Source organism: Dactylosporangium sp. NPDC005555 (assembly GCF_040605635.1).
In the GTDB taxonomy this organism is placed as follows: domain Bacteria; phylum Actinomycetota; class Actinomycetes; order Mycobacteriales; family Micromonosporaceae; genus Dactylosporangium.
In genome coordinates, this window is sequence record NZ_JBEXDG010000058.1 from 1 (window position 1) to 55,526 (window position 55,526).

General features: G+C 70.2%; 59 protein-coding genes (1 of these 59 running past the window's edge). 28 read left to right on the forward strand and 31 right to left on the reverse strand.

Annotation, left to right across the window (positions count from 1 at the left end):
• On the forward strand, positions 1-882 hold an 882-nt coding region (locus tag ABZS58_RS40640), incomplete at its 5' end, for a chitinase (protein ID WP_354789074.1).
• Between the two features lie 27 nt (positions 883-909).
• Here ABZS58_RS40640 and ABZS58_RS40645 read toward each other — a convergent pair.
• Positions 910-1,872, reverse strand: a complete 963-nt coding sequence (locus ABZS58_RS40645; protein WP_354789076.1) for a LysR family transcriptional regulator — start codon at positions 1,870-1,872, stop codon at positions 910-912.
• Between the two features lie 180 nt (positions 1,873-2,052).
• Between ABZS58_RS40645 and ABZS58_RS40650 the strand changes: the two genes are divergently transcribed.
• Positions 2,053-2,685, forward strand: coding sequence for a DUF998 domain-containing protein (locus ABZS58_RS40650; protein WP_354789077.1), 633 nt, complete (start codon positions 2,053-2,055; stop codon positions 2,683-2,685).
• Positions 2,682-3,485: an SDR family NAD(P)-dependent oxidoreductase gene (locus ABZS58_RS40655; RefSeq protein WP_354789078.1), complete on the forward strand. Its 804-nt coding sequence runs from the start codon at positions 2,682-2,684 to the stop codon at positions 3,483-3,485. The genes ABZS58_RS40650 and ABZS58_RS40655 overlap by 4 nt, the downstream gene beginning before the upstream one ends.
• On the opposite strand, the gene ABZS58_RS40660 is transcribed toward ABZS58_RS40655, so the two are convergent.
• On the reverse strand, positions 3,459-3,953 hold the full coding sequence (locus tag ABZS58_RS40660; protein ID WP_354789079.1) for a helix-turn-helix domain-containing protein: 495 nt from the start codon (positions 3,951-3,953) through the stop codon (positions 3,459-3,461). The two genes, ABZS58_RS40655 and ABZS58_RS40660, sit on opposite strands and share 27 nt — an antisense overlap.
• Positions 3,954-4,190: 237 nt before the next feature.
• Here ABZS58_RS40660 and ABZS58_RS40665 point away from each other — a divergent pair, with 237 nt between their 5' ends.
• From ABZS58_RS40665 to ABZS58_RS40695, 7 genes are all read left to right on the forward strand, one after another.
• Positions 4,191-4,700, forward strand: coding sequence for a PaaI family thioesterase (locus tag ABZS58_RS40665; RefSeq protein WP_354789080.1), 510 nt, complete (start codon positions 4,191-4,193; stop codon positions 4,698-4,700).
• Between the two features lie 182 nt (positions 4,701-4,882).
• On the forward strand, positions 4,883-6,604 hold the full coding sequence (locus tag ABZS58_RS40670; protein WP_354789081.1) for a S8 family serine peptidase: 1,722 nt from the start codon (positions 4,883-4,885) through the stop codon (positions 6,602-6,604).
• A 49-nt stretch (positions 6,605-6,653) separates the two neighbouring features.
• Complete coding sequence (locus ABZS58_RS40675) at positions 6,654-9,143, forward strand: EAL domain-containing protein (RefSeq protein WP_354789083.1); 2,490 nt, start codon at positions 6,654-6,656, stop codon at positions 9,141-9,143.
• Between the two features lie 11 nt (positions 9,144-9,154).
• Positions 9,155-9,844, forward strand: a complete 690-nt coding sequence (locus tag ABZS58_RS40680; protein WP_354789085.1) for an NRDE family protein — start codon at positions 9,155-9,157, stop codon at positions 9,842-9,844.
• 71 nt (positions 9,845-9,915) lie between these two features.
• Positions 9,916-11,964, forward strand: a complete 2,049-nt coding sequence (locus ABZS58_RS40685) for a glycosyltransferase family 39 protein (RefSeq protein ID WP_354789087.1) — start codon at positions 9,916-9,918, stop codon at positions 11,962-11,964.
• Positions 11,965-12,073: 109 nt separating this feature from the next.
• Positions 12,074-13,282: a dolichyl-phosphate beta-glucosyltransferase gene (locus tag ABZS58_RS40690; RefSeq protein ID WP_354789088.1), complete on the forward strand. Its 1,209-nt coding sequence runs from the start codon at positions 12,074-12,076 to the stop codon at positions 13,280-13,282.
• On the forward strand, positions 13,275-13,409 hold the full coding sequence (locus tag ABZS58_RS40695) for a hypothetical protein (RefSeq protein ID WP_354789089.1): 135 nt from the start codon (positions 13,275-13,277) through the stop codon (positions 13,407-13,409). Before ABZS58_RS40690 ends, ABZS58_RS40695 begins: the two co-directional genes overlap by 8 nt.
• Positions 13,410-13,433: 24 nt before the next feature.
• Here the strand turns inward: ABZS58_RS40695 and ABZS58_RS40700 are convergent, their stop codons facing one another.
• Both ABZS58_RS40700 and ABZS58_RS40705 read right to left on the reverse strand, forming a co-directional pair.
• Positions 13,434-14,195: an enoyl-CoA hydratase-related protein gene (locus ABZS58_RS40700; protein ID WP_354789091.1), complete on the reverse strand. Its 762-nt coding sequence runs from the start codon at positions 14,193-14,195 to the stop codon at positions 13,434-13,436.
• A gap of 66 nt (positions 14,196-14,261) precedes the next feature.
• A complete protein-coding gene (locus ABZS58_RS40705) occupies positions 14,262-15,731 on the reverse strand; it encodes a glutamate--cysteine ligase (RefSeq protein ID WP_354789092.1) in 1,470 nt (489 codons plus the stop codon).
• Positions 15,732-15,847: 116 nt separating this feature from the next.
• Here ABZS58_RS40705 and ABZS58_RS40710 point away from each other — a divergent pair, with 116 nt between their 5' ends.
• Complete coding sequence (locus ABZS58_RS40710) at positions 15,848-16,351, forward strand: SigE family RNA polymerase sigma factor (RefSeq protein ID WP_354789094.1); 504 nt, start codon at positions 15,848-15,850, stop codon at positions 16,349-16,351.
• Positions 16,348-17,460 (forward strand): hypothetical protein, encoded by a 1,113-nt coding sequence (locus ABZS58_RS40715; RefSeq protein ID WP_354789095.1) that lies wholly within the window; start codon positions 16,348-16,350, stop codon positions 17,458-17,460. Before ABZS58_RS40710 ends, ABZS58_RS40715 begins: the two co-directional genes overlap by 4 nt.
• An 8-nt stretch (positions 17,461-17,468) precedes the next feature.
• Here the strand turns inward: ABZS58_RS40715 and ABZS58_RS40720 are convergent, their stop codons facing one another.
• Together ABZS58_RS40720 and ABZS58_RS40725 are read right to left on the reverse strand one after the other, a co-directional pair.
• Entirely contained in the window at positions 17,469-18,602 is a 1,134-nt protein-coding gene (locus tag ABZS58_RS40720; protein ID WP_354789097.1) for a hypothetical protein, read from the reverse strand.
• Positions 18,599-19,693, reverse strand: a complete 1,095-nt coding sequence (locus tag ABZS58_RS40725; protein WP_354789099.1) for a helix-turn-helix transcriptional regulator — start codon at positions 19,691-19,693, stop codon at positions 18,599-18,601. Before ABZS58_RS40725 ends, ABZS58_RS40720 begins: the two co-directional genes overlap by 4 nt.
• Positions 19,694-19,988: 295 nt before the next feature.
• On the opposite strand from ABZS58_RS40725, the gene ABZS58_RS40730 reads away from it, so the two are divergent.
• From ABZS58_RS40730 to ABZS58_RS40745, 4 genes are all read left to right on the forward strand, one after another.
• Positions 19,989-20,501 (forward strand): GNAT family N-acetyltransferase, encoded by a 513-nt coding sequence (locus tag ABZS58_RS40730; protein ID WP_354789100.1) that lies wholly within the window; start codon positions 19,989-19,991, stop codon positions 20,499-20,501.
• A 352-nt stretch (positions 20,502-20,853) separates the two neighbouring features.
• Complete coding sequence (locus tag ABZS58_RS40735) at positions 20,854-22,062, forward strand: DUF4407 domain-containing protein (RefSeq protein WP_354789101.1); 1,209 nt, start codon at positions 20,854-20,856, stop codon at positions 22,060-22,062.
• Between the two features lie 43 nt (positions 22,063-22,105).
• The gene (locus ABZS58_RS40740) at positions 22,106-23,695 is read left to right on the forward strand and encodes a family 10 glycosylhydrolase (RefSeq protein WP_354789103.1); all 1,590 of its coding nucleotides are present in this window, start codon (positions 22,106-22,108) and stop codon (positions 23,693-23,695) included.
• A gap of 35 nt (positions 23,696-23,730) precedes the next feature.
• A complete protein-coding gene (locus ABZS58_RS40745) occupies positions 23,731-24,141 on the forward strand; it encodes a hypothetical protein (protein WP_354789105.1) in 411 nt (136 codons plus the stop codon).
• A 60-nt stretch (positions 24,142-24,201) separates the two neighbouring features.
• Here ABZS58_RS40745 and ABZS58_RS40750 read toward each other — a convergent pair whose 3' ends face one another.
• The 3 genes from ABZS58_RS40750 to ABZS58_RS40760 all read right to left on the reverse strand — a co-directional run bounded on the left by ABZS58_RS40750 (position 24,202) and on the right by ABZS58_RS40760 (position 26,003).
• A complete protein-coding gene (locus ABZS58_RS40750; protein WP_354789107.1) occupies positions 24,202-24,396 on the reverse strand; it encodes a CsbD family protein in 195 nt (64 codons plus the stop codon).
• A complete protein-coding gene (locus ABZS58_RS40755; RefSeq protein ID WP_354789109.1) occupies positions 24,362-24,976 on the reverse strand; it encodes a VTT domain-containing protein in 615 nt (204 codons plus the stop codon). The genes ABZS58_RS40750 and ABZS58_RS40755 overlap by 35 nt, the downstream gene beginning before the upstream one ends.
• A gap of 154 nt (positions 24,977-25,130) precedes the next feature.
• On the reverse strand, positions 25,131-26,003 hold the full coding sequence (locus ABZS58_RS40760) for an RNA polymerase subunit sigma-70 (protein WP_354789111.1): 873 nt from the start codon (positions 26,001-26,003) through the stop codon (positions 25,131-25,133).
• 17 nt (positions 26,004-26,020) lie between these two features.
• Between ABZS58_RS40760 and ABZS58_RS40765 the strand changes: the two genes are divergently transcribed.
• On the forward strand, positions 26,021-26,719 hold the full coding sequence (locus ABZS58_RS40765; RefSeq protein WP_354789112.1) for an RluA family pseudouridine synthase: 699 nt from the start codon (positions 26,021-26,023) through the stop codon (positions 26,717-26,719).
• Here ABZS58_RS40765 and ABZS58_RS40770 read toward each other — a convergent pair.
• Positions 26,703-27,074 carry a YciI family protein gene (locus ABZS58_RS40770; RefSeq protein ID WP_354789113.1) on the reverse strand — a complete coding sequence of 124 codons (372 nt, stop codon included), beginning with the start codon at positions 27,072-27,074 and terminating at the stop codon, positions 26,703-26,705. The two genes, ABZS58_RS40765 and ABZS58_RS40770, sit on opposite strands and share 17 nt — an antisense overlap.
• A gap of 163 nt (positions 27,075-27,237) precedes the next feature.
• Between ABZS58_RS40770 and ABZS58_RS40775 the strand changes: the two genes are divergently transcribed.
• Positions 27,238-27,774 carry a hypothetical protein gene (locus tag ABZS58_RS40775; RefSeq protein ID WP_354789114.1) on the forward strand — a complete coding sequence of 179 codons (537 nt, stop codon included), beginning with the start codon at positions 27,238-27,240 and terminating at the stop codon, positions 27,772-27,774.
• A 5-nt stretch (positions 27,775-27,779) separates the two neighbouring features.
• On the opposite strand, the gene ABZS58_RS40780 is transcribed toward ABZS58_RS40775, so the two are convergent.
• From ABZS58_RS40780 to ABZS58_RS40790, 3 genes are all read right to left on the reverse strand, one after another.
• Positions 27,780-28,838, reverse strand: coding sequence for a hypothetical protein (locus ABZS58_RS40780; protein WP_354789115.1), 1,059 nt, complete (start codon positions 28,836-28,838; stop codon positions 27,780-27,782).
• Positions 28,835-29,320 carry a SigE family RNA polymerase sigma factor gene (locus ABZS58_RS40785; RefSeq protein WP_354789187.1) on the reverse strand — a complete coding sequence of 162 codons (486 nt, stop codon included), beginning with the start codon at positions 29,318-29,320 and terminating at the stop codon, positions 28,835-28,837. The genes ABZS58_RS40780 and ABZS58_RS40785 overlap by 4 nt, the downstream gene beginning before the upstream one ends.
• Before the next feature lie 168 nt (positions 29,321-29,488).
• Positions 29,489-30,490, reverse strand: coding sequence for a C4-dicarboxylate ABC transporter (locus ABZS58_RS40790; RefSeq protein WP_354789116.1), 1,002 nt, complete (start codon positions 30,488-30,490; stop codon positions 29,489-29,491).
• 70 nt (positions 30,491-30,560) lie between these two features.
• Here ABZS58_RS40790 and ABZS58_RS40795 point away from each other — a divergent pair, with 70 nt between their 5' ends.
• Positions 30,561-31,454, forward strand: coding sequence for a LysR family transcriptional regulator (locus tag ABZS58_RS40795; RefSeq protein ID WP_354789117.1), 894 nt, complete (start codon positions 30,561-30,563; stop codon positions 31,452-31,454).
• A gap of 394 nt (positions 31,455-31,848) precedes the next feature.
• Here the strand turns inward: ABZS58_RS40795 and ABZS58_RS40800 are convergent, their stop codons facing one another.
• On the reverse strand, positions 31,849-32,253 hold the full coding sequence (locus tag ABZS58_RS40800) for a hypothetical protein (protein WP_354789118.1): 405 nt from the start codon (positions 32,251-32,253) through the stop codon (positions 31,849-31,851).
• Positions 32,254-32,406: 153 nt separating this feature from the next.
• On the opposite strand from ABZS58_RS40800, the gene ABZS58_RS40805 reads away from it, so the two are divergent.
• The 3 genes from ABZS58_RS40805 to ABZS58_RS40815 are packed head-to-tail and all read left to right on the forward strand — an operon-like array spanning position 32,407 to position 35,692.
• Positions 32,407-32,676, forward strand: coding sequence for a hypothetical protein (locus ABZS58_RS40805; RefSeq protein WP_354789119.1), 270 nt, complete (start codon positions 32,407-32,409; stop codon positions 32,674-32,676).
• Positions 32,669-33,280: a DUF6879 family protein gene (locus ABZS58_RS40810; protein ID WP_354789121.1), complete on the forward strand. Its 612-nt coding sequence runs from the start codon at positions 32,669-32,671 to the stop codon at positions 33,278-33,280. Before ABZS58_RS40805 ends, ABZS58_RS40810 begins: the two co-directional genes overlap by 8 nt.
• A 30-nt stretch (positions 33,281-33,310) precedes the next feature.
• The gene (locus ABZS58_RS40815; protein ID WP_354789123.1) at positions 33,311-35,692 is read left to right on the forward strand and encodes a tetratricopeptide repeat protein; all 2,382 of its coding nucleotides are present in this window, start codon (positions 33,311-33,313) and stop codon (positions 35,690-35,692) included.
• On the opposite strand, the gene ABZS58_RS40820 is transcribed toward ABZS58_RS40815, so the two are convergent.
• The 5 genes from ABZS58_RS40820 to ABZS58_RS40840 form a co-directional block, all read right to left on the reverse strand.
• Positions 35,679-36,533, reverse strand: a complete 855-nt coding sequence (locus ABZS58_RS40820) for a formyltransferase family protein (RefSeq protein WP_354789125.1) — start codon at positions 36,531-36,533, stop codon at positions 35,679-35,681. The genes ABZS58_RS40815 and ABZS58_RS40820 overlap by 14 nt on opposite strands.
• A gap of 44 nt (positions 36,534-36,577) precedes the next feature.
• Positions 36,578-38,875, reverse strand: coding sequence for a 2OG-Fe(II) oxygenase (locus ABZS58_RS40825; RefSeq protein ID WP_354789126.1), 2,298 nt, complete (start codon positions 38,873-38,875; stop codon positions 36,578-36,580).
• Positions 38,876-38,877: 2 nt separating this feature from the next.
• Entirely contained in the window at positions 38,878-40,200 is a 1,323-nt protein-coding gene (locus ABZS58_RS40830; protein ID WP_354789128.1) for a hypothetical protein, read from the reverse strand.
• Positions 40,201-40,302: 102 nt separating this feature from the next.
• The gene (locus ABZS58_RS40835; protein ID WP_354789130.1) at positions 40,303-41,550 is read right to left on the reverse strand and encodes a type II toxin-antitoxin system HipA family toxin; all 1,248 of its coding nucleotides are present in this window, start codon (positions 41,548-41,550) and stop codon (positions 40,303-40,305) included.
• Between the two features lie 17 nt (positions 41,551-41,567).
• Positions 41,568-41,903, reverse strand: a complete 336-nt coding sequence (locus tag ABZS58_RS40840) for a helix-turn-helix transcriptional regulator (protein WP_354789132.1) — start codon at positions 41,901-41,903, stop codon at positions 41,568-41,570.
• 471 nt (positions 41,904-42,374) lie between these two features.
• Between ABZS58_RS40840 and ABZS58_RS40845 the strand changes: the two genes are divergently transcribed.
• Positions 42,375-42,725, forward strand: a complete 351-nt coding sequence (locus tag ABZS58_RS40845; RefSeq protein ID WP_354789134.1) for a hypothetical protein — start codon at positions 42,375-42,377, stop codon at positions 42,723-42,725.
• Between the two features lie 149 nt (positions 42,726-42,874).
• Here the strand turns inward: ABZS58_RS40845 and ABZS58_RS40850 are convergent, their stop codons facing one another.
• The 5 genes from ABZS58_RS40850 to ABZS58_RS40870 all read right to left on the reverse strand — a co-directional run bounded on the left by ABZS58_RS40850 (position 42,875) and on the right by ABZS58_RS40870 (position 48,508).
• On the reverse strand, positions 42,875-43,813 hold the full coding sequence (locus tag ABZS58_RS40850; RefSeq protein ID WP_354789136.1) for an SEC-C metal-binding domain-containing protein: 939 nt from the start codon (positions 43,811-43,813) through the stop codon (positions 42,875-42,877).
• Between the two features lie 23 nt (positions 43,814-43,836).
• Positions 43,837-45,186 (reverse strand): helicase-associated domain-containing protein, encoded by a 1,350-nt coding sequence (locus tag ABZS58_RS40855; RefSeq protein ID WP_354789138.1) that lies wholly within the window; start codon positions 45,184-45,186, stop codon positions 43,837-43,839.
• Between the two features lie 269 nt (positions 45,187-45,455).
• The gene (locus ABZS58_RS40860; protein WP_354789140.1) at positions 45,456-45,779 is read right to left on the reverse strand and encodes a type II toxin-antitoxin system PemK/MazF family toxin; all 324 of its coding nucleotides are present in this window, start codon (positions 45,777-45,779) and stop codon (positions 45,456-45,458) included.
• Positions 45,764-46,006 carry a hypothetical protein gene (locus ABZS58_RS40865; protein WP_354789141.1) on the reverse strand — a complete coding sequence of 81 codons (243 nt, stop codon included), beginning with the start codon at positions 46,004-46,006 and terminating at the stop codon, positions 45,764-45,766. The genes ABZS58_RS40860 and ABZS58_RS40865 overlap by 16 nt, the downstream gene beginning before the upstream one ends.
• A gap of 312 nt (positions 46,007-46,318) precedes the next feature.
• Positions 46,319-48,508: a DEAD/DEAH box helicase family protein gene (locus ABZS58_RS40870; protein WP_354789143.1), complete on the reverse strand. Its 2,190-nt coding sequence runs from the start codon at positions 48,506-48,508 to the stop codon at positions 46,319-46,321.
• 256 nt (positions 48,509-48,764) lie between these two features.
• Here ABZS58_RS40870 and ABZS58_RS40875 point away from each other — a divergent pair, with 256 nt between their 5' ends.
• Both ABZS58_RS40875 and ABZS58_RS40880 read left to right on the forward strand, forming a co-directional pair.
• Complete coding sequence (locus ABZS58_RS40875; RefSeq protein WP_354789144.1) at positions 48,765-49,073, forward strand: calcium-binding protein; 309 nt, start codon at positions 48,765-48,767, stop codon at positions 49,071-49,073.
• Between the two features lie 3 nt (positions 49,074-49,076).
• Positions 49,077-50,219, forward strand: a complete 1,143-nt coding sequence (locus ABZS58_RS40880; RefSeq protein ID WP_354789145.1) for a hypothetical protein — start codon at positions 49,077-49,079, stop codon at positions 50,217-50,219.
• A gap of 256 nt (positions 50,220-50,475) precedes the next feature.
• Here the strand turns inward: ABZS58_RS40880 and ABZS58_RS40885 are convergent, their stop codons facing one another.
• Together ABZS58_RS40885 and ABZS58_RS40890 are read right to left on the reverse strand one after the other, a co-directional pair.
• On the reverse strand, positions 50,476-50,901 hold the full coding sequence (locus ABZS58_RS40885) for a PIN domain nuclease (RefSeq protein WP_354789147.1): 426 nt from the start codon (positions 50,899-50,901) through the stop codon (positions 50,476-50,478).
• Positions 50,898-51,380, reverse strand: coding sequence for a type II toxin-antitoxin system VapB family antitoxin (locus ABZS58_RS40890; RefSeq protein WP_354789149.1), 483 nt, complete (start codon positions 51,378-51,380; stop codon positions 50,898-50,900). The genes ABZS58_RS40885 and ABZS58_RS40890 overlap by 4 nt, the downstream gene beginning before the upstream one ends.
• Here ABZS58_RS40890 and ABZS58_RS40895 point away from each other — a divergent pair.
• Both ABZS58_RS40895 and ABZS58_RS40900 read left to right on the forward strand, forming a co-directional pair.
• Positions 51,379-51,525, forward strand: coding sequence for a hypothetical protein (locus ABZS58_RS40895; RefSeq protein ID WP_354789150.1), 147 nt, complete (start codon positions 51,379-51,381; stop codon positions 51,523-51,525). The two genes, ABZS58_RS40890 and ABZS58_RS40895, sit on opposite strands and share 2 nt — an antisense overlap.
• 198 nt (positions 51,526-51,723) lie before the next feature.
• The gene (locus ABZS58_RS40900; RefSeq protein ID WP_354789152.1) at positions 51,724-52,350 is read left to right on the forward strand and encodes a hypothetical protein; all 627 of its coding nucleotides are present in this window, start codon (positions 51,724-51,726) and stop codon (positions 52,348-52,350) included.
• Between the two features lie 108 nt (positions 52,351-52,458).
• Here ABZS58_RS40900 and ABZS58_RS40905 read toward each other — a convergent pair whose 3' ends face one another.
• The 4 genes from ABZS58_RS40905 to ABZS58_RS40920 all read right to left on the reverse strand — a co-directional run bounded on the left by ABZS58_RS40905 (position 52,459) and on the right by ABZS58_RS40920 (position 54,947).
• A complete protein-coding gene (locus ABZS58_RS40905) occupies positions 52,459-53,031 on the reverse strand; it encodes a Fic family protein (protein WP_354789153.1) in 573 nt (190 codons plus the stop codon).
• Entirely contained in the window at positions 53,028-53,342 is a 315-nt protein-coding gene (locus ABZS58_RS40910) for an antitoxin VbhA family protein (protein ID WP_354789154.1), read from the reverse strand. The genes ABZS58_RS40905 and ABZS58_RS40910 overlap by 4 nt, the downstream gene beginning before the upstream one ends.
• Before the next feature lie 341 nt (positions 53,343-53,683).
• Entirely contained in the window at positions 53,684-54,631 is a 948-nt protein-coding gene (locus ABZS58_RS40915; protein WP_354789156.1) for a hypothetical protein, read from the reverse strand.
• Positions 54,632-54,692: 61 nt separating this feature from the next.
• On the reverse strand, positions 54,693-54,947 hold the full coding sequence (locus ABZS58_RS40920) for a hypothetical protein (protein WP_354789157.1): 255 nt from the start codon (positions 54,945-54,947) through the stop codon (positions 54,693-54,695).
• On the opposite strand from ABZS58_RS40920, the gene ABZS58_RS40925 reads away from it, so the two are divergent.
• A complete protein-coding gene (locus ABZS58_RS40925; RefSeq protein ID WP_354789158.1) occupies positions 54,933-55,496 on the forward strand; it encodes a hypothetical protein in 564 nt (187 codons plus the stop codon). The genes ABZS58_RS40920 and ABZS58_RS40925 overlap by 15 nt on opposite strands.
• Here the strand turns inward: ABZS58_RS40925 and ABZS58_RS40930 are convergent.
• A protein-coding gene (locus ABZS58_RS40930) for a type II toxin-antitoxin system RelE/ParE family toxin (protein ID WP_354789160.1) crosses the window boundary here: on the reverse strand, positions 55,487-55,526 show its final stretch. 374 nt of this gene lie beyond the right edge of the window; 40 of the gene's 414 nt are visible here — the last part of the coding sequence; its start codon lies off the right edge, out of view; it ends in the stop codon at positions 55,487-55,489. The two genes, ABZS58_RS40925 and ABZS58_RS40930, sit on opposite strands and share 10 nt — an antisense overlap.

Sequence of the window (55,526 nt, forward strand, 5' to 3'; positions counted from 1 at the left end):
CCGAGCGGGATGCAGGCCGCGCCGTACCTGTACCAGTGGGGTGACCCGCCGAACCCGCAGACGATCCAGTCAGCGACCGGTGTCCGATGGTTCACGCTCGCGTTCGTGCTCTCCAGCGGTGGCTGCACCCCGGCATGGGACGGCAGCCGCCCGCTGACCGGCGGCGTCGACCAGACCGTCATCAACCAGGTCCGCGCCGGCGGCGGCGACGTCATCCCGTCGTTCGGCGGCTGGAGCGGCAACAAACTCGGCCCGAACTGCTCCACCCCGCAGGCCCTCGCCAACGCCTACCAGACGGTGATCAACGCCTACAACCTCAAAGCGATCGACATCGACATCGAGAACACCGACGAGTTCGAGAACGACACGGTCCGCAACCGGATCGTCGACGCCCTGAAAATCGTCAAGCAGAACAACCCGAACCTGAAGACCATCATCACGTTCGGCACCGCGACGACCGGCCCCGGCTACTACGCCCAGCAGCTCATCAACCGGGCCGCGTCCACCGGCGCCAACATCGACGTCTTCACCATCATGCCGTTCGACTTCGGCGGCGGCGCCAACATGTACAACAGCACCGTCAGCGCCTCCGAAGGCCTCAAAACCATGCTGAAGACCGCCTTCGGCTGGACCGACGACCAGGCCTACCGGCACATGGGCATCTCCGGCATGAACGGCCTCTCCGACCAGCAGGAACTGACCTCCGTCGCCTACTGGCAGCAGATCCGCGACTGGGCACAGTCCAAGCACCTCGCCCGGCTCGCCTTCTGGTCCGTCAACCGCGACCGCCCCTGCCCCGGCGGCGGCGTCGTGTCCAACTGCAGCGGCATCGCCCAGAACAACTGGCAGTTCACCCAGATCACGGCGACCTTCACCGGCTGATCAGGCGAAACCGTAAGAGGGCTGGTCCTACAGGGCCAGCCCTCTTCTGTCGGGGTGGCGGCCCAGCCAGGCCGTGTACCGGTCGTTCTTGCGCACCGCGTCGGCGTACGCCTCGATCGCATACGCCCAGACCTGCCCCGCGACGTCCGCGGCGGGACCGGCGGGCAGCCAGCCGAGCATCTGCCGCCAGTGCAGCGGCGCACCCTGGATCGGCACCGCGGCCAGGCCCGCCATCGGCCGGAGCGTCGCCTGGCACAGCCCGACCGCGTCGCCGGACTCGATGAGGTCGATCGCGCCGCGGACCTCGGTCTCGAAGAGCACCTTCGGCGTGAAGCCGGCCCGGGCGCAGGCCGCCGCATGGCACGAGGAGAAGCAGCCGTCGCCGGGCGCGGCGACCCACTGGGCATCGGCGAGCTCGGCCAGGTCGACCTCGTCACGGTCGGCGAGGCGGTGCCCCTCCGGCAGCAGCAGGAACACCGGATCCGCGGCCACGACCCGCCAGGCGAGCCCGTTGTCGGTCGCGGGCGGCGCGTCGCCGCAGGCGCCCACCAGGACGAAGTCCAGCTTGCCGGCGAGGACCTGGTCGCCAAGCTCCGAGGCGGACCACGACGCGTGCGTGCTGACCTGGGCACCGGGATGGTTGCTGCTGATGCGGTGGACCAGGCCGCCGAGGATCGGGCCGTTGACCGCGCCGATCCGGTACCGCCCCGCGCGGTCCTTCGTGCTGGCCAGCCGGGTCGCCTCGTCCTGCAGGCCCTTCACCGCCGGCAGCAGCACCCGCGCCCGCGCCAGGACCAGCTCGCCCAGCGGTGTCGCCCGCGCCCCGCGCCGGTCCCGCTCGAACAGCAGCCCGCCGAGGGCCCGCTCGATGCGCTGCAGCTGTGCGGTCAGCGCCGGCTGCGCGAGCCCGAGCACGGAGGCGGCCTTGGTGACACTGCCGGCGTCCGCGATCGCGCATACGACCCGCAGATGCCGCAGCTCCAGATCCATATGCAGACGGTAGGGCGTCTGCGGGATGGGGAGAAGACCCCGGGGCCATCGAGACTCACCGTTTTCGCAGATCGACACATCATCGAAACATGTTGGTCGATTGCCCATATACCCCCTGGAGGTATATGGACGTAATATGGAAATGACGTCACGCGCACCACTGCGTCGTAGGCTTGGCCGGTGCCCTCCCCCCGCCGCTGGTGCGCCGGTGCCGCCACCGCGACCGCGGCGATCGGCGCGACCGGGCTGGCCTTCTCCGTCGCCGGCTCGGCGCCGTGGCGCTATGTGAGCGAGTCCGGCGTCGCCGGCGCACCCCACCCGACGCTCTACCGGGTCAGCATGCTGCTCCTGGCGGCGTCCCTGGCGTTCCTGGCGGTGCCGGCCCGGCACACCGCCCGGCACGGGTTTCCCGCGCTGCGGTGCGTCCCGGCCGGGGTGGCCGCGGCGGCGATCGCCCTGGCCGCCCCGCTCGCGGCGCTGTCCGGCTCGGTCACGTGTTCGCCCGGGTGTCCGCTGCCGCCGTATGAGACACCGCAGCCGCGGGACCTGATCCACGCCGCCGGGGCGATCGGTGCGCTGCTCCTGCTCGCGTCGGCGATCCTGGTGTACGCCACGCAACCCGACAACACGACGCTGCGCCGTGCGGGGCGGCTCGGGGTGCTGCTGGCCTTCCCTCCGCTGATCCTGTCCGCGATCGGCATCCTGCTCCTCGGCCGCGGCCTGTTCACGGGCCTGATGGAGCGCGCCGCCCTGGTGGGCGTGTCCGCCTGGCTGGTCCACACCGCCGCCGTCCACCTGCGAGCGAAACCGTGACGCGGACCGTTGTCGTCACGGGCGCCAGCGCGGGCATCGGCCTCGCCGCCGCGCGCCGGTTCGCGGCCGCCGGCGACCGGGTCATCCTCCTCGGCCGGCACGAAGGGCGCCTGGCGGCCGCCCTGGAGGCGGTCAGGCAGGCCGGAGCGGCGGATCCGGCCGCGATCCGGGCCGACTTCGCCGACCCGGCCCAGGTGCGGGAGGCCGCCGACCGGCTCCGCGACGCCTGCGACCGGATCGACGTGCTCGTCAACAACGCCGGCGGGCTGTTCCGCGGCCCGGCCTGCCTGCAGGTCAACCACCTGGCGGGCTTCGAACTGGCGCACCTGCTGCTCGACCGTCTCCAGGCACCGGCCCGGCTGATCACGACCGCGTCCCTGGCCGAGGCGTGGGGCGTGCTGGACGTCGACCGGCCGCTGCGCGACTCGCTGTGGCACCGCAGCCGCTGGCTCGCCTACGGCTCCTCGAAGCAGGCCAACGTCCTGTTCACCGTCGAGGCCGCCCACCGCTGGACGAAGCTGGGCATCCTGCCGGTGGCGTTCTTCCCGGGCCTGGTGCGCAGCCGGTTCGCCACCACCAGCCCGCTCTTCATGCTCGGCAAGCTGATCCCGGTGCTGTTCACGTCCCCGCAGCGGGCCACGGACACCCTGCTGTGGCTCGCCGACGCCCCCACCGACGACCTGGTCCCGGGCGGCTACTACTTCCTGCGGCAGCCCTTCGCCGCGACGCCCCGCTCGACCTCGCCGAAGCGTGCCGCCCGCCTGTGGAATGCGTCACTGGCCGCGATCGGCGACCGCTAGCCGGCGGCGGGCGCCGCGGCCCGGGCGGGGCACGACGTCGCGCGGGGGCACCTCGGCGTGGCCGGACTCGCAGACCAGCACCGCGTGCACGGGCGCGCCGCAGTCGCGGTGGACCGTCTCCAGCGGCGGACCCTCCGGGCCGGCCAGGTAGCGGTCGCCCCACTCCCGCACGGCGACCAGCAACGGGTACAGATCGAAGCCCTTCTCGGTGATCCGGTACTCGTCGCGGGCCCGCGAGCCCGGCTCCCGGTAGGGCACCCGGCGCAGGACGCCGTTGTCGACGAGCATGCCGAGCCGGTTGGTGAGGACCTGCCGGGGGATGCCGGTGCGCTCCCGCATGTCGTCGAAGCGGTGGATGCCGTTGAAGACCTCACGCAGCACCACGACGGTCCACCTCTCGCCGAGGATCGCCATCGCCGCGCCGATGGTGCAGTTGTCGACCGACCACTCCAATGCTGCTGGCCTCATGCCGCCACCTCCGCTGCGCTCCGGCGTCGACCTGAGCCAGAACTGTCACATGATGAGCGGGCCAAGCCGCTCCGCTGCCCGCTCACGCCGCCACCTCCGCTGCGCTCCGGCGTCGACCTGAGCCAGAACTGTCACATGATGAGCGGCCCGAGCCGCTCCGCTGCCCGCTCATGCCGCCAGGCTAACCGCACCTGGGTCTGGTTGACAGATCCAGGCCGGGTCAACCAGGCTGCGTCCATGACGCAGACTCAGGACGAGCTCCGTAGCCGCACGTTCACCTGGTCCGACCCGATGCTCAACGCGGCCGAGGTCGGCCGGCGCAGCGGCCTGGAGCTGCTCCAGGCGATGGCCCGCGGCGAGCTGCCCGCCCCGCCGATCACGCACCTGCTGGGCGCCGGGCGGATCGAGGCCGAAGCGGGCAGGGTCGTCGTCACGCTGGAGCCGCAGGAGTTCCACTACAACCCGCTGGGCAGCGTGCACGGCGGCGTCCTGGCGACACTGCTCGACACGGCCGCGGCCTGCGCCGTGCACTCGACGTTGCCGGTCGGCGTCGGGTACACCTCCCTCGACCTCACGACGAAGTTCCTGCGCCCCGCGTCGATCGCCTCCGGCACGCTGACCTGCGAGGGAACCGTGCTGTCCAAGGGCCGGCGGACCGCCCTCGCACAGGCCGTGATCACCGACTCGCGCGGCGGGATGGTCGCGCACGCCACGTCGAGCTGCATGCTGTTCGACCTCACAACGTGACGGGCGGCACTCTGCGTAAGGTCTGATCAGCGAAGAGTGTCCGACCTGGTGACAACGCTGCGCTACGGGCTGCTGAACCATGGATCACGGCGAGTCGTCGACCCATGGAAGGGGACCGAATGCCAAGCAGTCACCGGAGCGCACTGGGTGCCGCCGCAGCAGCGATCGTCACGATCGCGGGTGTGGCCGTCCCGAGCGTGCCGGCAGCCGCCGCGCCACCGACGGTGTCGGCCGCCGACCATATGACCCGCGTCATCGTCGCCTATGACGACGCCGGCGCGGCCGCCCGTGCGGTCGGCCGCGCCGGCGGGACGGTCGGCCGGGCCCTGTCGATCGTGGAGAGCTTCACGGCCGAGATACCGGATACGCAACTGTCCGCGCTGAGGGCCGCACCAGGCGTGCGGTCCGTGACCATTGACGGCGAGGTGGCCCTCCAGGCCGAGCGATGGCGCGCCGACGGCGACGCCAACTCGATGTTCAGCGTCGTGCGCGCGACCGGCGCGCTGGACGTGTGGAAGACGGACGACGCCGGTGGCAGGCCGATCGGCGGCACCGGCGTCGGCATCGCCCTGATCGACTCCGGCGTCACGCCGGTCGTGGGCCTCAACGATCCGGCCCGGATCATCAACGGCCCCGACCTGTCGTTCGAGTCGCAGGCGGCCAACCTGCGCTACGTCGACACGTTCGGGCACGGCACGCACATGGCCGGGCTGATCGCCGGCCGCGACCCGGGCACCAACTTCCGGACCGTCGACTCGCCGACCAACTTCACCGGCATGGCACCCACCTCGACGCTGATCAGCGTCAAGGTCGCCACCGCCGACGGCGCCACCGACGTCTCGCAGGTCATCGCCGGCATCGACTGGGTCGTCACGCACCGCAACGACCCGGGCCTGAACATCAAGGTACTGAACCTGTCCTTCGGCACGGACAGCTACCAGGACGCGAAGCTCGACCCGCTGTCGCACGCGGTCGAGGCGGCCTGGAAGAAGGGCATCACGGTCGTGGTCTCCGCCGGCAACGACGGCAAGACCCGCACCGCGCTGTCGATGCCGGCGGCCAACCCGTATGTCATCGCGGTCGGCGCCGCCGACTCGAAGGGCACCGACTCCCGGTCCGACGATGTCCTGGCCGACTTCAGTACCCGCGGAAACACCACCCGGACCGCCGACCTGACCGCACCCGGTCGCTCGATCGTCGGCCTGCGGGACCCGGGCGCCTACGTCGACGTCAACTACCCCACCGGGCTCGTCCCCGGCGACACGACCGGCCGGTACTTCCGGGGCAGCGGCAGCTCGCAGGCCGCGGCCATCACGTCCGGTGCCGCGGCGCTCCTGCTGCAGCAGCGGCCCGGCCTGACCCCCGACCAGGTCAAAAAGCTCCTCGTGAGCACCGCCGACACGATGAGCGCCGGGGACGTCCTCGGCCGGGGCTCCGGCCAGCTCAACATCAAGAAGGCGATCGAGGCGCCGACCCCCACCAACGCGACGCAGACGTGGGCGTCGACGACCGGCACGGGCACCCTGGAGGCCTCCCGGGGCTCCGCACACGTGGCGGACCCGGTCACCGGGGCCGAACTGACCGGCGAGAAGGACATCATGGGCCGGCCGTGGACCGCCGCGAACTGGGCGAGGTCGGCGACCGCCGGCACCGCGTGGACCGGCGGCACCTGGAACGGCGCGACCTGGACGGGCACCTCGCTGGGCGGCAACACCACGACCGGGCGCAGCTGGGTCGCGGTCGGCTGGTCCGGCAACAGCTGGGCCGGGCGCACCTGGAGCGGGCGCACCTGGAGCGGCGCAGTGTGGGACGGCCGCACATGGAGTGGCCGAACTTGGTCAGGTAGCACGTGGAGCGGCCGAACTTGGAGTGGAAGCTACTGGTCAGACGCCGTCTGGCAGTAACCGGCACGAAGGCAGAAACCCTCGGGCAAAGGGCGATTCCGGGACGGTCATGAAGAAAGCACCTGCGTGGAAGCGCCCGGACGCACGGGTGGCGGCGCTCAGCCTCTGGTTGGGCGTCGCCACCATCGCGGCGCACGGCCTGCGCGTCCAGCACGGCGGACTGCCGTCGGACCCCGATGCCCTGCCGCTGATCCTGCTCGGGGCCGCGTTCGCGGTCACCGAGGGTTTCGCGGTGCACATCCGGGTCCGCCGCGGCGGCCACGCGATGAGCCTCAGCGAGATCCCGATGGTCCTCGGTCTGCTCGCGGTCGACCCGACCCTGCTGCTCGCCGTCCGGCTCCTCGGCGGCGGCCTCGGCCTCGTCGTGCTGCGCGGCCAGCGCGGCGTGAAGCTCGGCTTCAACGTCGCCCTCCTCGGCGTGCAGACCACCGCCGCGTCCGTGATGCTGCGCGCCCTCGCCGGCCCGGCACCAACCGACGTCGGCCCGGTGCAGTGGCTCTACATCCTGATCGTCATGCTCTTCTCCGACGTCGTCGCCGCGGTCCTCGTCACCGCCGTCATCGCGCTGCACGACGACCCGAGCGAGTGGAAGCGCCTGCCGAGCGCGCTGCAGGGCCTGCCGCTCGTCACGATCACCACCAGCATCGGCCTGATCAGCACCCTCGCCATCGACCGCGACCCGCGGTCGATCGCCCTGCTCGCGATCGTCTCGGCGGTCACGTACCTGGCGTACCGCTCCTACGTCAGCCAGAGCCAGGGCCACGCGCAGGTCGAGGACCTCTACGCCTTCACCCGGTCCCTCGACGGTGTCCTGGACACCGGCGGCGTCGCCCGGATCGTGCTCGAGCAGGCCCGCGACCAGCTCCGCGCCGAACGCGCCGAACTGATCATGCCCGGGCCGGACGGCACCCAGATCCGGATGCGGATGCACGGCCGGCACCAGCTCGACACCACCGTCGTCGACGCCCTGCCCGAGACGGCGTGGTGGCAGCCCGCCCGCACCGGCACCCCGGTCCTGGTCGCCAAGGGCAGCCGCGTCGTCGGATCCATCGTCGACGGCATCGCGGTGCCTGTGCCGCTCAGCGGCGGCGCCACCGGCGTGCTCTTCGTCGCCGACAGCCTCCCGGACATCCCGACCTTCGGCGATCGGCACGTCCGGCTGTTCCAGGCCCTCGCCAACCACGCCAGCCTCTCCCTCACCAAGGCCAGGCTCCTGGACGAGCTGCGGCAGGAGGTCGCGCAGAAGGAGCATCTGGCCCTGTACGACCCGCTGACCGGCCTGCCCAACCGGCAGCGCTTCCAGTCGCTCACCGACGCGCTGCGCTCCCAGGGCACCCCGGTCGCGATGCTGCTCATGGACCTCGACCGCTTCAAGGACGTCAACGACGCACTCGGCCACGACATCGGCGACACGCTGCTGCGGCAGGTCGGCGACCGGCTCCAGGGCCGCCTCGGCGACCGCGGCACCGTCGCCCGCTTCGGCGGCGACGAGTTCGCCGTCCTGCTGCCCGGCATCCGCACCCGGGAGGTCGCCGTGGCGATCGGCGACGACCTCGCCGCCGCCATGGAGCAGCCGATCGCCATCGGCCACCTGCGCCTCAACGCCCGCGTCAGCATCGGCATCGCCCTCGCACCCGAGCACGGCCACGACGCGAAGACCCTCATCCAGCGGGCCGACGTCGCCATGTACGTCGCCAAGACCACCCGCACCGGGGTCCGCGTCTACCAGGCCGACGACGACCGCAACAGCCCCCGCCGCCTCGCCATGGTCGCCGACCTGCGGGAAGCCATCCAGCGCCACGACCTCGTCGTCGTCTTCCAGCCGAAACTGGAGACCGCCACCGGCGTCGTCCGCGGCGCCGAGGCCCTCGCCCGCTGGCACCACCCCGCGCACGGCTTCGTCCCGCCGGACGAGTTCATCCCGCTCGCCGAGACGTCCGGCCTGATCCGGCCGCTGACGCTGCACGTGCTGGAGGTCGCGCTGCGCCGCTGCGCCTCGTGGCGGCGCATGGGGCACGACATGCACGTCGCGGTCAACCTGTCGCCCAACAGCCTGCAGGAGGCCGACCTGCCCGACATCGTCGCCCGTCTGCTCGGTCAGGCGGGTGTACCGGCCAGCGCCCTCACCCTGGAGATCACCGAGAGCAGCATCATGGACGATCCCGCCGGCAGCCTCGTGACCCTCGACCGGCTCCACGCGCTCGGCGTCAAGCTCGCCATCGACGACTTCGGCACCGGGTACTCCTCCCTCGGCCGTCTCCGCGAGCTCCCCATCCACGAGATGAAGATCGACAAGTCGTTCGTCCAGCGCATCGCCGTCGACCACCGCGACCGGGCGGTCGTGCGCTCCGCCGTACAACTCGGACACGCCCTCGACCTGGAGGTCGTCGCCGAAGGCGTCGAGGACGAACAGACCCTCGACCACCTGCGTCAGGAAGGCTGCAACCTGGTCCAGGGCTACTTCATCTCCAAGCCGCTGCCCGCCGACGAGTTCGCCGACTGGCTGACCGCACGGGTGCCGCAGCTCGGACAGGCATAACCTTTCCCCGCATGTGCACCGTGCTCCTCCGCTTCGACCCCGCCGCCACCTGGCCCGTCCTGCTGGCCGCGATCCGCGACGAGTACCTGGCCCGCCCCTGGGAGCCGCCCGCCGAGCACTGGCCCGGCCGCTTCGGGGGCCGCGACAGCACCGGCGGCGGCACCTGGCTGGCCGTCGACCCGGTCGCCCCTTCCGTCGCCGCGCTGCTCAACGGCTTCCCGCCGCTGCCGCCCCTCGGCGACCGCCCGACCAGGGGCACCCTGGCGCTCGACCCCTTGCCGGCGGACTTCTCCGGGTTCGACGCCTTCCATCTGGTGCGCGCGACGCCCACCGCCGTCACCGTCCTGTCCTGGAACGGCGCGGAACTCACCGAACAGGCCCTTCCCCCGGGCGACCACGTGATCGTCAACCAGGGCGTCGACGTCAACGACTTCGCCCCGCTGCGCGCCGCCGCCACCCCGTCCCTGCGACCCGGGACCCCCACCCAGGACGCCTGGGGCGACTGGGTCCCGCTGCTGTCCGGCGGCACCTTCACCGGCGCCGCCCCGCGCCCGCTGATCGTGCACCGTGAGTTCGACGGCCTGGAGTACGGCTCGGGCTCCGCCACCCTGGTCGCCCTCTCCCCCACCGGCGCCCGCTACGACTTCGCCACCGCCCCCGGCCCGTCCGCCGTCTGGTCGGAGGTCCCGTTGCCCCGGTAGCGCGCCGGACTCACAGGTGGCGCACAGGTGAGGTGCAAGGTGCTGGCAGGGGCGGGTCGCAGTCTCGGGGCATGACGACGACGCTTGCCCGGCCCGATGCCACTGCCGATGCGCCCACAGAGTCGCCGCCGCGGGACCCGGTGTGGGTGCGGCCCGCGCTGGGGGTGCTGCTCGCCGGGACGCTGGTGGCGTACGTGTGGAACCTCGGCGCGTCGGGGTGGGGCAACGCGTTCTACGCGGCGGCGGCGCAGGCCGGGTCGCAGAGCTGGAAGGCGTGGTTCTTCGGCTCGTCGGACGCGTCGAACTTCATCACCGTCGACAAGACCCCCGCCGCGCTGTGGGTGACCGGGCTGTCGGTGCGGATCTTCGGGCTCAGCTCGTGGAGCATTCTGGTGCCGCAGGCGCTGATCGGGGTGGCGACCGTCTGGGTGCTGTACCTGACGGTCCGCCGGTGGCACGGGCCGGCGGCCGGGCTGCTCGCCGGGGCGGTGCTCGCGACCACGCCGATCGCCACGCTGATGTTCCGGTTCAACAATCCTGACGCGCTGCTCATGCTGCTGCTCGTCGCCGGCGTGTACGGCATGGTGCGGGCGCTGGAGCGGGGCAGCACGTGGTGGCTGGTGTTCGCCGCGAGCAGTGTCGGCTTCGGCTTCCTGACCAAGATGCTGCAGGCGCTGCTGGTGGTGCCGGCGTTCGCACTGGCGTACCTGCTGTTCGCGCCGACCGGGTGGGGGCGGCGGCTCGTCCAGCTGCTGATCGCCGGCGCGGCGCTCGTCGCCTCCGCGGGCTGGTGGGTGGCGGTCGTCGAGCTGACGCCCGCGTCGTGGCGGCCGTACGTCGGCGGCTCGCAGACCAACTCGATCCTGGAGCTCACCCTCGGGTACAACGGCCTCGGCAGGATCACGGGCAACGAGACCGGCAGCGTCGGAGGAGGCGGTGGTGGTGGTGGTGGTGGCAACGGCGGCGGGTGGGGCCAGACCGGCTGGTCGCGGCTCTTCGACGGGCAGACCGGCGGGCAGGCTTCGTGGCTGCTGCCGGCGGCGCTGATCTTCCTGGTCGCGGGCCTGGTCTGGTCGACGAGAAAGGCGGCCTACGTCCTGTGGGGCGGCTGGCTGGTGGTGACCGCCGTCGTCTTCAGCACCATGCAGGGCATCTTCCACGACTACTACACGGTGGCCCTGGCGCCGGCGATCGGTGCGCTGGTCGCGATGGGCACGGGCACGCTGTGGCGCCGGCGCAGGGACCTCTTCGCGCTGCTCACCCTGGCCGCGACGGTCGCGGTCAGCGCGGTCTGGTCCTACGTCCTGCTCTCCCGCGCCACCGACTTCCACCCGTGGCTGCGGATCGCGGTCCTGCTGGCCGGCGCCGCCGGCGCGGTGGTGCTGCTGGTCGGCCAGCGGTTCGGGGCGCGGCTCGCCCAGCGGGCCGGGATCGTGGCCGCGGCGGCGGCGCTGTTCGCGCTGCTCGCCGGTCCGGTCGCCTATTCGGCGGACACGGTCGCCACGCCGCACTCGGGATCCATCGTCACGGCGGGGCCGGCGGTCGCCGGTTCGGGCTTCGGCGGCGGCCGCGGCGGCGGCTTCCGCAACGGCGGCGGCTTCGCACCGGGCGGCACCACAGGCGGCACCACAGGCGGCACCACAGGCGGCACCACAGGCGGCCCCGGCGCCGTGCCCGGTGGCGGTGCCATGCCCGGCCCCGGTGCCATGCCCGGTGGCGGTCAGCGCGGCGGGGGCGGCGGCATGGGTGGTGGCGGCATGGGTGGGCTGCTCAACGCCACCACGCCCAGCGCCGAGCTGGTGGCGCTGCTGCGGGACAACGCGTCGCAGTACACCTGGGTCGGCGCGGCCGTCGGGTCCAACAGCGCCTCCGGGTACCAGCTGGCGACCGAACTGCCGGTGATGCCCATCGGCGGGTTCAACGGCAGCGACCCCGCGCCGAGCCTCGCGCAGTTCCAGCGGTACGTCGCCGACGGGAAGATCCACTACTTCATCGGCGGGGCCGGCGTCGGCGGGCGCAGCAACGGCGGCAGCAGCATCAGCGCGGAGATCGCCGCGTGGGTGGCGGCGAACTACACCGCGCAGACCGTCGGCGGGATCACCGTGTACGACCTGTCGTAGTCCCGAGAGCAAAGGGGCCGCTCCGGTATCGGGGCGGCCCTTTTCGTTTCACAGGCGGGGCACAGGATCGCCACAAGGTGCCGGAAGCTACGGAACCGACCTTGGTGACATGACGACAACGACGTTCCCGCGCGCAGCAGCCACCGCCGACGCCCCGGCCGTCAACACGGTCCTGGACGTCGTCGTCCCCGTGTACAACGAGGAGCGCGACCTCGGGCCGTGCGTGCGCCGGCTGCACGCGCACCTCACGGCCACGTTCCCGTATCCCTTTCGGGTCACGGTCGCCGACAACGCCAGCACCGACGGGACCCTCGCGGTCGCCACCGGCCTGGCCGGCGAACTGCCCGGCGTCGAGGTGCTGCACCTGAGCGAGAAGGGCCGCGGGCGGGCGCTGCGCGCCGCGTGGGACGGCTCCGACGCGCAGGTCCTGGCCTACATGGACGTCGACCTCAGCACCGACCTCAACGCGTTGCTGCCGCTGGTCGCGCCGCTGCTGTCCGGGCACTCGGACGTCTCGATCGGCACCAGGCTCGCGCCCGGCTCCCGGGTCGTGCGGGGCGCGAAGCGCCAGTTCATCTCCCGCTCGTACAACCTGCTGCTGCGCGGAACGTTGCAGGTGGGCTTCTCCGACGCGCAGTGCGGCTTCAAGGCCATCCGCGCCGACGTCGCCGAGCAGCTGCTGCCGCTGGTGGAGGACACCGGGTGGTTCTTCGACACCGAGCTGCTCGTCCTGGCGCAGCGGGCCGGGCTGCGCATCCACGAGGTGCCGGTCGACTGGGTCGACGACCCCGACAGCCGCGTCGACATCGTCTCCACCGCCGTCGCCGACCTCCGCGGGATCGCCCGGCTGGGCCGGGGACTGCTCAACGGGTCGCTGCCGCTGCAGTCGCTGCGCTCGAAGTTCGGCCGGGAGCCGCTCGTGGCGGCGGGCGTGCCGGCGGCGATGCCGTCGCAGCTGCTGCGCTTCGCCGCGGTCGGGGTCGTGTCGACGGCGGCGTACCTGCTGCTGTTCGCGCTGCTGCGACCGCTGGCCGGCGCGCAGGCGGCGAACTTCGCGGCGCTGCTGATCACCGCCGTCGGCAACACGGCGCTCAACCGGCGGCTGACCTTCGCCGTGCGGGGCGCCGCGCACGCCGGGCGGCACCACCTGCAGGGCCTGCTGCTGTTCGCGCTCGGCCTGGGGCTGACGTCGGGCTCCCTCGCCCTGGTGGGCACCACGGCGCGGACCCTGGAGCTGCTGGTCCTCGTGATCGCCAACCTGACCGCGACGGTGCTCCGCTTCGTGCTGATGCGGGTGTGGGTGTTCCGCAATGCCTGACATCGGCACCGAGGCGATCCGCGGCATCGTCCACTTCAACGGCGTCGACAAGGCCGATTCTTTCGGCGGGGCCGGGACCGTGCTCGCCTCGCCGGCCCGCACGGGGTCGCCCGCGCGGCCGGTGTGATCGTGGGTCCGGCCGGTCGGGGCCTCACCGGACCTGCGACGCGTCTGCGATGTCCTCGGCCGGCCAGGCAGGGCTGCGGCGTTCCCTGAAGGCGGCGATGCCCTCCGCGATCTCGGCGGGGTCCTGGCGCGGCGGGAGGTCGTGGCCGTCGATGATGGACTTGGCCGCTCGGACACTGCGCTGGGAGCGGGCAGCGATGGTGGCGGCGGTGTCCCGTACCAACGCGGCCAGGAGACCAGGAGCGACGACGGCGTCGACAAGGCCGATCCTTTCGGCGGCTCCGGCGTCGATCAGCTCTGCGGTGAAGAGCAGCAGCTTGGCCCGGGCCGGGCCGACGAGCGCGACCAGCCGCCGGGTCGTCGACGCCGGATAGACGATGCCGAGCTTCGCCGGCGTGATGCCGAAGCGGCTGTCGTCGGCGGCGAACCGCAGGTCGCAGGCGACCGCCAGCTGGCATCCGCCGCCCACACAGAACCCGTCGATGCGCGCGATCGTCGGCTTCGGAAAGGCCGCGAGGGCGAGCTCGGCCCGGACGGCGACGCTGTCCTCCCCGTCTGCGGCGATGGCCGCGGCGTCGCCGATGTCGGCACCGGCGCAGAAGGTGCCGCCCGCCCCCTCGACGACCACGACCTTGACCGCCGGGTCAGCGGCAAGCCCTTCCAGCAGCGCCGGCACGGCCCGCCACATGGCCGCGGTCATCGCGTTGCGCTTGCCGGGGTTGTCGATGACCATCGTCGCCACCGCGCCGTCGACCGCGACCCGCAGCTGCCCGTCCGAACTCGTCACGGGGTCCAGTGTGCGATCACCATTCGTGGACGGGCTCATCGAGGTGAGAAATTCGCAGAGGCGGCTTCACCATTCGTGGACCGGGACGTTGGAGTGCATGCGTGGGAGATATTCCTCAAGGAGCTTGCGCATGGTGTCGTCGCGGTCGATCTGGCCGGCGCCGGCGATGCGGTGGACGGTCTCGACCTGCCAGGTGGCGCCGTTGCGGGCGGTCAGGCAGCGTTGCTCGATGATGCCGAGCAGGCGGTCGCGGTGGGAGGGGTCCACGCCCCACCCGTCGAGGCCTTCGCGGGCCATGGGCAGCAGGCGGCGCAGGACGAGCTCGGTGACGGGGACCGCGCCGAGGCCGGGCCAGAACAAGGAAGCGTCGATGCCGTGGCGGGCCGCGGTGTGGAAGTTCTCCTCGGCGGCACCGAAGGACATCTGGGTCCAGACCGGGCGGTCCTGCTCGGCGAGGCGGCGCACGAGGCCGAAATAGAACGCGGCGTTGGCCATGCTGTCCACGACGGTCGGGCCGGCGGGGAGGACCCGGTTCTCGACCCGCACGTGCGGCTTGCCGTCGACGACGTCGTAGATGGGGCGGTTCCAGCGGTACACGGTGCCGTTGTGCAGGCGGAGCTCGCCGAGCTTCGGGACGCCGCCGCCGTCGAGGACGGCGATCGGGTCCTCGTCCTCGCAGATGGGCAGCAGCGACGGGAAGTAGCGGACGTTCTCCTCGAAGAGGTCGAAGATCGAGGTGATCCAGCGCTCGCCGAACCAGACGCGGGGGCGCACCCCCTGCGACTTGAGCTCCTCGGCGCGGGTGTCGGTGGCCTGCTCGAACAGCGGGATGCGGGTCTCGCGCCACAGCTCGCTGCCGAAGAGGAAGGGCGCGTTGGCGCCGAGAGCGACCTGGACGCCGGCGATGGCCTGGGCCGCGTTCCAGTGCGCGGCGAACTGCTGCGGGCTGACCTGCAGGTGGAACTGGACGCTGGTGCAGGCCGCCTCGGGGGCGATCGAGTCGCAGCGGACGTGCAGGCGCTCGACGCCGTCGATGGCGATGAGGAGGTCCTCGCCGCGGGCCGCGAAGATCTGCTCGTTGAGCAGCGCGTAGCGCGGGTTCGCGGACAGGACGTCGGGGGTGAGCAGGTCGCGGCGCAGCGTCGGCAGGATGCCGATCATCGCGAGCCGGGTGTCGACGCTCGCGGCGTGCTCCTCGGCGGCGTTGAGGCTGGCGCGGACCTGGTCCTCGAAGCCGGCGAGCCCGTCGCCCGCGAGGCGCCGCGGCGGGACGTTGATCTCGATGTTGAACTGGCCGAGCTCGGTGACGAACGCCGGGTCGGCGAGCGCGTCGAGGACCCGCTGGTTGCGCAGCGCCGGGTCGTGCTGCTCGTCGACGAGGTTGAGCTCGATCTCGAGGCCGCTCATGCCTTCGCCGTCCTCGAAGTGCGCGTCGGAGAGCATCCTCGCGAACGCGTCGAGACATTGGCGCACCTTGTCGCGATAGCGCATACGGTCCTCGCGGCTGAACTCGGTCGTTTCGACGTCCTTGCCCATGGCCGTCCACCTCCGAAGCCGTAGCCGTGCCTCTGGCATACCACGTGACGCGGATTTTTACTCCTGTGTCCCAACCTGACGCACCGCTGCAAGCCTTCAGATGCCGAGGAGGTCACGTGCGTGAGGAACTGGAACGCGAGTACGTGGAATATCTGCGGTTGCGGATGCCGCAGCTGCGTCGCCTGGCGGCGTTGCTGACCGGCGACTTCCACCGCGGCGACGACATCGTGCAGAGCACGGCGGCGGACCTGTACACGCGCTGGAAGCACGTCGGCAGGGTCGAGCACGTCGACGCGTACGTGCGGAAGATGCTGCTCAGGACGTTCCTGCGGGAGGAGCGCAAACCCTGGGCGCGGGTGCGGCTCACCGCCACGCTTCCGGAACGACCGGTCACGGGGCCGGCCGTCGACGAGGCGATGACGGTGCGGGCCGCGCTGCGGACCCTTCCGGCCAGGCAGCGCGCGGTGCTGGTGCTGCGGTTCCTGTGTGACCTCCCGGTCGCCGAGGTGGCGGTCACGCTGGGCATCGCGGAGGGCACGGTCAAGAGCCAGACCTCCGACGGTCTGGCCGCCCTGCGCCGCCACCTCGGCAACGACGCCTTCACGGGGAGGACGGCATGAGCGACCTGTTGAAAACCATCGACTTCGACGAAGACAGCATGCCGCCGTCCAGTGTGGATCTGGATGCCGCGCTACGGACCGGGCGCCGCCGCGAGACCCGCAACAAGGCTCTGGCAGCGACGGCGGTGGCCGCGGCGGTCCTGATCGCGGCAACGGGCGTGGCCATGGCGGTGAACAGACCGCCCGCTCCCCGTCCGGAGAAGCCGCCGAAGAAGGACTGGGACTGCACCGTCCAGACGCTTCCGTCGCAGCAGCGGTACCTGGTGGACCCGACCGGCGAGATCGTGGTCTCGTGGTCGCCGGGCGGCCCGATCCGCATGCAACGCGGCAACGGCCCCGCACAGGAGATCACCGGTCTCCCCGGCGCCGATCCGTCCCCGCAGCGGGTCGGCGCGGGCGGAGTGCTCATCGGCTCCACGTCCTTGGACGCCGACCACGATGTCGGCTGGCGATATGAGAACGGCCAGGTGACGACCCTGCCAGCACCAGCGGGGGCGCTCCGGGTGCGGCCCTGGTCGGTCAACGCCGCCGGCGACGTCACCGGTTGGTTGCAGCGGTCGGGGACGAGCGACGCCCAACCGGTGATCAACGACCTGTTGCTGTGGCCGGCGTCGGCGCCCGGGACGTATCGGCTGCTGACCCTGCCGGGCGCGGGGGAAGCGTCGGGCACTGTCCTCGACGACGGCGTGGTCGTCGGCGGCGCGGTCGTCCCGGGCAGTGGTTTCATCGGTGTCGTCTGGCGGCCGGACGGGACCGTCGAGCGCCTGGAGCGCCTCCACAGCAACTTCAACGGCGCCGCCGGGGACTGGGCGTTCGGCAACTACGAGGCGGCGAACGACCTCAACGGGTTCCGCTACAACATCCGCACCCAGGAGTTCGTCGATCTCGGCGCCTTCGACCCCGGCTTCGCGCTGGCCGGTGGCCGCCTGGCAGGCATCGTCCGGCAGGCCAGGGGCGTCTTCGCCCCGACGGTCTGGCACGACGGCGTGACGGAGGCGCTGCCGCTGCCGCCGTCGGTCACGGACGTCGAGGTCGTGAGCGCGGGAAACCGCACCATCTACGGCAGGGGGCGGATGGAGAACAGCACGTCGCTGGTCTGGCGATGCTGAGCTGAGGGTCAGGCGACGTGGGGCTTGAGGCCGAGGTAGCGCAGCGCTGCCTCGGCCGACGGCTTGTGCGGGAGTTTGCCGAGCCAGGACTGCCAGTGGCGGCGGTCGGCGGCCCAGGCGTGCAGATAGTCGACGCACAGGTCCGGGGTGATGGTGAGGCTGCGGCCGTGCGCGCCGGCGAGGGCGGCGGCCATCCGCCGGCGTTCGGCCTCGTCGGCGACGGCGGCGCGGGGCAGGCGTTCGAGGACCTGCTGGATGAAGTCGCGGCGGACCTGGAGGTAGGAGGCCCAGTAGCCGGCGTCGGCGGCGTCGATGGTCTTGCCGTCGTCCAGCAGGGCGTAGACGCCTTCGGCGAGGGTGTCGCCGAACTCCTCGCCGCGGGCGCGGACGGTGTCGCGGAAGGGGTCGTATTCCTTCTGGGTGACCTTGCCGACCATGGTGACGGGGTCGATGCCGTGGCCGTTGAGCAGGAAGAACCAGTCCTCGTTGTAGATGTTGGGGAAGAACGAGGTGGTGCGGTTGACCTGGACGACGAGCGCGCCGCCGCCGACGAAGGTGCCCTGGATGCCGCCGGTGCGGCGGTGCGCGTGGCAGACGACCGAGTTGTCGGGGAAGCCGTGGTTGACGAGGCCGACGGCGGCGTGGGTCTCGGCGAGCCCGGCGGCGTCCCAGATGTCGCCGGGCTCCTCGACGCGGATGTCGTCGTCGAGGAAGAGCACGAAGCGCCAGCCGACCATGCGGGCCAGCGCCAGGCCGACGTTGCGCTTGAGGCTGGTGTCGGTCCTGCGGGAGAAGCGCCGCCACCCCTTCTCGGTGAGCATGGACGAGGTGCGCAGGTCGGGCAGGCGCGGCTGGTCGTGCTCGACGTCGACGGTGACGGCCCGGACGCCGACGTCGGCGGCGAGGTCGAGGGCCCGGCCGGCGTCGGCCCATTTGCTGCACAGCACGATGAGCTGGCAGTTGAGGTCTTTGACGAGCTCGGCGGCGTCGCGGAGATACCCGAACGGCCGGGCGGTCGGCACGATGACGGCGTTGACGCCGGCGGGCCTGGTGGAGCGGACGGTGGCGGTGCTGAGCAGTCGCGTGTGCGACGCGTGGTGCGCGTGCACCCGCGGTGGGACCGGCTGCGGCCCTCGGGTCACTCCGTGAGCTCCCTGGACTCCGGCCACTCGTGCAGCCGGGTCCCGGGGTCCGTCCAGTCAGGTGTCAAGACTTCCCCTCTGACGATCTGCACCGACGTGAGGATGCTGAAGGTATCGCGGGACGCGAACCGGGTTGCGAGGTACCCACCGTTGCGGTCGCGGAACCTCACGTCGGTCAACGAGCGCACCGCGCCGTAGGTCCCCCGGCCGAACATGCCGTTGAAGATGGTGACGGTGCGGAGCCGGTTGTAGGGGTTGGGCGCGCGGTGGAAGTGCGCGACGTCCTCGACGAGCTGGCCGTCGACGAGGGTCGGGGCGAAGACCTGCACGTCGTCGCCGGAGCGCACCTGGAACGCGGCGCCGGTCTCGTCGTCGCCGAGCCGGTCGCGCTGCGCGACGGGCACGTCGAGGCGGGTGAGCAGGGTGCGGGTGAGGAAGTTCCAGTCGACGCCGCCGAGCAGGACCAGGTGGGTGGTGAGGTCGTCGGCGGACAGGGCGTCGTCGGCGCGGATGTGGATGGCGCTGAGCGGGTTGGCGGCGCGGATGTGGCCGTGCAGCTCGAGGAGGGTGTCGAGGTCGGCATACGTGTAGGACTCGGTGTAGTCGGGCTCGGCCGGGTCGACATACGGCATGTTGCGCCGGAACTCGGGTGGCAGCCGGGCGCACACGATGGTGATCGGGCGGCCGTCGGCGAAGAAGAGCGGCCCGCTGTGCAGCCGGCGCAGGTCCTCGTCGGCGTGCCGGACGGGGGCTGGGGTGCCGTTGGCGGCGTCGCGGAGGGCGAGCAGCTCCTCCTCGATCTCGCGGCGGCGGGCCTGCTCGTCGGGGTCGAGCTCGTCCTCGACGAGCAGCCGGACGCGGCCGCCGTCGAAGGAGCGCGCGGTGCAGAACAGCCGCGCATAGGAGCTGATCCTGCCGGTCGGCGGCAGGTCGGGCTTGCCGGGCGACTCCCACGAGGAGATGAGCGGCGGGCTGACGCCGAGGGCCTTGGCGAGCTGGCTCTGGGTCAGCGCGGCGCCGTCGGTCTCGGTCCGCAGCGACTTCAGCCGGAGCGCCAGCCGGGACTTCGCGTTTGCTGTCGGCGCCGCCATGAGCACCCTTTCCGACGATTCGGACTTCAGCAGGTGAATGAATTCTTCTGACGGCATTCACCATAGCAAACCGCAGGTCAAACGGCTGAGATCGATACGTTGCTTCAGCTCGTACTGAAGTTTAGTCTGACTTCAGGAAAGTCCATTCCGTGACCTGCACAGGTCGGACCGCTGGAGGGGACGGCCCGGCAGTGCGGGTGCCGGGGTCGGGGTGGTGGATCGCCGCCCCGCCCCCACCCCGGTGCTCATCGACCACTGCATCGACCGGGGTCGCACGAGAAGGCACTATTGCTGAGTGTTGTCAGATCATGCTCTGGAGGTCAGACCCGCGATCGGGCGCGAGCTCGATCTCGTGGTCGCCGCGTTCGGTGACGCGTCATTCTTCGCCGAGCGAATGGCACGACAATCCGAGGACAACGGCGTCCTCCTGGTGGCATGGCTGCACGGCGAGGCCGTGGGCTGTGTCTATGTCTGGTTCGAGGACGCCGAAGAGGCCGAGCTGCGCAAGCACCTGCCAGGCGTGCCGTTGCTCAACCGGCTGCGGGTGGTGGAGCGGTTGCGCAACAACCGCATCGGGACCGCGCTGGTCCACGCCGCCGAGCGGGTGGTCCGAGCGCGGGGGCACCTGCAGTTGGCGCTCGGCATCGGCCTGGACAACGCCGACGCCGAGCGCCTGTATCTGCGGCTGGGGTTCGCGGAATGGCCGTACGGCCTGGTCGACACCTACTACGTGGTGTTCAAGGACGGCAGTGAGGTCCGCGAGCCGGAGCTGTGCAGGATCCTGGTCAAGGAGCTGGACGGTCAGTAGCTGCCGCAGGGCGGGGTCCTGCAGGTCGGTCCTGTCGCCGGCCCGCACGACCTCGCCGGCGTCCATGATGACGAAGCTGTCGGCGAGCCGGAGGGCGAGGTCGAGGTACTGCTCGACAAGGAGCACGGCGACGCCGGTCTCCTTGTGCAGGCGCTCGATCCCTTGTTGCGCTCGAACACGGGAAGCATTGCCTTGCGGCTGGCGGAGGTCCACCCGCCGAACACCGTGACGATTTCGCATATCCGAATGCTCCATTGCCGGTCTGTTACCTGGCGTTCACGACCCGGCCAGGCTCGAGGAGGGCTTCGCGAAACGCCGCGAACGCGACTTGTACCCGCGTACCGTCGTGATCATGACCCGCACCTTCCTGCTCAGGGTTGCGAACGTGAACCCCGCGAGCGTGCGGACGCACACCGACCGGGCGCTCTACCGCTCGATCGGGGTCTTCATCCTGCTGTACGGCATCTACGCCGTCGTCGGTGCCGCCACGTTCGTCGACGCCAGCACCAACTACGCACACCCGTGGTGGCAGTGGCTGGTCGGACCGCCGGTCGCAGCCGCCGTCATCGCCTACGACCGGGCCGTCGTCGGGCGGGTCGCGGTCAGCTACGACCAGCTCGAGTCCGCCGACCCGGGGCTGCTGCTGCGGCGCAGGACGCTCGGGCTGTACGCGGGCCGGCTGCTGATCGCCCTGCTCTTCGCGGTCGTCATCACCGAGCCGCTCATGCTGTCCAGGTACAAGGGCGAGATCGACGCGTACCTCGGCACCGTGCACAACCGCCAGCTGATCCAGCTGGAGCGGACCGGCGCGATCGCCGCCTTCACCGAGCAGGCCGACGCGCTGCGCCGGCAGGACGCCGACGACGACGCGGCGGTCGCCGAGCTGCACGGGCTCGCCGCCGCCAAGCGCACCGAGGCCGCCGCGGTCTACGACAAGGCCCTGGCGGACTCCCGCGCCGACGGCGTCACCCGGCGGGCCGGCTGCCCGGCCGGCGGCTTCTGCGACACCCTCGTGCAACAGTCCCGGTCGCTGACCGCCGAGGCGGGGCGGCTCGACGACCAGGCGGCCGCGCTGCAGAAGACCCAGGAGAGCGCACGGCTGGACCGGGCGGCGCAGGTGGCCGCGCTCAACGGGCAGATCGCCGGGCAGCGGGCCGACAACCGGCGCTCGGTCGAGGCCGGCGCCGGGTTCGGCGCCCGCACGACCGCCATGTGGCACCTGGTCAAGAGCGACTTCTGGGGTTTCGGCTTCTTCTACCTCGGCGTCGCCGCGCTGCTGGTCCTCCTCGACTGCGCGGCGGTGTGGCTGAAGGTGGTGTCGCACGGCAACGCCTACGAGCGGACCGAGGCCCGCGACGCGCGGCGCCGGGAGCTGACCGCGACCCGGCGCCACGAGCAGGAGCTCCGCGTCGCCGAGGCGGCCGGGGAGGTGGCCGGCGACGGCCTGGACACCGTCGTGGCGGAGCGGCGGCTGGTCGACGCCGCCGTCGAGCAGGCGACCGCCCGGCTCATGGCGGAACTTGAGGATCAATCTCTCCCCTCTTCGTCCAGAAGTTCCTGAATCACTTGCAAAAGGGGCAACCGGCCCGGGCAGACTGGTCGACGTGCTTCACAGCCCCCCGCGCCGCCCCCCGGTGCTGCCGATCGTGATCGGCATCGTCCTCGCGGTGGTCGGCGGGATCGGCTTCGTCCGCGCGGTGTGGATGACCCCGTCGTCCAGCACCGCCACCCCGTCCAGCCGCAGCGAGGAGCGCGCCGACCGGTCCCGCCCCCGCGCCGACCTGCGCTGCGACGGGGTGCCGCTGAGCGCGCCGCGGGAGCTGCGCGGCATCTGGATCACCACGGTCGAGAACATCGACTGGCCCAGCCGCCCCGGCCTGCCCGACGAGCAGATCAAGTCGGAGTATCTGGGCTGGCTCGACCTCGCCGGGAAGCGCAACCTCAACGCGGTCTTCGTCCACGTGCGGCCGAGCGGTGACGCGCTGTGGCCGTCGAAGTACGCCCCCTGGTCCGAGTGGATCACGGGAGTGCGGGGGAAGGCGCCCGGCTTCGACCTGATGCGCTGGATGATCGACGAAACGCACGCCCGCGGGCTGGAGTTCCACGCCTGGTTCAACCCGTACCGGGGCAGCCAGCCCGCCCCGAGCGGCGCCGGACCCGACATCAACGCGCTCGCGCCCGACCATCCGCTGCGGCAGCACCCCGAGTGGGCGGTCGTCTACCCCGCGGTCGGCACCGGCGGCAGCCGCCTGCACTTCAACCCCGGCATCCCGGCCGCCCGCGAGTTCGTCGAGGACTCGATGCTGGAGGCCGTCAAGAACTACGACGTCGACGGCGTGCACTTCGACGACTTCTTCTACCAGTACCCGGTCAACAAGCAGGAGTACCCGGACGGCCCCGCCTACGCGATGTACGGCAACGGCATGAGCCGGGCCGACTGGCGCCGAGACAACGTCAACAAGCTCGTCCAGGAGATGCACGACAAGATCCGCAAGCTGAAGCCGTGGGTGAAGTTCGGCATCAGCCCCTTCGGCATCTGGCGCAACGACCGGACCGACCCTTCGGGGTCCCCGACCCGCGGCCTGCAGTCCTACGACGAGATCTACGCCGACACGAAGCTGTGGGTGCAGCGGGAGTGGCTCGACTACATCGTGCCGCAGCTGTACTGGAACATCGGCTTCGACGTCGCCGACTACGCGAAACTGCTGCCATGGTGGGTGGACGTCGTGAAGGACACCGACGTGCAGCTGTGGATCGGGCAGGCGGACTACCGCGTCGGGCAGTCCGGCGCGTGGTCCGATCCTGGTGAGCTCGACCGGCAGCTCGCCCTGAACCGGAAGTATCCGCAGGTCAGTGGCAGTGTGCACTTCAGCGCGAAGAGCATGCGCAGCGACGCCCTCGGATCGGTCTCCCGCTACGCCGGCAACTTCTACCCGACGCCGGCGCTGCCGCCGATCATGACCCAGCTGCCGTCGGACATCCCGGCACCGCCGCACGTCTCGCTGTCCGGCACCGCGCTGAGCTGGAAGGGCAAAGGCACGAACTCCGCCGTGTACCAGGTGCGGGGTGACAAGGCCGTGCTGCTGGCCGTGCGCCGCGGCGGCGACGGATCCTTCACCGTGCCGGACGCAGCCGCCAGGTACTGCGTGACCGCGCTGGACCGGTCCTGGAACGAGAGCACTCCGGCCAGGTGATTGCAGGTCATCCCCGGCCGCGCGAGGTTCGGACGATGACCAGCTTCATCTCCGACCAGGACTTCACGACCCCCGCCCACTCCCGGGCCGCCGCCGCCTTCGAGGAGCGCACCGAGCGCCGGGAGTCCTCGCCGGCCCCGTTCCTCGCCGTGGTGTTCCTGGCCGCCGTCTGGCTGGTGGTGGCCGCGGTGCCGATCGGGTACATCGGCGCCGCCCGGTACGACGTCTTCTGGAGCGACGCCGTGGTCGGGATCGCCGTCGCGATCGTCACCATGGTCCGGCTGCTGCGCCCGACCCCGGCCCTGGCCTGGGTGACCACCGGGCTCGCCGGCTGGCTGCTGATCGCCCCGCTGGTGCTGCAGTACGGGTTCAGCGCCCCGACGGCGAACGATCTCATCGTGGGCCTGGTGATGCTGACCTGCACCGGGCTGTCGGTCTCGACCTGAGCAGACTTCGGGCCCGCCCCCGTGGTGCTGGGGCGGGCCCGATGAATGTCAGGTGCCGGTTCAGCCGGTGAACGCGTCCTTGACGTCAGTGCCGGCGTCCTTGACGTGGTCGCCTGCCTGCTTCGCCTTGGCGGCTGCACGCTCGGCGGCGCCTTCGGCCTGCAGTCGCTCGTTGTCCGTGACGTCGCCGAACTTCTCCTTGGCGGCACCCTTGAGCTCTTCAGCCTTGTGCTCGACCTTGTCCGTGAAGCTCATCGCTGATCCTTTCACTCGGTCCGTCTTGCACTCTCCGGGGTTCCCTCAGTTGCCATCCGGCAAACACCGCCGTCACTGCGAGGGACACCACACTGCCGACGCCGGCGGCCGTGTACGGCTGCTCGAACACGCGCCCGCCGAGGTACCCGAGCGACACCATGTAGCAGCTCCACAGGACCGCACCGGCGAGCAGCGCGGGCACGAACCGGCGCCGCGGGAACCTCGCGTAGCCGGTGGCCACGGCGACCGCGGTGCGGCCCATCGGCACGAACCGGCCCGTCGCCACGATCGCGCCGCCCCGCCGGTGCAGCGCCCCGCTCACCTTGGCCAGGACCTTCTTCGGCCGTCCCCGCCCCGTCCACCTGCCGAACAGCCTGCGCCCGCCGCGCCGCGCGGCCTCATGCGTCAGCAGGTCCCCGGCCGCGACGGCCGCCACCGTCGCGGCCAGCACCACCGGCAGCCTGAGCTGGCCCCCGGCCGCGAGCGCACCACCGGCGATGACACTGGTCTCCGCCGGCAGCACCGGCAGGAGACAGTCCGCCACCAGCAGCACGAAGATCACGACATAGGCCCACTGCACCCTTCAACCGTGCCCACGCCGAGCGTTTCCGACACCAGGGCCAGCCCGCCGGTCTCCCGTAGTGCTGCCCCTACCGGCTTCCGCCCCGCGCCCCCACCACGCACCTCAGGCGGCTACAACTCCTGCCGTCGGTGCGGCTGGTCGGCCGCTCGGGTCAGGCAGGCTCGCGGTCGAAGAGGTCGACGACGGCTGGGTCGTGGAAGGCGATCATCTCGGTGATGTGGCCGCCGGTCACGGAGAAGACCGACACGCCCCACGGCTGCCAGGTGGACTCGCCCGGCGGGCGGATGTGGGCGACGATCGCCGGGCGGTGGTTGGCCGACGTGCCGCGGAACCGGACCTCGCCGAGCGACGCGCGACTCTCCCGGAGGGCCTGCTCGACGGCGGTTCTTCCCCGATACCAGATCCGCAGGGGCGGCATGGAGGTCCTGACGTCCTCGGCCAGCAGGCTGATCATGGCGGGGATGTCGGCGCGCTGGAAGGCCTCGGCGTAGCGGCGGGCGACCTCGTGGTCGGCGGGGGTGGCGGCCTCGAGCTCGGGCGCCGGGACGCGGGTCTTCGCGCGTTGCAGGGCGCTGTTGACGGCCGGGACGGTCATGTCCAGCAGCGACGCGGTCTCCGCCGCGGACCAGTCGAGCACGTCGCGGAGGATGAGCACGGCCCGCTGCCTGGGCGGCAGGTGCTGCAGCGCGGCGAGGAACGCGAGCTCCACGCGCTCCTTCGCCAGCAGCGCCCCCTCCGGCCGGGCCGCTTCCAGGACGGCGTCGGGGATCGGCTCCAGCCAGTGCTCGGCCTCACCCGGCGCCAGGTCGATCGGCAGCGCCCGCCTCGGACGGGCCCGCAGCGCGTCGAGGCAGGTGTTGGTGGCGATCCGATACAGCCACGTCCGCACCGACGACCGGCCGTCGAAGGTGTCCCGGGCGCGCCACGCCTTCAGATACGTCTCCTGGACCAGGTCCTCGGCCTCGTGCAGTGAGCCGAGCATCCGGTAGCAGTGGACCTCCAGCTCGCGGCGGTACTCCTCCACCACCGTATGTTAGGGCGATGTGGGCGGACTACCGGAAGCGCGTGCTCTTCGAGGACGACGCGGTGCTGGTGCTGGACAAGCCGGTCGGGGTGTCCGTCATGGGTGAGCGGCACGAGTCCGACCTGGTCAGGATGGCCGCCGAGGCCGGCGAGACGCTGTACCCGGCGCACCGCATCGACAAGGTCACCTCGGGCGTGATCCTGTTCGCGAAGGACCTCGCCACGCACGGCGGCCTGACGCGGCAGTTCAACAAGCGGACCGTGTCGAAGGCGTACCTGGCGGTGGTGAGCCCCGGTGGGCTTTCGGGCGAGCGGATCGACCTGCCGCTGAGCGTCGGACGCAAGAACCGGGTGCGGATCGCCGCCGCCCGGGAGGCCATCGCTCTGGACGGCGGGACCTGGACGGTGCCGGCGTCGGCGGTGTTCGACCAGGTCCCGACGTACCCGTCGGTGACCGAGCTGCGCGTGCCGTGGCAGGACGAGGAGCGCGCCCTGGTGGTCGCCAACCCGCTGACCGGCCGGCGCCACCAGATCCGGGTGCATCTCGCGTGGATCGGCCACCCGATCGTCGGCGACCCGCTGTTCGACAAGGCCGCCACGGGCAGGACGTGCCTGCACGCGTGGCGGCTGTCGTTCGACCACGCCGGACAGCGCCTCACCGTGGAGGCGCCGCCGGACGCTGATTTTCCCGCGGTGGACCTCAGCCTCCTTGGTTGAAGTCCTCCGGTCCGAACACGCGGTGGACCTCGGCCTCGCCCTCCCAGCCGGGCCACAGGTCGCGGTGCACCTTCATGAACCGGGTGGTCCACTCCGTCGCCTCGGCCTTGGTGCGCACCTGGTACACCGCGTAACTGATCATCTCCTTGGTCTCGGTGAACGGCCCGTCGACCACGTCGAGCGCCCCGCCCACGACCGTGACCTTGGCGCTGTCGACGCTGGGCGCGAGCCCCGCCGTGTCGAGCAGCGCCCCGGCGGCGGTGGCGTCCTCGCCGAGCTTCATGATCGCGGCCATCAGTTCGGGCGGGGGCGGGGTGCCGGGGGTGGTGCCCTTCAGCAGCACGAGATAACGCATGTCCATCTCCTATCAGAAGGTGCCTTCACCGGTCCCTCGAACGGGCCGCCCCCGATCCGACACGCATCCCGGAACTTTCTTCCGAGGGGGTAGGGCCAGCCATACCCCGGACACGGGAGACAGCGGGCTGGGACGTTCGCCCCGCCGCTCATACCGTCGATCCATGACCGTGACGATGAGCGCGATGCGACGCCCGGTCCAGCGGCTCGGCTGGCCCGCGACGCTCGCCCTGCACCTGCTGCCGGTCTCGGTGGCCTTCCTGTTCAGCGCGCCACTGGCGTTCGCGGTGGCCCTTCCCCTCCAGGTCGGGCTGCTGCTGCGCGACGCCGGGTCGCCCGGACTGCTGTCGTTCCGCCGCCGTCTGCCGCTGCGCGTGTACCTCGTGCTGCTGCCGAGCCTGCTCGCGATCACGTTCGGGGTGGCCCTGCTCTTCGAGGTGGACCGTTCCGTCGGCTGGCTGCTCGCGGCGGCCGCGGTGCAGCAGGTGTACTTCCACGGCTACCTGCTGCCCCGGCTCCCGGTCGACGGCCCGCTCGCGGTCGTCACGTCGGCCGGCTTGTCCGCCCTCCTCTTCGGGCCGCTGTTCGGCTTCGCCTTCGTCGTGCAACTGCTGCTGACCGCGGTCACCGTCAGGTTCGGCAGCGTGCGGGTCGGCGCCCTGGCGTGCGCCCTGCTCGCCCTCGCCGTCCTCGTGCTCTGACGCCCCTACCGTGTCGCCGACGTCGGCCAGGCGTCCGGGTTCGTGAGGTCCTCGGAGATCTGGAGACGCTCGGCGTACCAGACGGCCTCCTCCTCGCTGAGCAGGTCCGCGTGATACGGGTTCCCCTCCAGGATGTGCACGCTGACCGGCCCGAACCCGGGAATCCACAGCCCCCGCATGCCGTCGGTGAGCCACTGCGCGGGCCGCCCGGCGACGACCCGGTCCTGCTTGAACTGCGCGTTGCCCCGCTCGCCCGCCCACAGCTGCACCCACTCGACGCCGCCCTGCCAGATCATCAGCGTCGACCACGCCCACACGTACCGGCCCGGCACCTGCCCGACCCGCAGCGCCGTCTGGCACTCGGTCCAGCTCGCCCCAGCCGGCAGCGCCGAGAGCCGCATCGGCGTCACGCACCGCTGCACCCTGTCCAGCCGCACCGCGTCGAACACCCGCTCCGCCGTCGCCCGGTCCCGCGCCCACACCGCCGCGAAGATCCCGTCCCGCGGCTCCCAGCGCAGATCCGCGTACGGCATCAGGTTCCCGACCTCGACCGTGCCCACCTTCCCCGGCCGCCCGCCGACCGTGGTGTCCACCGCGGCCCCGTCGAACGTCGGCAGCCCCCGCCGCAGGTCCAGCGCGCTCGGCGCCAGGTGCACCGCCGCGATCAACCTGTCGTCGGCGGCGTACACGGCCACCGACTCGCGCTCCTCCTCCGAGCTCCACACGACGATCGACGCTCGCGCGTCCCCCGGCAGCTTCCCCATGTCGAGGTCGAAGTGCAGCAGCCCCGGGTCTTCCCCGATCCCCTCCGGCCTGCTCAGCGCGGACGGCACCCCGAGCGCCACGGGCAGCGTCGTGTCCTTGCGCTCCGGCAGCACCGCTCGTACGCCGAGAGCCGCCGCCATCACCAGCACCACCAGCGCGGCGCCCCCGGCAACCCTGCGGCGCGTCCTGATCCGGCCGGCCGTGGTCATCGCCCGCCCGGCAAGCTCGCCGACCTCGACCTGCCCCCTGCCGGCCCGCGCCGCAAGGCTCTGCGCCAGCCTCGTCTCGATGCCGCTCATGCCTGCCCCTCCGCGTCGTTGAGATGCCCCCGCAGCTTGGCCAGCGCCCGCATCGCATGCGTACGAACCGTCGCCTGCGAACACTCGAGCACCTGCGCGATCGCCGCGTCGTCAAGATCCTCGTAGTACCGCAGGACGACGACGGCCCGTTGCTTCAACGGAAGCCCCACGACCAGCCGCCACAGCTCGTCGCGCTCCGCTGTCTCCCCGCTCAGGTCCCCCGGCGCCGTCCTGTCGGGCGCACGCTCGACCGGCACCTCCCGGTTCGCCCTGCGCCGCCACCAGGACCGCGACCCGTTGAGGACCAGCCGGCGCACGTACACCTCGGGGTCATCGACCCGCCTGATCCCCGCCCACCGCAGATACGCCTTGGCGAGGGCCTCCTGCACGAGGTCTTCGGCCCGATGGTCATCGCCGGTGAGCAGGATCGCGAACCGCACGAGCGCCGCACCTCGAGCGGCGACGAACGCCTCGAACCCCACGACGTGCACCTCGGACGGTTGCAGGGTCACCACGCTTCGTCCCCCTCTGTAGGACCATGTCACCAGACAGAGCCCCCGCACCACCGCCCCTGTTGACCTCCCGCCCCGACTTCTTTCAGGCTTTTTAGGCCGCTGCGCCACGCCTCCGGCAGGGCGGTGCGGGCGTCGTCATGCGTTCGAACGCAGGCACGTCCCTCGTGCGGGGGACATCCCGGACTTCGTGCGGCTCCTGGCGGCGGCGGACCGCGGCAACCTCGCCGGCGATCGGGCCAGGAGTGCGGGCACCGCGGCGGCCGACGACAGCAGCGAGACCGTGAGCCAGGCCGCGACCAGCACGAGATACAGGCCGGCCGCCAGCCACCCCACCACCGCCGAGCCCGTCTGCGCGGCGGCCCCCGAGACGCCCGTGACCACCGTCCCGACCGGGAACGTGAGGCTCCACCAGCCGATGGAGAAGCGGGCGCCGCTTCGTACCGTGGCGGCGGTGACGACCGTCGCGGCGACGCACCACGCGAGGGCGCCGCACAGGACCGGCACCGCCAGGAGCAACCCCCAGGTCGCATGCCCGGTGGCGCGGCCCAGCAGCAGCGCGGCGGTCGCCGACTGTCCGAGCGGGCCGAGGACGATCCACACCGCCGGCGCGGTCAGCGGCCCGCGGCACACCGCCGCGATGGTCCACGCCGCGACCGGCAGGCCCGCCGCGAGCAGGACCAGGCACGCGCCGAGCAGGGCAGGACGGAGCGCGCCGGGCACGTGCGGCAGCAGGAGCGCGCCGGTGGACGCTGAGACCAGCGGCGGGACGACGGGCAGCAGCCGCGCCGGGCCCTCCGCAGTGCCATCGTTTTTGAACAGCGTCACTCCGGCCGTGATGACGCCGATCCCCGTGCCCACACACCACAGCACAGCGTCCAAGGCCACGGCGACCGCCTGACCGACCCAGACGTGCCCCGCGAGCAGCGCACCCGCACCAACCGTCATGATCGCCATCGGCAGCGCCCCGTTGCGGGTCTCCGACCCACCCATCGCCGACACCACCACCATCAGCGCCGCCGCCACGACCCAGACGACCCCGGCGGCCAGCCGCTGCCCGTCCACCTGCATCGGCAACGTCACGGCGGCATTGGCGACGATGCCCGTGCCCATCACGGCGGCAAACCGGTTCGGTCTCACGCCATCAGCGTTGATCATCCGCTGGTGTACCGGTAGCAGCCTCCACCTGATGCAGCCATAAGCTGGGGTTATGCCATTACCGCCGCAGGTCGCCGACCTCACCAGCTACGACCTGCTGTTGTCGGTGGCCCGCCTGGGCAGCGTGGGCCGCGCCGCGCTCGAACACCGCGTCTCCCAGCCGGCCGCCAGCGCCCGGCTCCGCCAGCTGGAACGGCGCCTCGGCCTCACCCTCCTGCACCGCACCACCCGCGGCTCGACCCTCACCCCGACCGGCGCACTCGTGGCGGACTGGGCCCGCACAGCCGTGGACGCCGCCGCCGCCCTGGCCCTCGGCGTGGCCGCGCTCCGCGACACCCACACGCGCCGCCTCGCGGTCGCGGCCAGTCAGACGATCGCCGAGTATCTGCTGCCGGCCTGGCTCGTCGCCCTGCGCGCGGCCCATCCGGACCTGAGCGTCGTCCTGCAGGCCGCCAACTCCGCGGACGTGGCCGCCCGCGTCCTGGCCGGCGACACCCCGCTCGGGTTCGTCGAAGGCCCTGACCTGCCCCCGGGCCTGCACGCCGCAACCGTCGCCACCGACAGCCTCACCGTCGTCGTCGCCCCCGGCCACCCCTGGACCCGCCGCCGCCGCGGCATCACCGCCGCCGAACTCGCCGCCACGCCGCTCGTGACCCGGGAAGCGGGCTCAGGCACCCGCCGCGCCCTCGAACAGGCGCTCGGCTCGTCGACTCCCCCGCTGCTGGAACTGTCCTCGACCACCGCCATCAAGCACGCTGTGGCGTTCGGCGACACGCCCGCGGTCCTGAGCTCCCTCGCGGTCACCGCCGACCTGGCCGCCGGCACCCTCACCGCCGTCCCGGTCAATGGCGCCGACCTGCGTCGCAACCTCCGAGCCATCTGGCCCGCGGGCATGCAGCTCACCGGCCCGGAACGCGACCTCTTCACCATCGCCACCCCAAAATGACCTGGCTCGAACAGATGCGCACCCGCCGGATCGCCCCGCCCGCCAACCGCACCGTCGTCGGGATCATGACCGAGTTCACGTTCCTCGCCGAGCGCAGCAGAGCGCGGGGTCTCGACGACCTGGAGGCATGGCTCGCCGCCACGCCGTGCAGCCCGCTGTACCGCACCCACACCAACCCCAAGAACGCCTTCCGGCGCCAGCTCTCACTTCACCCGCCAAGTCCGACGATGACGTCTTTCCCGAGATCTCCCACGCCACCGCCCCAGTCTCGCGATGGCGTCGTGGGAACGCGGCGTACCCAGCGTGAGCGGTACGCCGTTCCCGTGCCGTGCGCATACCTGCGAACCGGAGCCGCACCCCGCACTGAGATCGGCCGACCGGAGTTCTGGACCGCTCAGGACTCGGTGCGGCCAGGGGCGCCGAAGGAGATGCCGCCGTGGACGTCGCGGGCCTGCACCACGTTGCCTTCGACGGTGCCGGAGACGTTGTTGGCCACGCCGCCGTAGTCGGCGGTCAGATGTGGCGAAAGATCGCGCCACACCGCTTGCAGGTCCGTTTCGAACGCGGGGTCTTCCGCGACGGCTTCGGCCAGCGCCTGCTGCAGCGTCCCGATCCGGGCCTCATCTGCCGGATCGGCTTCGGCTTGGGTGAGCGCGGCCTGTGCAGAGGCTCGGCCGCGGAACGCCCGCCGCACCAACTGTGCCAACGCCTCGAACGCCGCCCCGCCTCCACCGGCGAGTCCCTCGGCCGCCCTCGTCGCCAAGGCGACGGCGATTGCAGTCAATATCTCGTGATCCATTGCCACAACTCCCGTCAGGTGCGTGCATGCACGCCAGTCCGCGCCGGACCCGCCAGAAAGCATAGATGTCGACCCATGGCTATAGTATTTGCATGTCGCCTATTCGTCATGTTACCGTCACACACGGCAACCTCGCGTCGTTGAAGGGGTGTCGTGAACACAAAATGGGAACCAGATCCCTCAGCGTCATTTCTCCGGCGCATTGGCAAGTCGTCGCATGAGCTCGGGCAAACGTCCGGCAATTCAAGCTGCCCGGACATCTGGGAGCTCGACAACGGCGACGTCGCAGTCATCGGGGCGGACCTGACCACGAGTTATCAGGGCAGGCTCCCCGAAGGCGTGAGCGTCGACCCCGGCGAGCGGCTGGTGATCATTCCACGGAAGACGATCCTCGCGGCGAAGGCGGACATCCCCGATGCGTGACCTGCTCGACGGCGCAATCGGCGAACCAATGGACCTGGACGCCTATTACGCCGATTTCGAGAAGAACTTCTGGGTGATCGGCGACCTGGGCTTCTGGAAACTTGAGCGGCAACAGTTCTTCAAAGAACCCGGATACGACAGCTGGGAAGCATTCGCGAAAGGCGACTGGAAAGAGTCGCTCCGCCTCCTCGAAACCGGTCGCGCCGATATGGCCGAATATCACCGGCGAGTCGAGGAACACGGCTTCGTTGCGCGTCGGGTCCGGGTCGTCGAAGAGCCGATCATCCCGTATCTGCGATGGGAGCTGCACGCGCTGCGGGTCCGGGACCAGTGCGGCGGGAGCGTGCGGATCGTGGGACCGGACCAGGTTGCCGAGTTCGAGCACGATACCCCGCTGCCCGAGCTGTACACCCTCGGCTCCACCGTGATGTACCAGGCGATCTACGACGACGACGGGGTGCTGGAGTCCGCACGCCGGTTCGTCGACCGCGACCTCATCCTGCGCTGCCAACGGTTCATCCAGGATCTGTACGAGATCGGCCAGCCACTGGAGCCGTTCTTCGCCAGTCACGTCGCGACGCTTCCGCCGCCCCATCAGCCGTAACCGTCGCAGCGGCTGACGAGGGACACGGCGATGCCGGTCAACGAGCCCGACCCGTCCCACCACGTCAACCGGCTGGAAGCGTCCGGTTCAGGCGACGTGGTGCAGACCCGCGACGTCCACGGCGGGGTGCACTTCCACCGGTCCGAACACACCTTCGCGGTCACACCGTCGCAGCTTCCGGGTGATGTGCGCGGGTTCGTCAACCGGCAGGCCGAACTGGCGACGCTCACCGGTGTGGTGGCCGAAGACCTCGAAGAACCTCTGGCCGCCGTCGTCACCGTCATCACCGGCACCGCCGGGGTCGGCAAGACGTCACTGGCGTTGCACTGGGCGCACAGCGTCCGCGCCCACTTCCCCGATGGCCAGTTGTACGTGAACCTTCGCGGCTACGACCCCGGTCAACCCGTAGCCCCGGAACAGGTCCTCGACCGGTTCCTCCGTGACCTGGGCGTTCCCCCAACAGCGATCCCGGTCCAGCTGGATGATCGCGCTTCGCTGTACCGGTCGCTGCTGGCCGGCCGGAAGGTGCTGGTGCTGCTGGACAACGCCGCGACCGCCGGCCAGGTCCGACCGTTGCTTCCCGGGACCGCAGGCGCCTTGGTGGTGGTGACCAGCCGGAGCCGGTTGTCCGGTCTGGTGGCACGGGACGGCGCGTTCCGGCTCGGCCTGGACATCCTGCTGGAGGACGACGCCATTGCTTTACTGGGAATTGTGACCGCCCGGTACCGACTGCATGACCAACGCCACGAACTGGTCGAGTTGGCCAGGCTCTGCGCCCGCCTGCCGCTCGCGCTGCGTATCGCCGCCGAGCGTGCCGCAAGCCGGCCGATGATGCGTCTCGACGAACTGATCGCCGACCTGCGAGACGAGTCGGCTCTCTGGGACGCCCTCACTGCCGAGGGCGACGAGGACGCGGATGCGGTCCGGACGGTGTTCGCCTGGTCGTACCGAGCATTGCCGGAGCCGGCAGCGCGGCTCTTCCGGCTCCTCGGCCTGCATCCTGGCAACGAGTTCGGCCTGCCCGCCGCCTCGGCACTCGCCGGAACGACGATCCCGCACACCCGCCAGCAGCTCGACGTCCTGGTCGGTGCGCACCTGCTCGAACAGCCGGCACCGGGCCGGTACGAGTTCCACGACCTGCTGCGCGCTTACGCCGTCGACCAGGTCCGCCATCTCGAACCCTCCGACAGCCGCGCCGCGGTGACGCGACGGATCCTCGGGTGGTATCTGCACACCGCCGACAACGCCCAGATCCGGATCGCCCAGTTCGACCGGTACGAGCTGACCCACCCAATCCCGGACGACGTGGTGCCGCTCGTGTTCGACGGCTATGAGGCAGCGTTGCGGTGGTACCAGGTCGAGAGGGTCAATCTTGTCGGGGCGACGCGCGCCGCTGCCGAGGCGAAGCTGCATGGGATCGCTTGGCGGCTCGCCGTTGTCCTTCGCGGCATCTACATGCATCAGAACGCCTTCGAGGACTGGCTCGTCACCGGCAGGATCGGGGTCGACGCTGCCGAGCAGGATGGCGACCGTGACGGTCAGGCCGAAGCGCTGGAGAGCCTGGGCAGGGCGTATTTCCAGTCGCGCCGTCTCGACGAAGCCGAGACCGACCACCGCGCGGCGCTCGCTATCCGGCAAAGTCTCGGTAATCGGTCCGGCGAAGCCGTTTCCCTCAACACGTTGGGACTGATCGGCCTGCGTCGTCGCCAACTCGACGACGCCACATCACACTTCGAGCGGGCCGGCATCATCTTCGGGCAACTCGGAGAACGCCGCTGGGAAGCACTCATGCGCAGCAACCTTGCGGCGGCGCTTTGCGAGGTGCAGGAGCCGCAGGCAGCGATCGAAGTACTGCGCGACACGCTCACGGTCTTTCGCGAGGTCGGAGATCGGGCCGGTGAGGGCAACGCGCTGTTCCACCTGAGCTGGGCGCACCGGGAGTTCGGCGAGATCACCGAAGCACGCAGCTGCAACGATCAGGCGCTGGCCATCGCCGAAGAGGACGAGAACCAGGTGTGGGAGGCGCACTGGTTGGTCGAGCTGGGCCAGGTGCAGCGTGCGGTCGGGCAATCGGCCAATGCGCTGGTGTCCTTCCAGCGGGCCGCCTCCATCCAGCGGCGGCTCGGCGACCGCAGCCGGGAAGCATTCGCCCTCGACGGCGCCGGCCAGGCGTATCAGGACATGGGTCGGGTCGAAGACGCGATGGACTTCTACCGCATTGCCAGCAGCACCCATCGCGATCTGGACGACCGGTGGAGTCTCGCCCGAACGCTGCAACACCTCGCCGACTCCGTGGATCAGATGGGTTCCTCGCAGGAAGCTCGGCTGTATCGGGAACAAGCCCTCGATCTGCTCGCGGACTTCGACGATCCCCGGGCCGCCGCACTCCGCCAGCGCCTCAACGAGGCGTAGCCGGCACCGAGTCCACGATCCAGATCGGGGCGTCCGCACACTCGACCCGCAGCCCCTCCGCCGGTTCCAACCGTGTACGGAACACCCGCAGATAGCCGTCGCCGACCCGGGCGACGGGCGCGTGGTCACGGCCCATGAACGCGAACATCCGCACCTGGTTGTGCACCTCGCGTGCCGGGCGCGACCAGTCCACCACCGAGAACTCCGGCTCTATGAAACCGGCGGTGGAGGCGTCGGCGTCGTCCTGCGCCGTCCCGGGAATCTCCTGTGCCACCTGGACCAGGGCGCTGGTGAGCAGGTCTACGAGGACGGGGCGTAGCCGCGACCACAAGACATGCGGCGTGATGTCCTCGTCGAGCGGAATGCCACCACGCTGAGCCAGGATCGGACCGGCGTCGAATCGTGCGTCCATGCGGTGGATCGTCAGCCCGGTCTCCGGATCGCCGTTGCGGATCGCCCACAACACCGGCGCCGGACCCCGGTACTTCGGCAGCAGCGACGTGTGCACGTTGAGCACACCGAACCGGGGCGTGTCGAGCACGGCGGGGGGAAGCTTCCAGTTGAAGCCGTACACCACCAGCAGATCCAGACGGTATCCGGCTAGCGCATCCGCCAGCCCCATCGCGCTGCCCGGGAGCAGGAGATCCATCCCGAGGGGCAACGCCTCCGCAATTCTGCCGATCGATGCGGCTGCCTGGGCGTCAACGTCGGCGTTCGGCTTCATCGAACGGCAGTACACGTACACGACGGGAACGTGGCCGGATGCAACACACGTCGCATGCAGAACGGCGAACTCGTCAGCACCGAACGTCGCGATCGCAATGCGCATCGGAACTGTCACGTTCGGATGATACGACGGCTCGACGCGTGCTCGGCGAAGCGTGTTCACCGTGCGTCGAATGTTCTGCCGAGCCAGACGAGGTCGGTCTGATCGCGCTGGCGGGCCTCTCGCTCGCGTGCGAAGAGCGCCTCCGTCTTTGCCAATACCAGGGTGTAGGGTCGACCGCTACGTCGGGTTTGATGGCGTACCGGCAACTCGTGCTGGTCGATCCGGGCGTGAACATGCCGGCGCCGTTGTTCTGCCAGCGGCCATTCGAAGGAGCGCCGCGCCTTGTCGGCGAGGAACGAGTCCAGGGTCTGGCACAGTTCGCAGTGGCAGCCCTCCGGCAACTCGATCGACCAGTCGTCGGCGGACCGGATCGGCCGGGCCAGCCGAGCCGCAAGCCGCGCGGCGCAGTGGCGCGAAACGACGTCGAGTCCTGCGGCGCGGCGGGTATCGCGGCTGACCGTGTGGGCCGCGCGCAGCGCGGACATGGCGCACACGAGCAGATCATCGTTGTCGCTGCGCAGGAAGGCGACCATCTCGTCGCGTAGGTCCGCCGCCGCGAGGCTCACCGTGCTCAGCAGCAGACCGGCGACGGCCGACCCGAGTCCACCCAGCACCGCGTGCCGGTGGCTCGGAGCGGGGAATCGCAGCGTCCTGTCCACCGATTCCCGCAGCGGGGTCCAGGCGGCGGCCGACACCAGCCGGCCGACCGGCACACCGGCCTCGGGCGCTTCGCGCAACGCGTCGCACACGGCTGGCAGGGACTCCAGCCACACCGCCCGCTGCGGTTGCGGCTGCAATGCCAGGTACGCCGGTCGATCGCGGCCGAACCAGACGCCGACCAGTTCGCGGGTCCAGGAATCGCCGTAGTGCACGGCGACCCGGGCGAGCGCTGCGGCATGAGAGCGGTCCAGCATCTCGATCTGGAACGGCGCGAGCAACATGGCTGAGATGCCGGGCTCGTCCAGGTCGTGGGCGACCGCGAGCGCCTTGCCCAGCAACTGCTCGGCGTTCGCCTTCGCCACCACGCCCCAGAAGGAGGCGAGCATGGTGGCGGCGTCACGAGCCTCGGCCACGTCGCCCGCCCGGACCAGGTCGGCGAGCCGATCGAGTGCCCACCCGGGCGAGGCCTGCGCACGGATCGCGAAGGCCCACCTGCGGGGCCAAACCACGATTGCCGCTCTGCGGTACCAGCGCTCCAGGGTGTTGCCGTAGTTGCCCATGTAGCCCTCGTACGACGAGGCGTGTGGCGACAGGTCCGCCGTCGGTGTCGTCGCGCATACTTCGTCGTCGTAGACGATCAATGAGATGGGCGTGGCCTCGTCACCCTCATCCAGCCAGCAGTCGAGGCTGGTCGTCGACTCGATGAGCTCCTGCAGTTCGTAATCCCCGTCCTCCTCCGTCTCGTCATCGTCATCGCCGTCCCAGTACCGGCCGCTCGGCACTGCGTCCTCGGCGCTCCACTGCTCGTGCACCTCAGCCAAGGCCAGGGCCACCTCGCAGTCGGCGGCGAGCGCCGCCGCCCGGACCAACGCGACGCGGCTGGCATCGTCTCCCTTGAGGCGGGCCCACCCCAGCCCACGCTGGGTGTATTCGTGGTCGAGCAGGTAGACCAGGCGGGCAGGCTCTTCCGAATGGCCGAAGTGCTGGTTCAGGCAGACGGCCAGTTCGGTCGTCAGACCAGGGTCGGTCAGGCCGGCAGCCGCAGCGACCGGGTCACCCTTGAGCAGCAGGTTGTACGTCAGCACGACCCGGTAGCCCGACGTGACCGGCCGGACGTGGTGACGGCAGTCGGCGTAGAACGCCACGAACGACAGTGATTCCTTCGATGACCGGTACGTCGCGGTCTGGCCGGCGTGCTCGACCACGAGGACACCGCCCGTGGCTGCCGAGGGCAGCGTGACGACCAGGGTCCCGATCATGGCGTCGGCCTTCTCCGAGTCCTGGTGCGGAGCGAAGAACTGGCCTGGCGCGTACACCAGCATCGCGTGGAACTCGGCCGTCAGCTCGCATCCCTCCGGCAGGCCGAGGTCGGCACGCAGGCGCTCGAGGGCGTGCCGCAGCGTGGCATTCCACTGCCGTTTGTCGATCTTCACGCGGCTCTTCGGGACCTCCCACGTGTCCCGGACCCTGGCATCCATCAGCGTCTGCTCGCCCTTGCCGAACCGGGCCGGCCGGCCGATCAGGCAGAGCGCTTTCGCCTGCCGGACCGGGACGGGCAGGGTGATCGGGCCGACGCCGGTGACCTCCAGCCGAAGGTCGTCGGGACGGGCGGTGCGTCGCGCGCTGAATGACCCCGGAGTCGCTCCCTCGCCCAGAAGACTGGCGAACCGGTCGCGCGGAAAGACCGTAGCCACCGTTACTCGGTCACCCGTGCCATGGGATTCGACCGTCCCCGGTCGTCGAGGATTCCGGGAAACTGAAGCTCGCCCGAGGCATACGCGAGGCACCGCTCAGTCAACTCCGCCGGCATTGCGGTGTGCTCCGCCAGGAAGCGGATCCATTCGGGCAGCAGCGCGACGAGTTCGGCGGCGAAGTCATCCTGGAAGAAGTCCCGCAGGTGCACCACGGCCACCGCGACCTTGTGCGGCGAGCAGAACGGATAGAGCGTGGGATGATCCCCCGGGGACCAGGATTCGGCCAGTTCCTCGGCAAGTTCGTCGGGACCTATGGGACCGGCGTCGTCGCCTTCGCCGACGATCCCACCGCGATAGTCGATCTGCTGCAGTCGCTGGGCGAACTGCGCCTTGGCGTCGGCGACTGTCAGCCGTGCGAAAGCCGGCCCACGCACCCGACGCACCGCCTTCCGCGCCGCCCCGCTGAGCCGCCGGCTGCGCAAGAACTCGGCGTACTGCTCCTCGTCCTCTCCGCCGATCCGTATCCCGTCGACCTCGCCCCGCAGCAGCGCGTCGAGCGTCTCTGAGTCGTCCACCGCCGTCAGGACCGCCCCACCCGCCGCGACCTGCCCGACCGACTCCCGCCAAGCAGCCACCGCGGACTCGGCCGAAGGATGGAAGCCACTGTGCACCGTGAGCACTTCATAGCCGCAGGCGTCCACGTCCCACAGGTACCACCGGTCCGGCCCGGCGTCCGACGTGAACGGCGCGACCACCGCCCAACGGGTGCCGTAGACGTCGCGCGCCCACAACACGGGACCGGTCACGACACGCCCGCGCACGGCCCGCTTCGCCGTGCGGGCATCCAGATGCGCGGAGATCAGGACACTCGCGGACTCACTGAGCGGGAACGGCAACACACCGGCGACGACAGTCAGCAGCCGCTGGAGAACAGCCACGTCCGCACCGGCGTCCGCCGGCTTGTGGAACCGCTCGTCGATCGCCGACAGCAACGCACCGACAAGGTCCTCCGGATTGACGATGTCCTCCACGGAGCCGTCCTCGAAGGAGGCCATCGCCGCGCCGTAGCGAATGCACAGGTCGTCTTCGAGATCGTCGTCGGACCGCCCTGGGGCACTCGCGATCAAGGCGTCAATCAGTGCCCCGGCCGCATCCCCGGCCAGCGCGGTGCGATGCTCGGCGAGCTTCTGCCGATACTCGAACAGCTCACCGAAGACGCCAGCCACTGCGGGCCCGCCGCGCGACGGGGCCATCGGCTGGCGCGGGGACCGGCGGCCGGGCTGAGACTTCTTCTTCCGCTTACGAGACACGGGCACGGCGGGCATCCTATCCACGGTCGCTGGTCCAGGCGCAGGGACTGGGCGGAATGAACCGGCGCGCCCGTGCCGCCACCCGCACTGGCGCGGGAGACTCTTGGACGGACGTCCTCACGCCTGGTCGTAGTGGATGTACGGGTTCAGAATCTGTCGTTGCCACAGCTGGCTGCGCTCCGCCTTCGTCAGCTGTGCCTCATCGGCGGCGGCGTCCCAATCGCGACGGATGACCTCGAGTTGATCCTCGATGATCTGATCGGCGTCACGGTTGGAGAGCAGGAACTCCGGCGCTGCCTTGCGGCACAGCCGGAGCTGGCTGGCCCGCTCGCCGGGGATGCGCGTGATGTTCAGGGCCTGGTTCGCGGTTTCGCCGCTGCGCGGCTGGGGGCACAGGTCGTACGCAGGGGTCAGCGACAACCGCGCACCGTCCCAGAACGCGGCGTGATTGCGCAGATGATCATCGGTGTTGCCGATGCAGACGTTGAAGACCATCCTCGCGAACAGCTCACGCAGGTGCTGCGCGGCGTCGGTGAACTGCTTACGGACAGCGTCAGCGAGATCCGGGTAGCCGGCATGCCGCGCGCCCATCTCGTCCTCACCGAGAATGGTCAACGCCGAGACCATCATGCGGCGCTGCCCGGGTACATCGGTGCGGTCGAAGCGCTCTACCAGCAGCACATCGCGGCCGGCGCAGCGAATGACCTCGCAGGCAGCGACGTGCAGGCCCACCCTCCGGGCGAGGATCATCCCAACGGCCTCCGCCTTGACCACGGGGTAGTAGTCCCCGGTCGAGGACAACTTGGCGATCAGGTGACGTTCCTGGTCGAGCAGCGTGACCTTCGGGCGGGCACCACCGATGGACGTACCCCGGGTCAGAGCCTCGCCCAGCGCAGGTGACAGCGGCAGGCCGGCCTCGAGCGCCTCGGCCGCGCCGATGAGCTCGGCCAGCTCGGCCGTCTCGGCACGCGCGACGTACTCGGTAGCGCTGGCCTGGAAGTCCAGCCCGCCGACCCGGTCGGAGCCCGAGCCGAGCATGTACGTCAGCTCGTCCAGGGCTCCGGTGTCCGCGTCGCGGTCAACGTGGCCGAACCGGCGAGCGAGGATGACGCGCCGGCCCCACGCATCGGGGCTGGCGTCGCGGAGGCAGCCCGCCAGCGGCAGATCCCGCAGCGGTTCGATAGGCCCCTCCCGTAGCGGCAGCTCCGGCGCGTACAGCGAGACCGCGTCGGGACGCGCCAGATAACTCTGGCCGTACGCGAACACGTAACGGTCGCCGTCCACGGCGACGACCCGGCCGGCGACCACCGGCTCCGTCTCGCCGGGCAGCCACACCCACACAAACGCATCCCGCAGCGGTGCCATTCCTCCCCTTCGCGCGGTCAGAAGTTGTCGTCGACGACGACCGCCGGCTTGGTCACCCGAGCCGGTAGCAGCGCCAGCCGCTGCCTCGCGGCTGCGGCCAGGGCGGGCAGCTCCCGCTCGTCCGCAGAGAACAGCGGCACGCCGACGACCACTGCGGCCTCGAACGCCAGGCCCACTGCCACCGTCGGCTCGCCCCGCTCGAGACGCCCGATGGTGTGCGGCTGCACCCCCACCCGCTCTGCCAGGTCCGCAGCCGTCCAACCACGCTCCCTGCGGGCGGCGGCGATCTGGGAACCGAGCAGCACAACGGCCGCCCGGGTCGTCGGCATGAACGACCTCGTCCGCTTCGCCATCGCATCCTCACCTTCGATAAAACAACGCTAACATAGCCTCACTGTCGTTTTATCAACATTCCTGGAGCCCCTAGGTGCGCGTATCGCCGGTACCGCATCGGGCTCGGACGGCAGCCTCGACCCGTCGTAATCATCGAGGACGTGCCCTGGAGCCGCGTACGCGACGGCATCAGACCGCCGGCTCTCGCAGGCCGCCTCGACGTACGTCGTTGCCGAGTCGCATGCTGGTCGGGGAACGTTTGGGGGACCTCATGTCCATTGCCGCGCATTTCGACAGCCACGGCCCCGGCATCTGGAGCCACATACTGCGCGACCAGCTCGACGTCACCGAGGACGTCTTCTGGAACTGCGTACGCTCCGGCGTCACACCAGCTCGGAGCAAGCCCGAAACGCCGGCAGCCGAACCGATCCCGGCCGAGGTGGTGCACCCTCGGCGAGTGGTACGCCACCCGGTTCGCGTGGCGACCGGACGTGCTGCTGCTGGTCAACGAGACGACCCTGCTACCGGTCCTCCTGCCGCTCGCACCCGCCGCCACCGCGTTGTCCCGCGCCGCCGATCGCATCGCCGCGACCATGGCCACGTACGGTGCCAACAACGCGATGATCGCCGCCGAGGTCGAACAGATGAGCACCCGCCGGATCGCCCCGACCGCCAACCGCAGCGTCGTCGGGATCATGACCGAATTCACGTTCCTCGCCGACCGCAGCAGAGAACGAGAACTCGACGACCTGGAGACCTGGCTGGCCGCCACGCCGTGTAGCCCGCTGTACCACACCCACACCACCCCGAAGAACGCCTTCCGGCACAGCCTGGCTCGATGAAGTCGCTGACCCACGCTTCGGTCCGTGCCGCTCAGCGGTCAGCGCGTCGCTGTCTCCGTCGTCGAACCCGGCGCGGATGTCGTCCAGTCGTGGAACTCAGTCACCAGTCCTTCCTCCCAGTACGTTCGATCCCTAGCCAGTCCTCATCCCTACCCGGCGGTTGCGCCTTGGTGGCGGGTGGGGTCGAAGTCTTCGCCGAGCCGCTCGACCGCGTCGTCGTGGTCCGGGCTGGACGAGTCGGCCAACGCGGCCAGCAGGTGCTGGTATGAGGCCGCGCCGCCGATGTCCTCAGGTGGGCAGGCGCCGCCGCCGTCCAGGACGGTGAACGTGTTGTGGGGGCCGCCGGGGCGGATCTCCTCGACGGTGACGGTGTGCGTCCACTCGTCGCCGAAGTCGTACACGTAGGTGAACGTGGCGCCCGCATCGGTGGCGATGGACACCAGGCGTTCACCGTCGGCGGGAGCCTCGCCGGAGTCGGAGCGGGGGTCGATGATGGTGTGCTCGTCGGTCTCGAACACGTACATGTGCTCGTCGGACCAGCCCATCGCGTCCTGGATCATCCGGTGCACCAGGTCCAGCGTCGTGTTCGACGGTATGGCCACCCGCCGCCACACGGGTGGGGTGACACCGTTGAGTTCGATGCGCAGAACGAGCGAGGCCGGGTCGGGTGGCTCGATGGCGAGGAAGGCCGGGTTGCCGCAGCACTTCTTGTACTTGGTGGCGGAGCCGCACCAGCACGGCGAGTTGCGCTCGGGCGGCCAGAGGTGGCCGGTGTGGCCGGTTTTGTGCAGCCACCCGGCGTAGGCCAGGCGGGTCTGGCGCCGCGCCGGGTCTGTGCCGGTGCGCTGTGCGTAGGCGAGCAGGTCGGGCACGTCCAGCCGGACGATCCGGATCGGGGCGGCGGCCCGCTCGGCCATGGCCTGCATGGTTTGTTGGGTTTCCCGGCGGTAGTCGCCGTGGTTACGGTGGCTCGTGGCATTCAGCAGGCCCTGGGTCCAGGCTGCCTCGTACTGCTCGGGCGGGAAGTACGCAATCTGGTACACCGTCGCGCGGGGCGCGCCCCGTGTCAGGCTCGGGCTGGGCTGCATCGATCCGATCCTCCTTGATGCGGTCAGGCCAGGGTGTCAGTCGGCAGAACATGGCCCAGCGCCCGCAGTGCCCTGCGGAACTCCGGCTCCCGGTCGACGGCCACGGCCAGGTGCCGGTCACCGACCCGCTGGCACAGGCCACGCAGCCGCCGATCACCCGCGATCAGGACGGCGAGCGCCGGGTCGGCGCACTCCACCAGGCGGACCACACCAAGGTTGCGGAGCCGCCCGGCACGCGCCGCGACATCGGCCAGCAGGGTGGTCACCGGATTGGGCAACTCATGGGTCGCGCGGGCGGCCAGGAACTCGCGCAACTGATCGAGACCGCGACCGGCGTCCAGCGCAGCCAGCAGGGTCGCCTCACGCAACGCCCACACCCGGTCCGCGGTACGGTGCGCATACGCGTCAAGCATCAGCCGGTCGACCGGCGGCAACTCACCGGTGACCACGATGTCCAGGTTGGGCAGCACCTTCAACACGCCGGCCACCACAGCATCCGCCGTGGGCGCCTCGTAGCGGTCGCTCAGGCCCAGCGCGTAGGCGCCCAGGGCGTTGAGCCGCACCGCCCGCAGCCCGTCATAGCGGCTGAGATACTCCAGCTCGTCGGTGCCCCAATTGCCGCGGAAGTCATCCCGGGCGCCGACCGGGTCGGTGTAGTCCAGGTCGAACAGACCCAACGTGCCGGCATACTCGAACAGCACCGCCAGGGTGTACCGGCCCTCCAGGATCGGCCAGTCCGCAAACCCGGCGTAGCCCAGACTGCCGTACTCCCGATCGGTGAGATACAACCGCCACAACGCCCGCTCACTGCGCGCCACCGTCGGCGACAACCCACCGCGGCGCATCCTGTCGAACAGGTCGTCGATCGCCACCCACTCGTCGACCGGGCAACTGGACAGCGCCGCAGCAACCGCCTGCCGACGGGTCTTCGCCGACGTCAGCGTGTTGGCGGTGCGCTGGCCCTTGATGTGCTCGACCCGGCTCAGCTCGTCGATGACCGCCTTACCGACCCAGGAGCGCCACAGCGCCCGGACCGTCTCGGCCGGCGGCCGACCCAACGCGGCACGACCCTTCGCCGTCAGCTGCAACCGGCCACCAGCCAGTTCGGCAAGCCCACCGGCCTGGATCAGCAGCGGCCAGGCGAACGCCGCGATCGGCTCCGAAGGATAGAAGTCCCCGCCGGCCAACACCTCGGCCACCCCCGCAACGGTGGCGGCAGCCGGCCGCTGGGTCTTCTCGCTGCAGCGCAACTTGCCCGCGCCGCACAACTGCAGCACGGCCAGCACATCGGCCAGCGCCTCCGCCCCAGTCAAGCGGACGGTTACCTCATCGGCAGCCAGACCGTCATCCGGCACCTCGCTCGCGCCATGCATAGCCGACCACGCTAGGCGCATACCCGGCCCCCACGAAACCCGGGGCCTCCTACCCGCCAGCGTTCCGGTCCGGCAGCGACAACGGTCATTGCCTGGTAGCGCATGATCGCCGCGCCCTGACGCTCGGAGACTCCCGCGGCGCACGCATCCTGCTTCAGGAGAAGCTACCGCCCCGAACGATCGCGGAGTCGCATGTGAGCCTTGGACCTTTCCTGCCGCGTCCCCGGCGCTCTACCAGCGCCGCTTCGGCTGATACCACATCCTTGCACTCAGTCCACGGCGCCGAAGTAGGTGCGAACGGCGGTTGCCAAAGTGTTGAGGGTCGTGTGGGTAAGTTGACCGGCCGGTCCGGCGACCGATTCTGGGTCCAGGGACCTTGCCCGAGAAAGGTCGATCACGGCGGCGCTCGGCCAGTCCTGCCGATCCAGGGGCACAAGGAACGCGGGCACAAGGTCCGGTGCGGCTCGCTCCCGCAACGGAGCCACAAGGCCGTGACTGGGGTTGTACCGGTCTGCGGTGACGACGACAACCCTCAGCCGGTGGCTGCCGACGACATACTGCAGGATGCTTCCCCGCCTCACCCGGCCGCCCACGTCTTGTCATCTTGGGCCGCAAACGCATCCAAAGCACCACGCTCGTCCGGATCCGCGTCCGCATCCCACTGCCGGTAGGACTCCAAGGCGGCCGCCTCGAGATATTCCACCAGCGCGGCATTGACCGTCGAGGAGAGCGTCGCCCCGGGTGTGCGATCGACATGCGTGGTCAACATCCGGTCGACCTCAGGGCGCATCGACAGCGTCCGTTTGATTGCCAGCGTCATACCACCTGTTATACCACCATCCGGTGGTAGGGCACGGATGTTGAGGTGGAAGGCGTTGTACAAGCTCGACCGCCACCACCTTCCCGTACCTGGCGATCAAGTACGGCGCCGCGGTCGCGCTGCTTGCCGATCTGAACGCACTCGGCGAGCGGGACGGCCAGCGCAAAAGCGTTCCGCGGCCGGATGCACCAGCTGTGTCAGGAGCATGCACGCAAACCGAGCCTGCTGGACCGGCTGGAGCGCGCAGGTCTCAGCTGAGACCGCTCCGCAGCGCACCATTTCTGTGCTTACCGCGGGGGGCCAATAGGCGTGCTACGCCCTGGTGAAGCCGAGCGCGCGGTAGCCGGGCATGCGGCGCTGGAGCGAGGCAGCGAGGATCGGCGTGGCGCGGTCGTGGTAGTCGTGGACCTCGGCGACGTCCTTGCCGGGCGCGGCACGGATCACCCGGCCGGCGCACTGGATGAGCAGCCCGTCGTAGGAGACCGGAGCGGCCAGGAACAGTGTGTCGAGGGCCGGCGCGTCGAAGCCTTCACCGATGAACGGCGTTGTGCCGATGACCAGTACGCCGTCTCCGGCCTTGGCGTCCGCGAGCCGGCTCACGATGGCACGCCGGTCGCTGGTCGACATGCCGCCCTGCAGCACGTACGCCTGACTGCCCCGCGAAGCGAGCGCGGAGTTCAGCGCTTCCACATGTGCGACCCGCCTGGTGAGCACCAGGCAGTTGCGCCCGCGCTGCAGGGCAGCGGTCACATCGGCGACGAGCTGTGCGTTGCGTGCCTCGTCGACCGCGATGGCGCGGTGTGCTTCCGCGATCGCAGTGGACGGCTCGGCGTCACCGGAACGGAACTCGAAGGCGGTCTCATGCAGGTACAGCAGCCGCCGTGGTCCCGCGTCAGTCTCCCAGGCGTCCAGCAGTGTGCCCTGCTCGTTGCCGGGCGGGTCATGCGTGATCGTGTGCCGGACCGGTCCGAGTTGCCAGAGGACGAGTTCGCCGAGTCCGTCACGCCGCGCCGGGGTGGCGGTGAGGCCGAGCCAGAACTGCGCGGCCATGCGTTTGACCGAGTGGTCGTACGCGGCGGCCGCGAGATGGTGGCATTCGTCGACGATGACGTGCCCGTAGCCGTTGGTGAGTTCGGCGACGTCGTCACGCCTGGCCAGCGACGGCAGCATGGCGATGTCCACCACCCCACTGAGCTTGCGCCTGCCGCCACCGACCTGCCCTGGCTTGATGCCCAGGAACTGCTCGATCCGGGTGCGCCACTGCTCGGCCAGTGCCTTCCGGTCCACGAGCACGAGGGTCGCCGTGCCCCGCTCGGCGATCACCGCGCAGGCCATGACTGTCTTGCCCGAGCCTGGCGGTGCGACGAGGACGCCGTCGTCATGCGCGAGCAACGCGCCGACCGCCGCGCTCTGTCTGGTGTCGAGTTGTGCTGTGCAGGCGACGTCGATCTCGCGGCCAGGATTCCGCACGTCCGCGATGGCCAGTCGCGATCCGGCACGCTCGACGATCGCTTCGACGGTGTGGCGCAGTCCGCGTGGCAGGACCAGGCGGTCGTCGACGGTGAGGTCGTACCCGCGGACGAACCGCGGCGTGTCCCAGGTGGATTTGCGCAGGCGCTGCAGTTCGTAGAATTTCGGGTTGGCCATGGATGCCGCGTGCTTGAACGTGGACAACGCCGCAGGGGTCAGCTGGGCCGCGTCGACGCTCAACCCGGCGCCGAGCTCCGCGTGCAGGATTGCGGGAAGCGGCGGATGCACCTTCGTGGCGTCGGATCTGCTCAACGTGGCGACGTCGGCGCCGACGACCGCCTGTTTCGCGCGCCGAGCGACCCTGGCCGCGTCGCCCGGGCTGAGCCGGTCGAGGGTCGACAGGTACGCCCACTGGTCCTCGTGCGGCTCCAGCGTCGCCAGGTCGAGGAACGCCGTCAACCCGTCCCTGCGCCGGCGGCCCTGCAACGGCGCGGCGATCAGGTTGCCGAAGCCGCCCTCGGGCAGCACGTCCTGGTTCGGGAACAGCCGGTCGTAGGAGCGCAGGTCCATCGTGCCGCGCAGCACCGTGGCCTCGTGGATCAGCGCGGTACCGACGCAGCGGGCAACGGCGGCGGAGATCGCTTCGGTGAAGAACACCCACACGTGTGCGCCACGCCCGGACTGGGAGATCTCCAGCGCCGCCGGCACCCCGCCGGCGCGTGCCGCCTTGGTGTAGGCGAGCGCGTCGAGCATCGCGGCCGGGCCGTCGAAGTCCGCTACGAGAAAGTGACATGAGTTGTCGCTGAGCAGTGGGTACAGCCCGATGAAGACGTCACCCACCAGGTGCGCCGAGACGACCTCGGCGGTAAGCGGGAGATACGTGACAGCTCTCCGATCGGCTCCCTTGCGCCAACCGCCGGCGACCGCGGGCATCCACCCGCTCGCGCCGGTTCGGTTGTTCTCCCAACGCAATGCGTATACGTCCGCCCGGGCCCGGAACCGGTCGGCGTACAGGGCCAGTTTGTCCGCCACCGGCGACGCCATTTGGACCAGGCCCGGCGGCGCGACGGCCGCCGACAACTGCTCCGGCGGCGGAGCGGTGTCCTAACCCCGCAGGTCCAGCAGACGCGACAGGCGCACATTCTCCGCCCGCAAACGCTCCAGTTCACGACGCACCCGGGCAAGCTCACTGTCCACCGTCACGTCGGCGCCCATGACAGGATCGTCGCACGCGCGATCCTGGCCCGTTCATCGTCACCGCTGCCGATGGTCGGGCTACGCTGCCACGGTGAGTTCGCTGAGCCGGAAACAGCTCGATGCGTTGGTCGAGGAGGCGACGGTCGACTGCTACAACGAGGACGAGCAGCTGACCGGCCTGTACACCATGATCGAGGACAACCTCGCCCTGCCGTTCACGACGCAGGTCCTCGGCGTCGAGGTCACGGTCCGGAAGGTTGACCTGACCGGCCAGCGGATCGTGGCGATCTGCCACCGGGGCCGCGAACGGCAGGCGATCGCGATCCTGGACCTCCCGTTGCCGGATCCGCCGCCGGCCGGCGCGCAGTGGATCGACGCCTACCGGCACTGGGGCGGATGACCCGTGAGCGAGTACCAGTACTACGAGTTCGTGGCGATCGACCGGCCGCTGACCGCGGCGGAGCAGGCCGAGCTGCGGGCGGTGTCGACCCGCGGCCGGATCAGCGCGTCGAGCTTCGTCAACACCTACGAGTGGGGCGACCTGAAGGCCGATCCCCGCGACTGGATGCGACGGTACTTCGACGCCCACCTGTACCTGGCGAACTGGGGCACCCGCCGGATCATGCTGCGGCTGCCGAAGTCGCTGCTGGACCCGGCGCTCGCCGCGACCTACGGCGTGTCCTCATCGGCCACGGGTGAGCATGTGATCCTCGACCTCCACAGTGAGAACGAGGACGGCGACGAGGAGTGGTGGGAGGACGAGGACGCCCTCGCGTCGATCGTCCCCGTCCGGGCGGAACTGGCCGCTGGCGACACCCGCCTGCTCTACCTGGCATGGCTGCTGTGCGTGCAGAACCAGGAGCTGGACGAGGATTCGCTGGAGCCGGCGATACCGCCCGGCCTGGCACAACTGTCGGGTCCGCTGCGCAGCCTCGCCAGCTTCCTGCGCCTGGACGAGGACCTCCTCGAAACGGCGGCCCAGGCCAGCGCGCCGCTGACCACGAAGGCGCCCTCCGCAGCGGCGCTCGCCACATGGGTGAAGCAGCTGCCTGCGGCCGACAAGGACGAGGCCATCGTGCGGCTGCTCCGCGGCGACGGCGTGCACCTTCGCGCCGAGCTGCTGCGCCGGTACGGCAGCGGCACGGCCACCGAGCCCGCGGGCGGCGAACGCACGGTGGGCGAGCTGCTCGCTGGCGCGGAGACCCTCTGGACAGCGCGGCAACAGCGGAAAGCGGTGCGCAACGCGGCCGAACAGGCTCGCCGGGAAGCGGCGGCCGCGGCTGCCCGCGAGCAGCGCCTTGATGACCTGGCCGCCGACCCGGAGCGAGCGTGGCAGCGGGTGGCAGAGCTGATCGCGACCAAGAAGCCGAAGGAGTACGACACGGCGGTCGCCCTGCTGACCGACCTGAAGGCACTCAGCGAACGCGACGGCCAACGCAAGACGTTCCGCGGCCGGATCCACCAGTTGCGCCAGGAGCACGCCCGCAAGCCGAGCCTGCTGGACCGCCTGGAACGCGCCGGCCTGTACGTCAGCACTGTCAGTTGAGTGCCTCAACCTGATCGAGAGAACATACCGATGACCTCAGAACCGCATGCGGCTCGCACCCCTGTGCCGATCGGCGCCTACGAGACAGAGACGCGATGGGCGGAGAAAGCCACCTTCGACCCGAACGATCCCACCGTGGAACTCGGCGAGGTTGCCGCCGGCAGCGGGCGCGCTTTGCTCCACGTCGCCCGCGTCGCGGACGAGCAAGGGCCACGCCCCATTGCGTGACCACAGGCGAGGCAAGTCGATGCCCGGGTCAGTCGATCGAGCCGGGGGCCGCCAGCCACGTGGTCGATTGCTGGGTCGACCGGGCGATCGTCTCGAAGTCGTGGTCGTAGTGCAGCAGTGACAGGCCGGACAGCTCCGCGGTCGCCGCTACCAGCAGGTCGACCGCGCTGGGTCCCTGGTGCGCCGAACCGTCCGCGAGCATCTGCTGAACCTCGGTGGCTCGGTGCCACACGTCATCCGGGGTCACCACCCACGCGAACACCGATCCCAGCAGCGCGGCATACCGGTCGTGGTCAGCCTTGGACTGCACTCCGCGAAGGAACTCCAGCTCAGTGAGAGTGCAGATGCCGATCACGCCGGCCCGCAACTGCGGCTGCCACAGGTCCTGCACCCGCTGGTTGCGGAACAGGCGCACCACGGCACTCGTGTCGGCGAGAAACCGAACTGTGCTCACGGACGGTAGTTCCTCTTGTCAAGCAGGTGATCGAACGCACCGGTAGCAGCGATCTCGGTCAGCTCGGCCAGTGCCTTGGCGCGACGCTGAACGGCAGCAACCTCACGGAGCGCGGTGTTGATGGTGTCCTTCTGCGTCTTCGTTCCGAGCAGGGCCGTCGCCTCCGCCAGGGCATCCAAGTCGATGTCGATGAGCTTCTTGGTCATGGCAGCCCCCATATATCCAACCTCGATTAAGAGTATATACGTTTGATCGGCGCTCAACGAGTACTCGGGCGACTGCTGGTCAACGAGACGACCCTGCTGCCGATCCTTGTTCCGCTCGCACCCGCCGCCACCGCGCTGTCCCGTGCCGCCGACCGCATCGCCGCGATCATGGCTGCGTACGGCACTGACAACGAGCTGGTCGCTGCCGAGGTCGAAACATATGAGCAGCCGACGGATCGCCCCGACCGCCAACCGCAGCGTCGTCGGGATCATGACCGAGTTCACGGTCCTCGCCGAACGCTGCAGGGGACGGGAGCTCGACGACCTGGAGGCATGGCTGGCCGCCATGCCGTGCAGCCCGCTGTACCGCACCCACACCACTCCGAAGAACGCCTTGCGGCACCGCCTGGCTCGGTGAGCGCTCAGGCGCGGCAGCAATAGGACTCGTCCGCGGGTGAAACGGCATCAACCGTCTGCTCGCGTCACGCCGAACTGCTGGCGAATGTCAGTCAGTTGAGCGCCGCCTCCTCAGGCCAGCATCTGCTCTCACATCTGAGCAAGCTGCCCCTGGTGTTCGACGTTACGTGGCCGTGCGTTTCATGGCACAGTTCGCCCCATGGATCCAATCTCCATCACCTACCAGCGCCGGTACGGCGGCGTCTGGGCCGTGTTTCTGTCCACCGGTGACGAGCTGACGGTCGAAGCCGGCCACGACGAAGCGGGCCTGGCCGAGGCTCGCGCTGCGGCTCGACGGCACATCGGCGACGCCGTGATCGCCGTGGAGCGGGTGGACACCACCACCGGCAGCATCGAATGGCAGGGGCTCCGATTCGAACCGCTCGCCACCACCTTCGGCATCACCGCACCGACACCAGCCCAGTCCGACCAGATCACCGCTTGCTGGGAGCACTACCAGGCTCAACTGCCGCCTGACATGAAGGTCGAGCTGTACAGCAACCGGATCCGCATCGAACCGGGTGCGTTCGGCGAGCGCGCGGAGCTGATCAACGCTGTCGGCGGGTACCTTGCAGACGCTGTTCCCGACGGCCAGGACCTTTTGGTGGCGCCGCAGGTCCGAGGAGCAGATCATGCACGGGAGCAGTTCCGCCGCGCCTGCGCCGTTGCCGTACCGGACGGGTTCGTCAGAGTCGCGCAGGAAGCCACCGGATTCGAGGACGAAGGCTGGATAGGCACGATCTACCTCGTCCTCAAAGACCGCTGGGACATCGACCGACCGTTCTAGACACCGCGAACTCCGGTGAGGATTCACGCCTTCGCCAGCCCTCGACCGACCTGCGCCGCGTCCGACGCCCTGAACGGCCTCCTTTGCGACGCCACCGACCCGAGCGGATCACCGGCTCACGAGCGAGTCGAGCATCTCCTGCAGCAGGGTGTTGTCACCCCGAAGCGACGCCATCGATGCTTCGGCGTTGCGTTGCGGGTCAAGGCCCGACCAGTCGATCGGCCAGCCGGCCTCTCGACTCAACTGGCGGAAGAAGGCTCGCTGCGCCCGGCCGTTTCCCTCTCGGAACGGGTGGATCGCATTCACCTCGGCGAAGTAGTGCGTCAGCCGAGCGATGAAGTCTTCCCTCAACAGGTTCCGCAGGAAGCGCTCCTTCCCCAACGCGTTGAACACCTCGCCCGAGTACGCCTCGATATGCTGCGGCAGGCAGAAGGGATCGCTCTTGGTGATGCCCACGGTTCGAATCTCACCCGCCCACGGGTACAGATCACCGAAGATCTCGGCGTGGAACAGGCGCAGGTGGACGAGATCGTAGCCGCCGGGCAAGATCCGGGTGCCAAGGTCCGCCAGCGCCGCTGCGGTCAGGTCGGCCTCCACAACGCGGAGACGGTCCGGGTCGGTGATACCGAACCGATTGCGGAGCACCCCGGAGGCTGGGTCGCTGTACGGGTCGACGGTCATGAGGTGTGGAGCTGCCGAACCAGCTCTCGCATCTGGGTCGTACTGAGTTCACCGCGAGCCCAGCGCTCCATGATCGTCTCGGCGGCCGAGCTGATCGTGAGCCCTTCGGCTCGCACGGAGGCGGCGGCTTGCGCCACAGACTGATTCCGTTCGGCGGTCAGCTCGTCGAAGACCTCAACGGAAACCATGATCGCCTCAGTCTTCCGGTGCGACCCCACACCGACCGGCGTACGGTCGCCCTTGCGGAAGCGCTCGAGGACCGTTGGCAGCTGCTCGCGAGCTTCTCGAACGGAAAGCGTCTCAATCAACATGGCTAAAGTGTACCCGATTGTGTACACATTTAAGGCATGGCTCCGCCGTGCACAGCGTCAGTCGCTGGGAGTACCGGATACCCGCCATGAGCTGTCCCGCTATGAGCGCAGGCTCAGGCTGCCGCGACGCCCACCGCTGGAAGCTCTCGCGAACCGCCTCGACCTGCCGCTCCCGGAGGTCGAACGCGCCAGCGCAGAACGGCTGCGGCGCTGACACGACGGCGTGGTGCTGCTCGCCCGAAAGGCCGGACCATGGCCCGACCTGGGGGCGTCCAGCGAAACGCAATAGCACTGCAAATAAAGCGATCCATGGTCCGCAGCAGCCGAGTGTGGCCTCCGCTCTAACGACGCAGCCTATACCGGCCCCGACCGACATTTTCGAAGTCGTCGAAGGTCGTCGCGTGATGATCGGGTGCATTCGCGCACATGCGCGACACAACGTGAGTCCGGATCGTCGATTCGGCGTACCGGCTGCCGCGCTGGCGCATCTCGGCCAGGACGTCGCTCAGGTCGAACTCCGCACGTCCGGATCGTCGCAGGATGTCAGCAACGGCGAGGAGGATCTCGTCGCGTGCGGTCAGCGCGCCGGTCGTCGACACGACCCGCGGTACGACGGCGGCCACCGGGGTCGGCCGGCCCGGTTCGCGAACAGAAAGTGTGAGGTACCGCAGTTCTACAACCCGGCCATCGTCGGCCGCGACGTTGGCGAAGTGGTGCCAGGCGCAGGTATAGCTGCCGGTAAGGGTCAGTGGCACATCACGCTTGTGGGTGGTCCCGGCGCCCGCTGTGGGCGACCACTCGTGCGCGCCGTTAAGCGTGCGGCCCTCATGGATGCGGAACGCCGCATCGATCGTTGTGTTCCTCATACCCGGCCGCCAGTAGGCTGAATCGTTGGTGAGCGTGAGACCAACACCTTCGTCGGCGTACCCGTCGGCGAGGAGCCGTTCAAGGCGGACCAGGTCCTTGACGACGTCATGCCGAGCGATGTCGTGGGCGCCCTGGTTGGGCAGGTCGAAACGGTCCACGCCGAGCGTGCCACCGAACGCTGCGACGAGATACTTCATCTCGATTGCGATGCGTCGTTGCGCAAGGTGTACGAGCAGGTCGAGGTGGATGCCCCTGTTCGGGCGCGGTTCCAGGCGCAGTTCAGCGTGCGGGTAGCGCTGCTGGATGGACCAGGCAAGGGCGAACTGGAAGTCCCGTTCCGAGTGGAAGAGCGGCCGCCGCCGCGCGAGGTCAACCATCACCGCAGAAATGTCCACGCCGTCGATGCTGGATGCTTCGGTCAACGACCGTTACCGCCGATCGGGTGATATCCAGACACGAAGTGGTTGCACGGCAGAAGCCGGGTCACCCACCAATCCCGAATTCGGCGGCGATCCGAGCGTTCGTCGAAGGTGAGTCCCAGTCGCCGCTGAGATCGACCTGTCCTGCGAGCGACCCGAGCGCAGCACGGTCGGTCCGACCCGCCGCGGGAAGGCGTTCCTCGGCGAGGTGGAAGGCGCTGACCCACGCTTCGGTTCGGACCCGCTCAGCGGCCAGCGCGTCGATGCCTCCATCGTCGAGCTCGGCGCGGATGTCGTCCCAGTCGTGGAACTCAGTCATGCGTCCTTCCTCCTCTTGCATGTGAACTCCATCGAGCTCACCCCAGACGGCCTCACCTACACCTACCGGCAGCTGACCGTCTTCACCGCCCCAGGGGTGACGGTTCACGGCACAACCAGGCGACGGGTGATTCCGGCGCGCGTGCTCGGCCACTGGCAAAGTGAGCCGACTGCTCCAGCCTGCCAATGCCACCCTGAGCGGACGTCGTTCTCAGACCACGTTGAGCTGGATATTGCCGATGCGGGCGACGATATCGAGCTGGCCGCCGAGCCCGACCACACAGGCTCGAAGCGTCTCCAGGCCGACGGCGTCGCCGTTCTCGATCTGGCTGATGCGCGCCTACGTCAGCCCGGTCGCTTCAGCGAGTTGGGCCTACGTCATCCCGAGCTGTTTACGGATCTCAGCCAGTTGAGCACCGCTGACCGAGGCCAGCATCTGCTCTCGCATCTGCTGGCGGCGAGCAACCCGCTCGGCGCTGTCCCAAGTCGGGTCTGCGGCGCGCGCCTTGGCCTTGACGTCCCGCCAGTTCGAAGCCTCGGTCACAACTGACCCTCCTCTTTCAGCGCCGCGAGATGGTCG

Coding starts and splice junctions, on each gene's coding strand:
- ABZS58_RS40890 (WP_354789149.1), bottom strand. CDS start 51,380: ATGATCCCGACGACGCTGCGGTTGGCGGTCGGGGCGATCCGTCGGCTG.
- ABZS58_RS40905 (WP_354789153.1), bottom strand. CDS start 53,031: ATGACCGTCGACCCGTACAGCGACCCAGCCTCCGGGGTGCTCCGCAAT.
- ABZS58_RS40690 (WP_354789088.1), top strand. CDS start 12,074: ATGACGACAACGACGTTCCCGCGCGCAGCAGCCACCGCCGACGCCCCG.
- ABZS58_RS40780 (WP_354789115.1), bottom strand. CDS start 28,838: ATGAGCGGCATCGAGACGAGGCTGGCGCAGAGCCTTGCGGCGCGGGCC.
- ABZS58_RS40840 (WP_354789132.1), bottom strand. CDS start 41,903: ATGGCGAAGCGGACGAGGTCGTTCATGCCGACGACCCGGGCGGCCGTT.
- ABZS58_RS40645 (WP_354789076.1), bottom strand. CDS start 1,872: ATGGATCTGGAGCTGCGGCATCTGCGGGTCGTATGCGCGATCGCGGAC.
- ABZS58_RS40800 (WP_354789118.1), bottom strand. CDS start 32,253: ATGGATCACGAGATATTGACTGCAATCGCCGTCGCCTTGGCGACGAGG.
- ABZS58_RS40695 (WP_354789089.1), top strand. CDS start 13,275: ATGCCTGACATCGGCACCGAGGCGATCCGCGGCATCGTCCACTTCAAC.
- ABZS58_RS40705 (WP_354789092.1), bottom strand. CDS start 15,731: ATGGGCAAGGACGTCGAAACGACCGAGTTCAGCCGCGAGGACCGTATG.
- ABZS58_RS40765 (WP_354789112.1), top strand. CDS start 26,021: ATGTGGGCGGACTACCGGAAGCGCGTGCTCTTCGAGGACGACGCGGTG.
- ABZS58_RS40715 (WP_354789095.1), top strand. CDS start 16,348: ATGAGCGACCTGTTGAAAACCATCGACTTCGACGAAGACAGCATGCCG.
- ABZS58_RS40750 (WP_354789107.1), bottom strand. CDS start 24,396: ATGAGCTTCACGGACAAGGTCGAGCACAAGGCTGAAGAGCTCAAGGGT.
- ABZS58_RS40745 (WP_354789105.1), top strand. CDS start 23,731: ATGACCAGCTTCATCTCCGACCAGGACTTCACGACCCCCGCCCACTCC.
- ABZS58_RS40795 (WP_354789117.1), top strand. CDS start 30,561: ATGCCATTACCGCCGCAGGTCGCCGACCTCACCAGCTACGACCTGCTG.
- ABZS58_RS40685 (WP_354789087.1), top strand. CDS start 9,916: ATGACGACGACGCTTGCCCGGCCCGATGCCACTGCCGATGCGCCCACA.
- ABZS58_RS40665 (WP_354789080.1), top strand. CDS start 4,191: ATGACGCAGACTCAGGACGAGCTCCGTAGCCGCACGTTCACCTGGTCC.
- ABZS58_RS40660 (WP_354789079.1), bottom strand. CDS start 3,953: ATGAGGCCAGCAGCATTGGAGTGGTCGGTCGACAACTGCACCATCGGC.
- ABZS58_RS40680 (WP_354789085.1), top strand. CDS start 9,155: ATGTGCACCGTGCTCCTCCGCTTCGACCCCGCCGCCACCTGGCCCGTC.
- ABZS58_RS40770 (WP_354789113.1), bottom strand. CDS start 27,074: ATGCGTTATCTCGTGCTGCTGAAGGGCACCACCCCCGGCACCCCGCCC.
- ABZS58_RS40920 (WP_354789157.1), bottom strand. CDS start 54,947: ATGACTGAGTTCCACGACTGGGACGACATCCGCGCCGAGCTCGACGAT.
- ABZS58_RS40835 (WP_354789130.1), bottom strand. CDS start 41,550: ATGGCACCGCTGCGGGATGCGTTTGTGTGGGTGTGGCTGCCCGGCGAG.
- ABZS58_RS40830 (WP_354789128.1), bottom strand. CDS start 40,200: ATGCCCGCCGTGCCCGTGTCTCGTAAGCGGAAGAAGAAGTCTCAGCCC.
- ABZS58_RS40675 (WP_354789083.1), top strand. CDS start 6,654: ATGAAGAAAGCACCTGCGTGGAAGCGCCCGGACGCACGGGTGGCGGCG.
- ABZS58_RS40900 (WP_354789152.1), top strand. CDS start 51,724: ATGGATCCAATCTCCATCACCTACCAGCGCCGGTACGGCGGCGTCTGG.
- ABZS58_RS40815 (WP_354789123.1), top strand. CDS start 33,311: ATGCCGGTCAACGAGCCCGACCCGTCCCACCACGTCAACCGGCTGGAA.
- ABZS58_RS40810 (WP_354789121.1), top strand. CDS start 32,669: ATGCGTGACCTGCTCGACGGCGCAATCGGCGAACCAATGGACCTGGAC.
- ABZS58_RS40735 (WP_354789101.1), top strand. CDS start 20,854: ATGACCCGCACCTTCCTGCTCAGGGTTGCGAACGTGAACCCCGCGAGC.
- ABZS58_RS40850 (WP_354789136.1), bottom strand. CDS start 43,813: ATGCAGCCCAGCCCGAGCCTGACACGGGGCGCGCCCCGCGCGACGGTG.
- ABZS58_RS40910 (WP_354789154.1), bottom strand. CDS start 53,342: ATGTTGATTGAGACGCTTTCCGTTCGAGAAGCTCGCGAGCAGCTGCCA.
- ABZS58_RS40725 (WP_354789099.1), bottom strand. CDS start 19,693: ATGGCGGCGCCGACAGCAAACGCGAAGTCCCGGCTGGCGCTCCGGCTG.
- ABZS58_RS40865 (WP_354789141.1), bottom strand. CDS start 46,006: ATGACGCTGGCAATCAAACGGACGCTGTCGATGCGCCCTGAGGTCGAC.
- ABZS58_RS40775 (WP_354789114.1), top strand. CDS start 27,238: ATGACCGTGACGATGAGCGCGATGCGACGCCCGGTCCAGCGGCTCGGC.
- ABZS58_RS40855 (WP_354789138.1), bottom strand. CDS start 45,186: ATGCATGGCGCGAGCGAGGTGCCGGATGACGGTCTGGCTGCCGATGAG.
- ABZS58_RS40895 (WP_354789150.1), top strand. CDS start 51,379: ATGACCGAGTTCACGGTCCTCGCCGAACGCTGCAGGGGACGGGAGCTC.